46 protein-coding genes, 3 tRNA genes and 3 riboswitches (2 of these 52 running past the window's edge) are annotated in these 57,671 nt (G+C 45.5%); of the genes, 17 read left to right on the forward strand and 32 right to left on the reverse strand.

Annotated elements, in window-relative coordinates:
* Positions 1–2,423, reverse strand: the 5' portion of a protein-coding gene (locus J2Z66_RS24775) for a DUF4838 domain-containing protein (protein WP_209975414.1). Its footprint begins 2,233 nt before the window's first position; only the first 2,423 of its 4,656 coding nucleotides appear in the window; its start codon is at positions 2,421–2,423; its stop codon lies beyond the left edge, outside the window.
* 59 nt (positions 2,424–2,482) lie between these two features.
* The gene (locus tag J2Z66_RS24780) at positions 2,483–4,459 is read right to left on the reverse strand and encodes an alpha-amylase family protein (protein ID WP_209975415.1); all 1,977 of its coding nucleotides are present in this window, start codon (positions 4,457–4,459) and stop codon (positions 2,483–2,485) included.
* A gap of 228 nt (positions 4,460–4,687) precedes the next feature.
* Here J2Z66_RS24780 and J2Z66_RS24785 point away from each other — a divergent pair, with 228 nt between their 5' ends.
* Positions 4,688–5,521: an AraC family transcriptional regulator gene (locus J2Z66_RS24785; protein ID WP_209975416.1), complete on the forward strand. Its 834-nt coding sequence runs from the start codon at positions 4,688–4,690 to the stop codon at positions 5,519–5,521.
* Between the two features lie 107 nt (positions 5,522–5,628).
* On the opposite strand, the gene J2Z66_RS24790 is transcribed toward J2Z66_RS24785, so the two are convergent.
* Both J2Z66_RS24790 and J2Z66_RS24795 read right to left on the reverse strand, forming a co-directional pair.
* Positions 5,629–6,615: a Gfo/Idh/MocA family protein gene (locus tag J2Z66_RS24790; RefSeq protein ID WP_209975417.1), complete on the reverse strand. Its 987-nt coding sequence runs from the start codon at positions 6,613–6,615 to the stop codon at positions 5,629–5,631.
* Positions 6,612–7,616 carry a Gfo/Idh/MocA family protein gene (locus tag J2Z66_RS24795; protein WP_209975418.1) on the reverse strand — a complete coding sequence of 335 codons (1,005 nt, stop codon included), beginning with the start codon at positions 7,614–7,616 and terminating at the stop codon, positions 6,612–6,614. Before J2Z66_RS24795 ends, J2Z66_RS24790 begins: the two co-directional genes overlap by 4 nt.
* 132 nt (positions 7,617–7,748) lie before the next feature.
* Here J2Z66_RS24795 and J2Z66_RS24800 point away from each other — a divergent pair, with 132 nt between their 5' ends.
* Positions 7,749–8,645: a helix-turn-helix domain-containing protein gene (locus J2Z66_RS24800; RefSeq protein ID WP_209975419.1), complete on the forward strand. Its 897-nt coding sequence runs from the start codon at positions 7,749–7,751 to the stop codon at positions 8,643–8,645.
* 120 nt (positions 8,646–8,765) lie between these two features.
* Here the strand turns inward: J2Z66_RS24800 and J2Z66_RS24805 are convergent.
* The 4 genes from J2Z66_RS24805 to J2Z66_RS24820 all read right to left on the reverse strand — a co-directional run bounded on the left by J2Z66_RS24805 (position 8,766) and on the right by J2Z66_RS24820 (position 10,190).
* A tRNA-Lys gene (locus J2Z66_RS24805) sits at positions 8,766–8,838 on the reverse strand.
* Between the two features lie 143 nt (positions 8,839–8,981).
* Entirely contained in the window at positions 8,982–9,476 is a 495-nt protein-coding gene (locus J2Z66_RS24810) for a YhcN/YlaJ family sporulation lipoprotein (RefSeq protein WP_209975420.1), read from the reverse strand.
* A 540-nt stretch (positions 9,477–10,016) separates the two neighbouring features.
* Positions 10,017–10,087 (reverse strand) — tRNA-Gly (locus J2Z66_RS24815).
* Between the two features lie 26 nt (positions 10,088–10,113).
* A tRNA-Pro gene (locus tag J2Z66_RS24820) sits at positions 10,114–10,190 on the reverse strand.
* Positions 10,191–10,402: 212 nt separating this feature from the next.
* On the opposite strand from J2Z66_RS24820, the gene J2Z66_RS24825 reads away from it, so the two are divergent.
* Positions 10,403–11,347 carry an aldo/keto reductase gene (locus J2Z66_RS24825; protein ID WP_209975421.1) on the forward strand — a complete coding sequence of 315 codons (945 nt, stop codon included), beginning with the start codon at positions 10,403–10,405 and terminating at the stop codon, positions 11,345–11,347.
* A gap of 125 nt (positions 11,348–11,472) precedes the next feature.
* Entirely contained in the window at positions 11,473–12,339 is an 867-nt protein-coding gene (locus J2Z66_RS24830) for a cation diffusion facilitator family transporter (protein WP_209975422.1), read from the forward strand.
* 66 nt (positions 12,340–12,405) lie between these two features.
* Here the strand turns inward: J2Z66_RS24830 and J2Z66_RS24835 are convergent, their stop codons facing one another.
* The 9 genes from J2Z66_RS24835 to J2Z66_RS24875 form a co-directional block, all read right to left on the reverse strand.
* Complete coding sequence (locus J2Z66_RS24835) at positions 12,406–14,040, reverse strand: copper resistance CopC/CopD family protein (protein WP_209975423.1); 1,635 nt, start codon at positions 14,038–14,040, stop codon at positions 12,406–12,408.
* Positions 14,041–14,077: 37 nt separating this feature from the next.
* A complete protein-coding gene (locus J2Z66_RS24840) occupies positions 14,078–14,482 on the reverse strand; it encodes a DUF2203 domain-containing protein (protein WP_209975424.1) in 405 nt (134 codons plus the stop codon).
* A gap of 369 nt (positions 14,483–14,851) precedes the next feature.
* Entirely contained in the window at positions 14,852–16,720 is a 1,869-nt protein-coding gene (locus J2Z66_RS24845; RefSeq protein WP_209975425.1) for a FapA family protein, read from the reverse strand.
* A gap of 54 nt (positions 16,721–16,774) precedes the next feature.
* Positions 16,775–17,785, reverse strand: coding sequence for an HD-GYP domain-containing protein (locus J2Z66_RS42905; RefSeq protein ID WP_209975426.1), 1,011 nt, complete (start codon positions 17,783–17,785; stop codon positions 16,775–16,777).
* Between the two features lie 32 nt (positions 17,786–17,817).
* Positions 17,818–19,647, reverse strand: coding sequence for a FapA family protein (locus J2Z66_RS24855; RefSeq protein ID WP_209975427.1), 1,830 nt, complete (start codon positions 19,645–19,647; stop codon positions 17,818–17,820).
* 63 nt (positions 19,648–19,710) lie between these two features.
* Positions 19,711–19,797, reverse strand: a riboswitch (cyclic di-GMP riboswitch).
* Positions 19,798–19,978: 181 nt separating this feature from the next.
* Positions 19,979–21,754, reverse strand: a complete 1,776-nt coding sequence (locus J2Z66_RS24860) for a diguanylate cyclase (protein WP_209975428.1) — start codon at positions 21,752–21,754, stop codon at positions 19,979–19,981.
* 47 nt (positions 21,755–21,801) lie between these two features.
* Entirely contained in the window at positions 21,802–22,176 is a 375-nt protein-coding gene (locus tag J2Z66_RS24865) for a response regulator (protein ID WP_209975429.1), read from the reverse strand.
* 969 nt (positions 22,177–23,145) lie between these two features.
* Positions 23,146–23,433, reverse strand: coding sequence for a CD3324 family protein (locus J2Z66_RS24870; RefSeq protein WP_209975430.1), 288 nt, complete (start codon positions 23,431–23,433; stop codon positions 23,146–23,148).
* A 528-nt stretch (positions 23,434–23,961) separates the two neighbouring features.
* Positions 23,962–24,321 carry an Hpt domain-containing protein gene (locus J2Z66_RS24875; RefSeq protein ID WP_209975431.1) on the reverse strand — a complete coding sequence of 120 codons (360 nt, stop codon included), beginning with the start codon at positions 24,319–24,321 and terminating at the stop codon, positions 23,962–23,964.
* A gap of 46 nt (positions 24,322–24,367) precedes the next feature.
* Here J2Z66_RS24875 and J2Z66_RS24880 point away from each other — a divergent pair, with 46 nt between their 5' ends.
* The 4 genes from J2Z66_RS24880 to J2Z66_RS24895 all read left to right on the forward strand — a co-directional run bounded on the left by J2Z66_RS24880 (position 24,368) and on the right by J2Z66_RS24895 (position 27,110).
* Positions 24,368–24,751, forward strand: coding sequence for a response regulator (locus J2Z66_RS24880; protein ID WP_209975432.1), 384 nt, complete (start codon positions 24,368–24,370; stop codon positions 24,749–24,751).
* Between the two features lie 156 nt (positions 24,752–24,907).
* Entirely contained in the window at positions 24,908–25,711 is an 804-nt protein-coding gene (locus J2Z66_RS24885; RefSeq protein ID WP_209975489.1) for a sensor histidine kinase, read from the forward strand.
* Positions 25,711–26,379, forward strand: coding sequence for a response regulator (locus J2Z66_RS24890; RefSeq protein WP_209975433.1), 669 nt, complete (start codon positions 25,711–25,713; stop codon positions 26,377–26,379). The genes J2Z66_RS24885 and J2Z66_RS24890 overlap by 1 nt, the downstream gene beginning before the upstream one ends.
* A gap of 95 nt (positions 26,380–26,474) precedes the next feature.
* Positions 26,475–27,110, forward strand: a complete 636-nt coding sequence (locus tag J2Z66_RS24895; RefSeq protein WP_245375809.1) for a YcnI family copper-binding membrane protein — start codon at positions 26,475–26,477, stop codon at positions 27,108–27,110.
* An 80-nt stretch (positions 27,111–27,190) separates the two neighbouring features.
* On the opposite strand, the gene J2Z66_RS24900 is transcribed toward J2Z66_RS24895, so the two are convergent.
* The 3 genes from J2Z66_RS24900 to J2Z66_RS24910 form a co-directional block, all read right to left on the reverse strand.
* On the reverse strand, positions 27,191–27,676 hold the full coding sequence (locus tag J2Z66_RS24900) for a dihydrofolate reductase (protein ID WP_209975435.1): 486 nt from the start codon (positions 27,674–27,676) through the stop codon (positions 27,191–27,193).
* A 48-nt stretch (positions 27,677–27,724) separates the two neighbouring features.
* The gene (thyA, locus tag J2Z66_RS24905; RefSeq protein WP_209975436.1) at positions 27,725–28,519 is read right to left on the reverse strand and encodes a thymidylate synthase; all 795 of its coding nucleotides are present in this window, start codon (positions 28,517–28,519) and stop codon (positions 27,725–27,727) included.
* A gap of 169 nt (positions 28,520–28,688) precedes the next feature.
* Entirely contained in the window at positions 28,689–29,078 is a 390-nt protein-coding gene (locus J2Z66_RS24910) for an IDEAL domain-containing protein (RefSeq protein ID WP_209975437.1), read from the reverse strand.
* A gap of 302 nt (positions 29,079–29,380) precedes the next feature.
* Between J2Z66_RS24910 and J2Z66_RS24915 the strand changes: the two genes are divergently transcribed.
* The gene (locus J2Z66_RS24915; RefSeq protein ID WP_209975438.1) at positions 29,381–32,959 is read left to right on the forward strand and encodes a CheR family methyltransferase; all 3,579 of its coding nucleotides are present in this window, start codon (positions 29,381–29,383) and stop codon (positions 32,957–32,959) included.
* 42 nt (positions 32,960–33,001) lie between these two features.
* The gene (locus J2Z66_RS24920) at positions 33,002–33,331 is read left to right on the forward strand and encodes a hypothetical protein (RefSeq protein ID WP_209975439.1); all 330 of its coding nucleotides are present in this window, start codon (positions 33,002–33,004) and stop codon (positions 33,329–33,331) included.
* A gap of 283 nt (positions 33,332–33,614) precedes the next feature.
* Here J2Z66_RS24920 and J2Z66_RS24925 read toward each other — a convergent pair whose 3' ends face one another.
* Together J2Z66_RS24925 and gcvH are read right to left on the reverse strand one after the other, a co-directional pair.
* A complete protein-coding gene (locus tag J2Z66_RS24925) occupies positions 33,615–34,205 on the reverse strand; it encodes a sulfite oxidase-like oxidoreductase (RefSeq protein ID WP_209975440.1) in 591 nt (196 codons plus the stop codon).
* A 24-nt stretch (positions 34,206–34,229) separates the two neighbouring features.
* Positions 34,230–34,613, reverse strand: a complete 384-nt coding sequence (gene gcvH, locus J2Z66_RS24930) for a glycine cleavage system protein GcvH (protein WP_209975441.1) — start codon at positions 34,611–34,613, stop codon at positions 34,230–34,232.
* 242 nt (positions 34,614–34,855) lie between these two features.
* Positions 34,856–34,954, forward strand: a riboswitch (glycine riboswitch).
* Positions 34,955–34,957: 3 nt separating this feature from the next.
* Positions 34,958–35,053, forward strand: a riboswitch (glycine riboswitch).
* Positions 35,054–35,159: 106 nt separating this feature from the next.
* On the opposite strand from gcvH, the gene gcvT reads away from it, so the two are divergent.
* From gcvT to gcvPB, 3 genes are all read left to right on the forward strand, one after another.
* The gene (gene gcvT, locus J2Z66_RS24935; RefSeq protein WP_209975442.1) at positions 35,160–36,251 is read left to right on the forward strand and encodes a glycine cleavage system aminomethyltransferase GcvT; all 1,092 of its coding nucleotides are present in this window, start codon (positions 35,160–35,162) and stop codon (positions 36,249–36,251) included.
* Positions 36,252–36,406: 155 nt separating this feature from the next.
* Entirely contained in the window at positions 36,407–37,762 is a 1,356-nt protein-coding gene (gcvPA, locus tag J2Z66_RS24940) for an aminomethyl-transferring glycine dehydrogenase subunit GcvPA (RefSeq protein WP_209975443.1), read from the forward strand.
* A complete protein-coding gene (gcvPB, locus tag J2Z66_RS24945) occupies positions 37,759–39,294 on the forward strand; it encodes an aminomethyl-transferring glycine dehydrogenase subunit GcvPB (protein ID WP_376774473.1) in 1,536 nt (511 codons plus the stop codon). The genes gcvPA and gcvPB overlap by 4 nt, the downstream gene beginning before the upstream one ends.
* Before the next feature lie 176 nt (positions 39,295–39,470).
* Here gcvPB and J2Z66_RS24950 read toward each other — a convergent pair whose 3' ends face one another.
* Together J2Z66_RS24950 and J2Z66_RS24955 are read right to left on the reverse strand one after the other, a co-directional pair.
* Positions 39,471–40,211: a response regulator transcription factor gene (locus J2Z66_RS24950; protein WP_245375819.1), complete on the reverse strand. Its 741-nt coding sequence runs from the start codon at positions 40,209–40,211 to the stop codon at positions 39,471–39,473.
* A complete protein-coding gene (locus tag J2Z66_RS24955; protein ID WP_209975445.1) occupies positions 40,201–42,327 on the reverse strand; it encodes a sensor histidine kinase in 2,127 nt (708 codons plus the stop codon). The genes J2Z66_RS24950 and J2Z66_RS24955 overlap by 11 nt, the downstream gene beginning before the upstream one ends.
* A gap of 249 nt (positions 42,328–42,576) precedes the next feature.
* On the opposite strand from J2Z66_RS24955, the gene J2Z66_RS24960 reads away from it, so the two are divergent.
* A complete protein-coding gene (locus tag J2Z66_RS24960) occupies positions 42,577–44,403 on the forward strand; it encodes a glycosyltransferase (RefSeq protein WP_209975446.1) in 1,827 nt (608 codons plus the stop codon).
* 81 nt (positions 44,404–44,484) lie between these two features.
* The gene (locus J2Z66_RS43540; RefSeq protein WP_209975447.1) at positions 44,485–46,887 is read left to right on the forward strand and encodes an exosporium glycoprotein BclB-related protein; all 2,403 of its coding nucleotides are present in this window, start codon (positions 44,485–44,487) and stop codon (positions 46,885–46,887) included.
* A gap of 111 nt (positions 46,888–46,998) precedes the next feature.
* On the opposite strand, the gene J2Z66_RS24970 is transcribed toward J2Z66_RS43540, so the two are convergent.
* From J2Z66_RS24970 to J2Z66_RS25005, 8 genes are all read right to left on the reverse strand, one after another.
* On the reverse strand, positions 46,999–47,994 hold the full coding sequence (locus tag J2Z66_RS24970; protein WP_209975448.1) for a Gfo/Idh/MocA family protein: 996 nt from the start codon (positions 47,992–47,994) through the stop codon (positions 46,999–47,001).
* A 145-nt stretch (positions 47,995–48,139) separates the two neighbouring features.
* Complete coding sequence (locus tag J2Z66_RS24975) at positions 48,140–49,156, reverse strand: aldo/keto reductase (protein ID WP_209975449.1); 1,017 nt, start codon at positions 49,154–49,156, stop codon at positions 48,140–48,142.
* A 19-nt stretch (positions 49,157–49,175) separates the two neighbouring features.
* Positions 49,176–49,556, reverse strand: a complete 381-nt coding sequence (locus J2Z66_RS24980) for a VOC family protein (RefSeq protein WP_209975450.1) — start codon at positions 49,554–49,556, stop codon at positions 49,176–49,178.
* A 77-nt stretch (positions 49,557–49,633) separates the two neighbouring features.
* Positions 49,634–50,611 carry an Ldh family oxidoreductase gene (locus tag J2Z66_RS24985; RefSeq protein ID WP_209975451.1) on the reverse strand — a complete coding sequence of 326 codons (978 nt, stop codon included), beginning with the start codon at positions 50,609–50,611 and terminating at the stop codon, positions 49,634–49,636.
* A gap of 320 nt (positions 50,612–50,931) precedes the next feature.
* Entirely contained in the window at positions 50,932–51,099 is a 168-nt protein-coding gene (locus J2Z66_RS24990; protein WP_209975452.1) for a hypothetical protein, read from the reverse strand.
* A 372-nt stretch (positions 51,100–51,471) separates the two neighbouring features.
* On the reverse strand, positions 51,472–53,298 hold the full coding sequence (locus tag J2Z66_RS24995) for an anti-sigma-I factor RsgI family protein (protein ID WP_209975453.1): 1,827 nt from the start codon (positions 53,296–53,298) through the stop codon (positions 51,472–51,474).
* A gap of 34 nt (positions 53,299–53,332) precedes the next feature.
* A complete protein-coding gene (sigI, locus tag J2Z66_RS25000; RefSeq protein WP_209975454.1) occupies positions 53,333–54,118 on the reverse strand; it encodes an RNA polymerase sigma factor SigI in 786 nt (261 codons plus the stop codon).
* 218 nt (positions 54,119–54,336) lie between these two features.
* Positions 54,337–54,762, reverse strand: a complete 426-nt coding sequence (locus J2Z66_RS25005) for a hypothetical protein (protein ID WP_209975455.1) — start codon at positions 54,760–54,762, stop codon at positions 54,337–54,339.
* A 205-nt stretch (positions 54,763–54,967) separates the two neighbouring features.
* On the opposite strand from J2Z66_RS25005, the gene J2Z66_RS25010 reads away from it, so the two are divergent.
* Positions 54,968–55,474, forward strand: coding sequence for a DUF4912 domain-containing protein (locus J2Z66_RS25010; protein WP_209975456.1), 507 nt, complete (start codon positions 54,968–54,970; stop codon positions 55,472–55,474).
* A 9-nt stretch (positions 55,475–55,483) separates the two neighbouring features.
* Positions 55,484–57,671 carry the 5' portion of a 1,4-alpha-glucan branching protein domain-containing protein gene (locus J2Z66_RS25015; RefSeq protein WP_209975457.1) on the forward strand. 707 nt of this gene lie beyond the right edge of the window, so 2,188 of the gene's 2,895 nt are visible here — the first part of the coding sequence; the start codon lies at positions 55,484–55,486; its stop codon lies beyond the right edge, outside the window.

Raw genomic sequence — 57,671 nt, forward strand, 5'->3', positions numbered from 1 at the left:
ATGTAAGGAATGACCCGGGGATTTAATTGCACATTCGTCGGCGGATCATATACGTTCCAGTAAGCCAATAAACCAAAATATTTATCGGGATGTTGTGCCAAAACACCTTCAACGATTTTGTTAACCCATGGGTAATAAATTTCCGACATATTCAAATAGCCGATTGAATTAATTTCACCGGTGTAATTCGGGTGATCCGGCTTAGCCTCACAAAACCTTTTACTGTCATTTACTCCTAATGAGTAGGATTGCTTGTCAGGATTTTTATCAAAATAGTCTATGATTCGTCCGATCGCAACTTCTGCTGTCGTATCATTCATGCAAGGCTGCCAATCGTAAGGCGAAGTCGGTATCACCCCGTCCACATAGTACTCAGGATGTTGAGAGAAGAAAACAGGGTCAAACAAATTTTTCATATTGTGATGAAACTGAATATTTTCATATATTCGATTGTGGCGAGCCCACTCGGTATTTGTAGACGGTATCGTAAACTCATTCGTCGTTATCGTTTCCGTACCCCAGAACTGCCGGGATATCGCCGCTGGTTGTTCACGAATTGTACCAAGCGGAATGGAAATGGTGCTCCGTTCAGGCACATCTTCGCCATCCGGGCCGGGAAGCAGCCAACGAACACCTACATAACGTTCAAGAAACTCGTACACGCCAAACTCCGTTCCCCAATCTGTAGGTCCGATAATCGTAATTCGATTGTCATTCGCTACCATTACGAACCCGTCTCCCGTCAATCCTGCCAACAGATGATTTAGCTGCTGTTGATCTTCTGACGCACTCGTACCCACATATATACGAATCACACCTGCCTGTAGACCTTCCACTGCAGTGGTTTGAATCGGCAATTCGACTCCGGTAGATTTCCGTACATACTCCACCAGCGTATCTGCTGCGTTAAGTACCTGTTCGTCTGCCCCCGCATCAACGAGAACAATCGCAGGGCTTTGACCGTTTTCAATAAGTTTGATGGGCTGTTGTGTAGTCTCCCCACCCATTCCGTCCCCTGTAGAAATGGGTGATCCTGAGGTTGGTGCCCCCTCTCCTTCCAGTTGCAGCGGAGGCTTTTCGAACGTAGTTCCTTTCGCTTGTTCATGCATGTAAGCCTTCTCAATAGTTCCCTGTCCAACAATCTTTAGGATAGCTTCCAGTTCCAGAAGAATGATCTTTGCATCTTTCTCCGTTCTTAGCTGCATTCCTTTGGCCTGCGTACGGACAGTCAGCTTATCCAAGACACCTTGAATCAGTTCAATGATTATATTCGAAGCTTCCACATCTATGGTGGTAAAGTCCCCCTTAAAGATTACCTTGCTTCCTTCCGGCAGACCAGTAGCAACCTTAATGTTGGTAAAACCTCCTTCTATAAATTCTGCTCCCTCCAAAGCTTCCTCCAAAATTACAGAAGAACGGACCGTAACAGTCCCAACCGTCGTGCCTCCTTCTAACACAATGCGAACCGTGCCTTTGCTTTTCTCAATAACGGCTGATGCCAGGACGGAATCGCGGAAATGAACGCTGTTGGCTCCCCCGCCTTTTACAGTTGTTTCCCCGCGAACTGTCACACGATCGAGCAGCACGTCACCTTCTCCGATCCCAGCAGCCAGTAGCAAATCACCGAGGATAGTCATATTGCGCAGCGTAACTCCTGCTGTCGTAATGATTACATTTCCAGTAATTGTCTCTGCCGCGTCCTCTGATCCGTACACACCCGCTTGATCGAAGGTTTTATTTGCGGTTCCTGATGAAGACAATTCCAAAGCTCTGTCGAGAATCGTCACCGCTTCAGCGCGCGTCATCGATCCTGCTGGTTTAAAGCTTCCATCCTCATAACCGCCTAAGATCTTGTGTTCTGCAAGCTTCTGAACCGCTGCATGGCTCCACGCTGCAATCGCCGCTTCATCAGTAAAGGCTGGAACAACATACGACGTATGGTTCGCCAAGTAAGGGGTTAGAATACGCTCCATCATGACTGCCGTTTCCTGCCTGCTGATCTCGTTTTCTATTCGAACAGTCCCATCTTCATAACCGCTGAGATATCCTGCTTTCACTGCAATGGACACGTCTTCATACTGCCAATCTGCTGCTGATAAATCTGAAAAAGCCATTTCACCTTTCTCCTTAAATCCGAAGGAACGATTGATGAAAGCAATCCATTCACCTCTTGAAATCCTACGATCCGGCGCAATATCGCCATTGGAATAACCTTGCAGCAAGCCCTCCTGCAGCCATTTCTTTAACTGCGCCTCTGCCCAATGCCCCTCGATATCCGAGCTGTCCTGGCCTTTCGTCCCGCCAGCAGGCAGAATCGAAGTATCGAAAGCCGCACTGACTTTTGTGAAAGCAAATGAAGTAAAAATCATACTAAAGATCAAAACAGCCGTTACGACTTTCCATCCACATTCCCTGAATTTCATGCTTCATCCTCGTTTCTTTTCATATTAGCTGATTAGCCTCCAATTGAATGAGCCTTAACCTACGAATCCGCATCCCAATCTAGCACAACCATTTGATGACACTCCAGAACGGGTAACATATACCGAATACGATCTTCCTTTTTTTCAAAAACAAGCTCTTGCATTTGGGGAGCCAGGTATACTCTCTTAATTTCAGATTCAAGAATTAGAGAAACCTCAATATCGTGTACGGGCACAATGTCCTCGATCACCTCAATATTTTCACCTCTTAGTACTGGAGCTGCATATAATAAATGCTGCACATATCTGCTCTCCTGATCTTGCTTTTGTAATGTAACTACTCCTTGTGCAGGCAGATTTGTTTCCAGTGTCTTATCTGGCAGTAGGAGATTAAGAGCATATATGATTATTTCTTTCAAGGGCAAGCTCCCTTTTTTTGCATAATCATCAAACACATGCCAAGCTATGTAAATACCATTTGTACTTTCCACTACCCCTGGTCCACCATTCTCTTTGCTGCTAGGTGTATGTTGATGAGAGCAATACCTAAACAGCTCCCGGTTAAAATAGGGGTTTTCCCTCTTGCCAAGAACAGACCCTTTGACCACATCAATTTCTATTCCTTGAGAGTAACAAACTAGGGATGCATGAGAGAAATTAGGCATCTCAAATGCTGGCTTCAAATAATCCGGCTGATATTGATTCAAACCGACATAACGAACACCCAAATCAATAGCAAAAGCACTCTTCTCTTTATTCAAACCGGAAGAACCTGTAGCCAGCACCTTACCACCCTTTTCAAAAAAAACTTCCAGCTTATGTTTAAGAAATGCATCCACATAAATTTGATCTGGCAAAATAATGACTTTATAGCTATTAAAATCTGATTCCAGATCTATTACATCAAACAAAAATTTACCTTCCAAAAGCAAGCGAACAGCACCTATATCAGATTTGTCCATTACTTGCTGTGGATGAGACCCAGAGGCAGTGAACGCTTCCACGGAAAGCAGCCCCACATCGGCAACATTCTTGGCTTGGCTGCACCAGACCTCCTTCTCCTTCACTTCTCCATAAGCTTGCCCTATCAGCTGATAAGTGACCTGATCCATCAACCCGTCTGGATGTAGCTGGTCTCCGATCGAGCATCGCGCACCATTTGCGAGGTTTAAAGCAGTTTCATATTTTAAAGCGTTAGGATGTTTATACCCACCGAACTCTCCCCAAGTCGTATGAAACTTCCCAGTCATTCCCACAAATTCTATCCCCAACTGCTGTACATACCGCGCGGATAAAGGAAAATGATCGTACCCCCAACCACCCGTAGGTAGCGACTCCAGCTCCAGGTGTGAGCTCATATCAATCAAATCCCGACGGCCTTTGAGAAGGCCACTATTATGAACTATGCCCATATTAGGTTTAATGGAATGAATAGTTTGGCGTACCTGCTCCGTATAATGAGCGTATGTCCGCTCGCCCAATTCTCTTATAGCTTCAGCATCTTGCGGATCCTTTCCCACTTCCCTCAGCGCCTTGACACAAGAATGACAATAACATTGCCTAACCCCTACAATATCGAAAAAAATATAATTCGTTTCATAGTTGGACACTATCTCGGCAATCTGCTCAAGCAAAACTGGCAGGTATGGCGAATTCATGCAAAACTGATGAAAGCCAGGTTCCATGAATCCTGCCACCCAGTTAGTGCGATCATCCATGTCTCGTATCAGCCACTCAGGGTGCTGCCTTGCCAATCTTTCATCTAAGCCAGCCGAAATATAGATTGGTGTTTGGACACCAACTTCAGCCGCCGCCTCAATCATCGCTCCAAGCAGGTCAAAATCCAGGTTCGGATGCATTTCATTCACTTTTGTTGGATGATAAGACCAACCGTGATGGCACTTGGCAAATACAGTAATAGAGTCAATATGACCTAATTCCAGCATGTTTTGAAACTGTTTTTTGGAAAATCTCCTTCCTATTTCTGCAATCGCTTCTGAAGTATGAAAATCAAGATGAACCTGTCGAAAACCCAATAACTTCACTCCCTTAATAGATAAAAGATTCTAATAAAAGAGTAACCCATACCAAATCTTATAGGAAGAAACATTCCTAATGAATGTTTATACAAAATTAAGAAAAATCCGGTTCAAGGAAAAAGGAGCTTTTTGTCGAATAGCTAAAGAAATGTTCACAAATCTCACTTGTAAAACGGAACTGTTCAAAACTTTGAATTATGAAACCTACTTGGGAGGTACATGTCAATGGATGTTGTTCAAAGAAACCTTTTTATCCAATACTTCTCAAATATGAAGATACATATTTCAGTAGTCGCAAACACCAAGGCTCCACTTACATGGAGGGAAATCAATTTCACACCTGACTATGCACGTTTTTATTTTATTCGTCATGGAGAAGGCGTAATTAAAATACAGAACAAATTGTATTACCCTCAGCCAGGACAACTGTATCTGCTACCGTCGTCTGTTGAGCAATCTTATTGGGCGGTTAATGATAACACCTTCTACAAATATTGGAGTCATTTTACCTTGAAGGTAGGGGAGACGGACTTATTCCAGCTTCTGAAATTGCCATATATGGTGGAAGTAGACGATACAGATAGACTCGAGGTTTTATTTGAGCGATTAATCACTGAATATCAAAGCACTGAATTATCAGCTATCCTGAAAATGAATTCACTATTTCTTAACATCCTCTCCTATTACCTGGATGCCTGTGAACAGAAAAACCTACTTTTCTACTCGGACTCGATCAACAGATTAGAAATTGTTTTGCAATATATCGAAAACCATTTGTCGGAAAATTTAAGCCTTGACACGTTAGCCAAGCTCGTTCACTTGCACCCGAATTATTTTATTCATTTTTTCAAATCGATAATAGGTCTCACACCCATTCAGTATACTAACAAGATAAGAATCGAAAAAGCTAAGCAGCTTCTGCTCACCACGAATCGAACCGTTACCGAAATTGCTGATGAAGTCGGGTGCCAGCTCATTTATTTCTCAAGACTGTTTAAACAACAAACCGGGGCTGCTCCGTCTGAATACAGAAGCTTATCATTAATAAAAAAAACCTGATTTTATATACTGTGAGTGATATTGACAAAATACACACCAAAAAAGCAAGCGGGACCTCTCTATTGAAAAATGAGGTGCCCGCTTGCTGGCCTGGTAATTTTATTTAATTATATCCTGACCGGCTGCCCCGACTTCACAGACGCATAACCCGCCAAAGCTACTTCTGCTGAGTACAGACCATCTTCACCCGAAATGGGTACCTGGTCCCCATCAAGCAGCGCTTTAACGAACGCTTCAACCATATAATGATCCATTGAATCTCCCCAGTAATCCATAACGCCTTTACCTCTGTCATCGCTATAGAACTCATTAGCTTGAGCGAATCCATCGACAGTAAGATTTCCTTTGGTACCGACAATTTCCATCGCTACATCTCCGCCTGTGGAGGATGACTTCGGACGCGACCAACTTGTGTCCAATACGCCGAAGGCGCCATTATCGAATTTCACATGGATCATGCCAATATCGTCCACATCAATGTTCTCTTGAAATAATCTTGCTGCATAAGCATACACCTCAGATACCTTAGAGCCGATAAACCAGTTCATTAAATCCATTACATGAACTGTATGGTCAAGAAGCGCTCCTCCCCCGGATTTAGCCTGTTCAGCAAACCATCCTCCCGGAAATGTTCCTCTATTAAAGCCTTTGATAGCAACAATATCTCCAATTTCGCCGCTCTCCACGATCTGTTTGGCACTAACAACAGCAGCTAAATAACGGCAAGGGAAAGCTGTCATCAATTGAACGCCATTTTCCTTACAAGCAGCAATCATTTGCGACATTTCCTCTACGGATACGCCCAGTGGCTTTTCGCAAAGCACATGTTTCTTCGCTTTTGCAGCAGCAATAACCATCGGCGCATGATGGACGTTTTCCGAACAAATCACTACAGCATCTACGTCCGCTGCAAGCAGATCCCTGTAGTCGGCAAAGTAAGGAATTTCGTGACGGTTCACTGCCTCCTCTACCCGCTCCTTGTTGTCATCGGCTATTCCAACGATTTCAACATTGGGCAGCGCAAGAAAAGAATTCAGATAAGAGAAAGCGTGACCGTGAGCAAAGCTGATCATACCTACTTTCAATTTGTTCATTGCAATTCCTCCCCACTGATTTGTTCCAGGAAGACTGCTTGGCCTGTACGGTCAGACTCCAGCACTGCGAGAGCAATTTCCAACGCATTATAAGCATCCTGAGCTGTTACGATAGGTTCGTGCTGGTCGCGTATGCAATCGATGAAATGTCTGATTTCCAATTCATACGGATTCTCAAAGCCAGGGCTTTGCGGTATCTCGATCACACGGCCCTGATTCTCTGCAGTTGCCACCTTGCTGACCTGCAGCGATTTGCTCTTTCGGCTGTCACTGCGCAGCAGCCCTTTGCTCCCGCTGATTTCAGCTGTTGTCAGGAATGGCCCCGGGTACCCCCAATGGGCTTCTATGTTGGCCACAGCACCGCTTTCAAACAAGAGCGTTGCGGAAGCGTAATCAAGTAGTCCATCACGTTTACGAAACCCGTACACGGAACGCACTTTTCCTAATGCCCAAAGCATAAAATCAATGTCGTGAACCATTAAGTCGACCACAACTCCGCCGCTTTTGTTATCATCACCAAACCATGCCCTGACTTCGCTTGGATGCCCGCCAGCGCGCTTTGCATGGGCAACACCAATACGTCCCAGTGCCCCTGCGTCAATCTTTTGCTTCATGCTCTTATACTCTGGAAAGAAACGAACAACATGCCCAACAAATAGACGGACCTTGTTCTTCTCGCAAACTTCAATCATTTCAGCAGCATCCTGCAAGTTAAGCGCGATTGGCTTCTCACATATTACATGCTTCCCAGCCTCAGCCGCCTGAACGGTAAATGGTTTATGCAGAAAACTCGGCAGTGCAATACTGACCACATCGCAACCGGTTTCAATGAGCATTTCAGTAAATGAAGCATAAGCTGGTGCACCTGTTTTATCAGCCAGGGCTTTAGCCAAATCAGCATCAATGTCACATACGCCTACTACAGTGACATCAGGCACCTTTGCGTAGCAACTGGCATGGACTTGCCCAAGACCCCCGCAGCCTACGATAGCAATTTTCATCGGTTTCCCTCTTCCATTTTGTTGTATAATGTACCTACATTCAAGATACACTCATTACGTTAAGTCGTATATGCGGTTATTTGTCTGGTTTGTATCCAAATTTGTCAAAGTGATGGCCGGAGGTTTTTGAAAATGGAGATTTATAAGGAGCCCATATACTATCAGAACCCTACTCTATGTATTAAAGCATGCCAATTTAGGGATGAAGCAAATGCCCCTTCTCCACCGTCTCTCGAAAATAGAAAGTGGCATTATCATAAAGAAATTGAATTTATTCTCGTGGAGCAAGGGATACATGAAATTCAAACCCCAAATAACGTATACACACTTACAAAAGGCGATATTGTGCTCATCGGATCCTCCCAACTGCATCGCGGCCGCAAACTCAGCACAGAAGATCTGATCTTTATAGTGCTTCACGTGGATTTACAGCCGTATTTCGACCCAGCCATGATGATGTATTACCGTCATTTTTCTGAGGTTCATCAGCCACTCGAAGCATTGAATTATATATTTCATGAAAATGAGCAGGTCAAAGCAGAGGTAGCCGGAATCATTAGCCGGATTCACGCAGAAATGATGCACAAAGCATCAGGCTACGAGATCGCCGCTAGCATGCATATTAAGCATCTATTGCTTACTCTGCTAAGGGGAGACAGCCGCTCCTTTCTTCAAGCACATGAATATGTGGACCCTAAACAAATAGGACCCATTCTTGACTATGTAGATCAACATTTAACACAAAAGATCGAATTAGCAGCTGCCAGTAGAATTGCTGGAATGAGCTATTTCTATTTCTCCAAATTTTTCAAAAAAACAATGGGCATTTCCTTCACCGATTATGTCAACCGGAAACGCATTCTCAAGGCTGAGCAATTGCTCGTAACAGGTAATCAGAATGTAACTGAAATCGCCAGAGAAATCGGCATTGAGAACATGGCCCACTTTTACGAAATGTTCAAGCGATTCAATGGATGTACGCCCAAGCAATATATTCAAAGATTAAGCGAAAGAAGCCAAACTCCTTAGGGGGAACCTGGCTTCTTTGCTATAGCCAGCAGATAGTCAGCTGGTTAATTTCGGATGGATGCAAAATGATGAAATAGAAAAAAGACTCCTCCCCATATTAATTATGAGGAAAAGCCTTGATAGGCTCGGTGGGGGTCGAACCCACGACAAGATGATTAAGAGTCAACTGCTCTGCCAGCTGAGCTACGAACCTGAATAAAAATCAGTTTATCACTTCTTTAGTGAATATACAAGCTTTTTTGTTCAACCTTTTTTACCCTTTTGTATAAGGGTCTTTGTATAAGATAGAAAATCCCATAAGCTATTGCCCAGGGACTCTCTACAAAACGTAAACAACTATTTAACATTCGGGAATAGCCGGCGCACCACTTCTCCCAATTCATTTACTAATCCGGAAACAGGTCTTCCGTTTCTAACCTCATTTGCATAATTGTTAACCCGACTTATAAAATCAGGGTTCGTAGATACAAATACGTTGTTGATTGTCGGGTCAACTGCCTTTACTTGAGCAGCAATTTTCGTTTCCAATGCAGATGTATACGTTTGGTTTGGCTTAAGCCCTACTGCTGCATAGGCAGTGTTGCCCATAACCAATACATTGGCTTGGCTAATTTCCGGCATTTTTGCAAGTTCGTTGGCAGCTTGATCTGCTACCACATATTTTTCTTCCACATTGTTTATAGCTGTATTGGGTCTGACTGTGGACATTGGGCTATTCATGCTGTGCTGCCTCATGTCTTGGGTACGATTTGCACTGCAGCCTGCTAGTGATAATGTTAAACATGACCCTAAAAGCAGTATTTTAACACTCAAACCTTTAGACTTATTCATTAGATGAACCCCCTCGATTGTTTTATCACATGTAGTATGCTTATTGGTCCGTTATCCCATACATGGATTAAACATGAGAGAAGCAATCTGTACTTCAAACATTCAACTAAGGCTTATGTACCAAATACCGTTTAACAAATAAAAAGCCGCTCGTATAAGCGACGTTTCATCCGAGTTTACTTCCACAGTAAGGACAACATTTAATACCCGAAATTTCATTTATGCTGATAATCCGGTCACTATATAAATCATGTGTCCATACCACAATGCAGAATTCGTTTATATCTTCGTCCCGACGAATCGCGATGTCCAATCTAATTTGGAATTCTTTATGTTCTTCTATCGCCTTTTCGATAGGAATGCAGGTATGCCTCATTCGCCACCCCCCGATTACAAATTCGATATCCGAAGGCTTTCCCCTTCTTTTGGAAAATAACAATTACTTCTGCCATCTAGATGTATAAAGTTTAATCCAATATCGAAAAATAAACAAACAAAAAACCCTTGTGGTTCAAGGGTTTAAGGTGTTTCTTACAAGTAAGCGGGTGATGGGAATCGAACCCACGCTATCAGCTTGGAAGGCTGAAGTTCTACCATTGAACTACACCCGCAGATAAGAAAACTTACAGAAATTGTATGGTCGGGACGACACGATTTGAACATGCGACCCCCTGCTCCCAAAGCAGGTGCTCTACCAAGCTGAGCTACGTCCCGTTAGGCCAATCATTTCTATCTCCTAAGAGACAAAAACTAATATATCATGTTGTCATCTAAATTGCAACATTAATTTTCCAAAAAGTTTATGAGCAGGCTTTGACAAGCCCTATGGCTTTATCGTTTAATGAATTTGTAAGCATCTACAGCCTTATTTTGTTGTATCTATTAATGTATCCGTTTATGTATCCATTATTGAAGGAGGGATTGTATTGAAATACCGCAGATTAGGTAAAACAGAATTAAAGGTTTCGATTATTGGTATCGGGACCTGGCAATTTGGCGGAGAGTGGGGACAACAGTTCACACAGCATGAAGCGGATGCGATTCTCGACAAAGCCAAGGATCTCGGCATCAATCTTATTGATACGGCAGAATGCTATGGAGATCATCTCTCTGAATCTTTTATAGGCAGCTACATCCAAAGAAACCGGCGTGAGGACTGGGTAATTGCCACAAAATTTGGCCATCAATATCACGAGCGGTTCTCCCGCACGGACGTTTGGTCGCCAGAAGAAGTGCTGAAGCAGCTTGATGCCTCCCTGCATGCGCTGAAAACCAATTATATTGATTTGTATCAATTCCATTCAGGACCAGATGCCGCTTTTGATAATGACCAGTTATGGACCTTGCTGGATAAGCAAATTCAAGCAGGCAAAATCCGCCATCTCGGCACTTCTATCGGCAGCAATGACAATCTGCATCAAACCGATGCAGCTACCAAGGTTCATTCCCAAACGATTCAAGTGGTTTATAACCGGCTGGATCGAAAGCCTGAGGAAAGAGTTTTCCCGGCAGCCGAACGCCAGGATTTAGGTGTCCTGGCACGCGTTCCGCTAGCCAGTGGCTATCTGAGCGGCAAATATAAGCCTGGCGCCGTATTTGATGAAACTGACGTACGTCACCGGCATGATCGTGAGAGCACGCTGCTGAAGCTGCAAGAGGTCGAGCAGATCCGAGAGAACGAGCTTCCAGCGGGCAGAGATATGGCGCAATGGGCGCTAGCATGGTGCTTGAAACATCCGGCAGTGACAACGGTCATACCTGGCTGCAAGAATCCCGAGCAAGTTGCCGCTAATGCCAGTGCGGCTGAGCTTGTCAGCGAGAACCATCCACAAACCTGGAAAGCTCAAATTGGCGAAGGCTCACAAAGTTAAACGTGCCCAACATAGTTCCCTGACCGCCATTTTTGGGTGACGGCACAACACTGTTTCTCTAGACCCACACGATCTTCATCCGTTACAATGTTGAAATCAACAGCAGACGGATTGGAGGTCAAGCCTTGGAAGCATATGACAATTTGAAGCAAGCTGAAAAAGGCGCCTGGCTCAGTATATCCGTTTACATGGTTCTATCCCTGTTAAAGCTCATAATCGGTTATTTATTTCATTCCGACGCCTTGACCGCAGATGGATTCAACAATACAACGGATATTCTGGCTTCTATAGCTGTACTCATCGGCTTGCGGATTTCCCGCAAGCCTCCTGATCACGATCACCCTTATGGACATTTTCGTGCAGAGACTGTAGCCTCCTTAGTTGCCGCCTTTATAATGGCTGCAGTGGGGCTCCAGGTTCTAATCGGGGCATTCCTCAGCATCCGGCAGGCAGACAGCCAGCCCCCAGGACAGCTTGCAGCCTGGACAGCTCTATTTTCCGCTGTGATTATGGCTATGGTGTACATATACAACCGGAACCTGTCACGCAAAGTTAACAGCCCCTCCATCATGGCGGCCGCGCTCGACAACCGGTCTGATGCGCTCGTCAGCTTGGGGGCTTTCGTAGGCATTATGGGTGCTGGCATCGGATGGCCATGGCTCGATCCGGTAACTGCCTTTATTGTCGGACTGGTGATTTGCAAAACAGCTTGGGACATTTTTCGGGAGTCCTCTCATGCATTAACAGACGGCTTTGATGAAAACAAGCTGAACATTTTCAAGACAACCATAGAAAAGACCCCCGGCGTTGTCTACATCGGGGATCTGAAAGCAAGAATTCATGGCAATCAAGTGCTAGTGGATGTAACCATTCATGTAGATGAAGATCTCAGCATTGCCGAAGGTCATGAAATCAGCGACAAGGTTGAGGATGAGATGCTTAGGCAGCATCAAATCTCTCACGTGCATGTCCACATCGAACCCAAAGCGTAACAACACTCACTTTTTCAGGTTTCTGATCGTGCGTGCATGCATGCACGCTGCACATTGTCCACTGTTCTAGTACACCATAAATTCTTTCTTATAAGGCTTCTCGTTATCATTAGCATCCATAACCCTTACTTCCAAGGACCACTCTCCTCGTAAGGGCAGGTAAGCCCCAACCGCCTTATAGCTGTATTGGATGAACCCGCCGAAAGCTTCTCCTGCAGCTTGATCCTCGAATAACTCGAGCGGAACCTCCAAGGGAGCTATGTGCTTATCGTTCTCATAATGCAGCAGCATTAGCACCTGCTTCGGAGGACCTGCAGTCTCTGGAAGCCATACTTTCGTAATGAAGGTGTTGCTTCCTTGTGCTTTCGGTGTGATCTCCGCAGTCATATGAGCCGTTTCACCCATCACATGCCAGCGCAATGGCTCGTTAGGCGGCAGCGGCGCCATGTAAGTAATGAGGCCTACCAGAAGTACGATAGCGATCATCAGGCCAAAATCAACCTTAAACCAGCCGCGAAGATGGGATTCGCGTTGTTTTTTCATAGCCACTCTCAAGCATACGCCTGTCCCAATAACCAGAAGTACAAGTCCTATTTTCACCAGCATCATAATGCCCCACTGCGTGTAGAACAAGTAGTTCAGTGATGGCAGGAATATCAGAAGTGAAGCCGTCCCGGTCAGAGACAAGATAATGATCGAGATCAGAGCCATCCTGGAAAATGCCTGAAGCAAAGTGCCCATTTGATTTGCTTTGTTCCGCCATTGTACGGCCAGCAGGAGCAGCCCTCCTACCCACAACGCAGCAGCGGCAAGATGAATAAAGTCGAGAACAACAGAAGCTATTTGTGGAGAAAACGAGATGGCATGCCCATTAAAGCTTTCAACGGCAAGCAGAGCGAGCGCCCAAGCGATATCCAGCCACACGGATTTTTGCAGCACTACAAATCCTATAATAGTAAGCAGCAGCAGCAGCAGCCAGCTTATTCCAATGCTGGTTCCAGTGAAAAGCTGGCCAGCGTCTGAAAGCCCACCCTCGCCGAGCAGATCCTCCACATGTGTAAAGATCAGCAGCAGCAAAGCTACCAAATGAACCCGCTGCAAATTGGATGTCCATTTCGTTAAATAAGCTTCTCCTCTAATACCGCCCGAACCTGGAAGTCTTAGCCATAAGACCCATCCAGTCAGAGCAAGCATCGTGGCATACCACAAGCCTCTTGACAAGTACTGAAGCAGCGTTGCAGTATCCATTCCTTTCACACCGTCATGCTGATGCGTAAGATTGGAAGGCAGCGGTGTATTCCCTGATTGGGGCGGATTCCCGATAGTCATGGGATAGCTGCCGTCAACCGGATGACCGTCCGCTGAAATCACATGATAGCTTATGACATAAATGCCTTCCCCAAGTTTCGGTATTTTCAGTTCCAAACCTGTCTTATCGGCATTCATAGTTGCCGCTTGCTTCGTTACTGCGTCACCCTGTTGATCAAGTACCTTGAGGTAATACAGCCCTTGGTCCAACCGTTCATTGAACGTAATAGAGACAACGTCAGGAGCTTCCTGTAATTGACTGTTCGGTTCCGGTATCGTCTGCACCAGCGAAGAATGCGCTGAGACTGTGCCTGTAAGGAGAGCAGAAGCCAGGATGAGCAAAAGAAACATAATTGTAAAGGGTAGTGCTTTCATCCAACGATTTATAAGCATTTACGGTTCTCCTTATTTCAAATAAACAATTTCAATACTACTCTGATATCGGTTTTCTTCCTGAGTATCCGTCATTTCTGCTGTGATAATACGCAACTTTCTCTTCCCCCTGCCTCCAGCAGAGCAGCACCTCTTCGCCACTAATCAGCGCGGGAAAATCGACAAGTCCGATATCGATGTCCTTAAGTTCGATGCCCTTATGCTGGAAGCTCATAATATGGCTTCTAGCTTCAATTTGCAGAAATTCCAGCTCAGCCTCCAAAGTGAAAAACGGATCATGGTCCAATGAACCTACATTTCCGTATGTGACTTCCTTCAACTTCTTAAGCTGCGAATATTTCTCTTCGAATTTGCGCTTTAAAACCTGCAGAGCTCGAAGCTCCTGATCGACTACAGGAATTAACTCATTTGCTTCGCTTACCGTAAAATATTTTGCGGCCATAAAGAACCACCTCCTTTCAAAAATGTTATCCATTTACAAATAAGTATGTATGTCATATACATACTTCACCTAAAAAAGCATGAGCTAAACACATTCTGGTGCAACTGCCTGTTTAAATTCTACCAAAAATACGAGGGAACTGCTAATCTCAATTACTCCCTATCAATCTCCTCCCTATTCGCAAGAAACAACTTACAAGAGAAACATTTTTTTACACATCTTTTTTTGCCGTGAAGGCTTCCAAGCACATTTCCAAGAAAAAAAGCCCTTACCTCGCTTATGAAGGCAGTGGCTGTTAAAACTACGAATATTTTTTGGGCAAAAGATATCGAACTATAGCAAATCCTCCCATTTAAATAGGGATGGCGTTTAACCTGTTTTCGTAAAAACAAGCCTGCCACTTTGCTCTGTGACCACTACATCAGAAATCGGTTCAAGTATGTCTACGCTGGATTTGCCAACTTGTATCTTACCAGCAATCATGCGGCCCAGCATGACCGACTTCCCCGCTTTCATATGCGTCTCATTAGCGATTTCTCCTCCTGCCACCGAGACGGATATGGATTCCTCTGACTCCAACTGACATCCCCTGCAAACCGAATCCTTTTCAATAAATACAATACTTCCTTTAGCATACACATTGCTTTGCAGCATACCTTCACCACGAATAATCGTGCTGCCATTAGATTTCATTTCCGTTAAGTGACAAGTATTGATATCAATGCATGCGTCGATTTCCTGCATCCTTTCGATCATGGAGAAAGTCTCTTCCAGGTGATAGATTATCGTCTTGATCGGATTGGAGGTACCAATTTCCAATGTTTGCGCAGGCTGGGTAAGCAGCTGCAGCTTCTCCTTAAGCTCCGTTAATTCCGTGGAGGATAAATTCTGAATGCTATTGATACTATTTATGATTTCTTTGGCTATCGTGCGTACTTCTCTATATTTCGTTTCGAGCAGCGTCATAATGATCTGATGGTATTGGAATGTTTTGCGCTTGGCGGTAATTAAATGGATAAGAATATCTGCGGCTTTAAGGAGTTCGTAGAGCAGCTCGATCAGCTTTTTGGAATGGACGTACAATCTGTTGAAGAGAACACCGAAGTAACCCGAATATAAATAACTGCCACTCACATTTCCTTTTATCAAAATGCTGCCTGTCGCTGTAATTTGCGACTGATACACATGGCCCGTAACGTATACATTACCTAAGGATTCCACAATCATCCCCTCAGTGACGTTGCCGTATACAATGATATCTCCCGAGAAAACAATGTTTCCTGTTTTAATATCCACATCACCATGGACGACATGAGCTTTTGTAATGTCAAAATATTTAACAGCTGCCCCCGTCATTCGCGGCCTTCCACTCTGCTGGGCAATGACCTCGCCCTCTGCAGTAATCTCTATGTTTTCCTTGGCCACCATCGTAATATCCCTAGGCGGAGCCGGTTGAATAATTTGACCAAAGACGTTGTAGCCAATCGTTCCGGGAACAGCAGGATGTTTCTTGGCAATGACATCGCCTTTTTTTGCCATAGGAATTTTCAGATGATTGCGATAATCAATCGCCCCATTCACTTCTTCCAGGATGCTCTCAATATTTTCCTGAAAAAAAACCTCAATCCTTGCATCCATACTTTCTATAGAATTAATGCCATGTGCAATCTGAATAAAGGTATAGGAAGGATTTTGAATCTCCGTGAAAATGGCTGGTGTATTTACATTTTTGGTCACATTCAATTTCAATAAGTCCTTCATCACATCAGAAAGCCGGAGCTTTTCCACCAATGCAGTGCGATCTTCCTGAGCTTTAAGTATGATTTTCTGCGTTGGCTCATGATCCCTCAGCTTCCAGCCATACCGCTCTGTGGAAATCACCCGGAAGCTTACTTCCATTTGATCCTCGGAAATCCGAACCTCAAAAAGAGGTCCAGGCTTCACTTGCCAATCTATAATATCATTGGGGCCGACCTTCGTTTCACCATTCACAAGCTTCCCGTTGACTGTCAGCTGCAAAGGCGCTTCAGCAGCAATTACGCATCGCAGGCCGGATTGAAATGAACCTCCGAACAGGATTCGATTGTTATCAACTCTTATCCATCCTTCAATATGCTCCGCACCCTGCAAATCCTGTAGCTCGGGACCGTGCTCATCCTGAAGATTTGAGGGAGACGAAGACGAGTCAATGGATTTAATCATTTTTAATAGATCGGATTCGGATACATGGTTAGACACAGCTAACGTCCCCCCATTCAATATGTAACAGTGCACATCTAATGATTCTGCCTGCTAGAAGATTTGTTCAATGTACAAGGCCCGCTCCTTGCTCAAATCGATAAATCCCTGATCTGCGCGGATCAAAGGATTTGCGGGATCATTAGGGTTAATCATTACGATTTTCCCTTGAGCTCCATTCGACAATACAACTTTGCTTCCAATTAAATGATTCATAATTTTGTCCATAAATAAAGTCATGATGGAAGGCTCAAAAGGTCCAAAAATATTGTCCTGCATTTGTTTTAATATCAAATAAAACGGCATCGATTTCTTGTATACCCGTTCCGAAGTCATCGCATGAAATACATCTGCTATCGCCACAATTTTACTGAACAATTCGAGCTCATCACCCTTAACCCCATAAGGATATCCGCTTCCATCCTCCCGCTCATGATGCTGCAAGGCTACAATGGCCCAAATCTCAGCTGCATCTGGCGTAGCACGAATAATGTCATAGCCATGGATGGCGTGCATCTTCATCGTTTTGAATTCACTAGGTGACAGCTTGCCAGGCTTATTCAAAATATCTTTGGAAATACGGATTTTACCAATATCATGTAATACTGCCGTCATAGACAGCTCTGTCAACTGAGTGTGATCAAAGCCCATCCATCTGCCTATCATCGTAGAAATAATGCCGACCCCAATGTTATGGCGGTATGTATAGTCATCCGTAGCACGTAAAATCGTAAGCAGGTTAAAAATGTTGCTGCTCTGTGCTGCTCCCTGCAGCACTGGCAGAATATGATTCCTTACAGTATGAACCGGGATCTGCTTCTTCGTTGCCGTAATTTCAAATATATGCCGGATTTCCTTTATCGACTGATCAACAAGCTTATCCATTTGCGATTCCATACTTTCCACATCTTCATCGGTAAGGCGGATGCGCTGGCTAAATATTTTATCCAAATGCTCTTCATTCAAGAAGGTTGCTGCGGGAATAATGAGAAGACCTTGTTTATTATAAATATTTTTATTGAGCACAGTTCCGACAAACCTATGGTAAGAAGACCTGTTATCCACTGTTATCCACCATTCTCCACCTTTATATTCGGTTATTGTCGATACTTCATATTGCCAAGGTCAAATACAGTCGCCCCTGTTCGTTCGAGAATTTGCCGGCAATAGTTTTTAATGCATACTTTGCAGTGTACAATTTTCTTGACGCGAATACTTTTACCTGCTTTAAGAAAGGTTTCTCCGGCAGCCTCTCCGCCAACCTCAGCTGCCGATATGGACCCTTCTGCTTCAATCCGGGAGCTGCGGCATATGGCGTTTTCTTTGGAGAATACAATATTCTTGTTGCTGTACAAATGACTTTGCAGCACACCATCACCATGGATAATAATAGAGCCTGCAGCTTGAATCCGGGTTATATGGCATTGATCAATCGTTACTTTCGCATCCATTTCCTGATTTTGCTCTATCATGTTTATAATCCGCTGCAGCATATTTAATAGGAGCGACCAGAATTCCGCAGGCAGGCTATTGTAAGAGACCGTTAAATAAAATGTCTTCAGCATGCCCATCAACTCTTCTGCTGCTTCCCCGTGAACATGTTTGACAGAGCTAATGATAACGGTGAGATCCTTGATTAAAGAGGGAATCGAAGAAAATTTGCGCTCAATCAGCAGCGATATCAGCTGGCCGAAATTCGCTTTTTGCTTGCGCACTTCCAGCTCCATATTTAATGAATTAGCGGCTTGCAAAAGCTTTGCTAGAGAGTCTGACAGCACAGCGACTGCTTGATATAAACGATTGTTTCTGACTCCATAGTGGCCGGAAAACAGCTTGCCATCGATCGTATTCCCCTTCACGTGAATGCTCCCTGCTGCAGAAATAGAAGCGCCATAGGCATTCCCGTAAATATATACGCTGCCTAAGGCTTCAATGACTGCACCTTCCTCGGCATTGCCGTACACAACAACATCACCAGCAAATACAATATGCCCGGTTTTCAGGTTAACATCCCCGGTAACGACGTACACTTCCGTGATTTCCACAAATTTATTTTGATCCCCGATTACTCTTGGCCTTCCATCCTTCAAAGCTTTGATTTCGCCATGCTCGTTGATCTCAACAAAATTTTTGGGGAGAATTTGAATATCCCGTGGTGAGGGCGGATTCAGTCGGCTCCCATACACATCATAGCCAGGCACTCCCTCAATCATAGGAATTTTCCTGGCGATCATCTCGCCCTTCTTGACGGTAGGTATTTTCAAGTGACTTCTTAAATCGATTACCCCTTCAACTTCATCAAAATAATTTTCCACCTTTTCTTTAACGTATAGTTCAATGACTGCATCCAGACCGGGTACCGGCTCCACTCCCTTTGCTACTTCAATCCGCTGATAGGTAGGACTCAGAAACTCCTGGCAAATAGCAAAATGATCTATATTTCGAACGACAGACTTCTCCTGCAGCGAATTAATAATCTCCGCAAACTCAAGAGAGTCCAGAATTTCACTTTTATCTTCTTCCGCTTCGAATTTCACGTAATTGCTTGGCTGGGCATTTTTTAATTTCCAGGCATATCGGTGCTTGGAGTGAATCAGCAGGTAAGCATGCATGCAATCCTCAGACACTTCTATCGTAAACAAGGGCTTAGAAACAATCTCCCATTCCAGAGTGTCCTGAGGACCCAGCTTCGTTCTGCCCGCTACAGGCGCCCCATTCTTCTTTAGTTTAACTGAAGCGCTGGCTTCAATCTCCGGCAGCACGCTGGGCTCTGAGACGTTATGAAGAATATACTCCTGATTTAATAGTTCTATCAATCCTTGTGGAGGAGCATATTCAATTAACTGTATTTCATCGTAGGCGGTAGAATCCTTATTCAGTGTTTTAACCAAACTGAGCAATTCCGCATCCATGATTTGATTGTTCATTCGAATAACTCCTTTTTTGGAAAATAAAAAACTATCCTCAGAAGGGATAGTTTTCATCCGTTCTTCGGTAACCCGGCTGCCATTGAGATTTACATCGTTAGGCCCGTAGCTTTGCGTCCTCACTTTTCAGTAAGTTTGCCATTTTCGGAAACAAGCAATATGAGATTCTGACTATTTATATAGGATTAAAGTACCATTTACTATTGGTTGTCTTTATATTAATCCAAATTACCATATTTATCAATCCAAATTCCTTCTTTTTTCGACATAATATTTTATTTAGATCCATAAAAAAAGGAATGAGCGTGGAAAGCCCATCCCGTACAAGAAATCATAACCGCAGCATTCTTCTCACTCTCATCTCAAGCTCCACAAGAGAGAATGGCTTGGTCATATAATCATCGGCGCCTAACTGGTAACCCCTAACTAGATCATCTTCCTTCTTTTTACCCGATAGGATGAGAATTCTCATGTCACGTTTCGACAATTCCTCTTCCAATCTTACTTTCTCAAGTAAGGTGAAGCCGTCCATCCTGGGCATCATCCCATCGAGGATGCATACATCAAAATGTTCCTTTTGCAAAATTTCATAGGCTTCTTCCCCATCAGAAGCCTCTACGATCTGAATCGGTAAATGCTGCAGGTGGGATATGAGGATTGACCTTAAAATCAAATCATCATCCACTACAAGCAGCCGTTTCTTGATACTAGCAGCAGGGGGCACATACTCTTCTACTGTCCCCGCTGCGGCCTGGGTCTGCTGGACACCGTAAACCCGGTTCCTGCCCTGCTGCTTTGCTTTATACATCGCGGCATCAGCCATACTGAGCCATTCCTGAACAGGCATCCCCGGCTGCCACTCGGCTACCCCTGCGGAGAACGTGATTGAGAAGGTCAGACCGTCACTCTGCGCGACAGGCTGCTTGCGGGCATGCTCCAGAATCGCCTGGAGTGTTCGGATTGTCTGTCCTTCCGTACTGTTGGGGAGGACTATAACGAATTCCTCTCCGCCAAAACGGGCCAGCAAATCCGTATTGCGGATATTCGTCTGCAGCAGATGGGCAAGCCCCTGCAGAACCAGGTCCCCCACATGATGCCCATATGTATCATTAATCGTTTTGAATTTATCAATATCGATAAAAGCGAGCGATAGCGGGGCTTCGTACCGTTCGAACCGCTGCATCTCCAAGCGGATTTGATGATCGAAATAGCGACGGTTGAAGATCCCCGTTAGCGGGTCACGAAAAGCCAGCTGCTCGAAATTTTTGGTCCGTTTCAGAAGTCCATAGATGCGTGCCGCCAGCTCTTCATATTGAAACGGCTTCGTCACATAATCATCCGCTCCCAGATGAAAGCAGCGGACTTTATCATTTAGATCGTTTCTGCCTGAAAGCACGATAAGCGGAATCCATTGCAAGGTGGGGTCTTCCTTCAAATATTCAAATAGCTCATAGCCTGATAAAGGATGCATCAATAAATCCAGCATAATCAGATCATAGGTTTGCTGATGAAGCATGACTTTGGCCGTTTCGACATCGGATGCGTCATCTACGATACACCCATCCAGCTGCAGACGCCGTTGTAAATATGAGCGGAGTACATCATCGTCATCGACAATTAGTAGCCTGCAGTGCATACTCCCCAGCATAAGCGATGTGCTCTGCTCCTTCTGCTCGTCCATTTCCAGCTCAATAAGACTGATATCATATTCCATGCTCATATTATGTACGGCTTGCTTACTCCGTGCCAGACTCTCGTCTACAGGCGACAGAGGGAGAATCGTATCGAGCTCGTCCTCCTTCATGGACTGCGTCCATTCCCACGCCATCACCAGCTCTTCAGCGAGCTTCCCGATGCGAATATAGCCGAAAATAGGGGCGCTCCCCTTCATCGTATGGACATTCCGGTAAAATTCCATCAAATCCTTATAAGCAGGCTTAGCCTCAATACGGCCTATCAGCAACTGCAGCTGATCCAGCTGGCGCTGAAATTCTTTGATGAACATTTTCTTTCCCTGCAGCAAAATTCTATTCTCTTTCTCTTTGTCTTTCTCTTTATCTTTATCTTTATCTATAGACGATAAATCGCCATTCTTTGCACGGTTCATTAGATCACATCTCCTTCGTTCTATCGAAGTGTTACGCAGGTTAGCAATCAGGCCTCCAACAGCTGCTTGACGACTTCAACCAGTTGCAGCGGGCTAAAAGGCTTTACAATATAAGTAGTTACGCCCGCCGCTTTTGCTTTTTCCTTATCCTTTTCCAAAGCCTTAGCTGTAAGTAAAATGACTGGTAGAGACTTGTTCGGATTATCACTGCCGCGAAGCCATTCACAGACCTCTACCCCGGTACGTTCCGGCATCATATAATCAAGAATAATTAAATCGTATGTATCCTTACCCAAGCTTTCAATGGCCTGCTGCCCGTCCTCAGCCTCCGTAATTGCAAAGCCCTCATCGGACAATGTTTCTGTCAGCAGGAACCTTAAAGCCATTTCATCGTCAGCAAGCAAAATTTTATAGACAGACATTATGACGCTCCTCTTGTAAAATAGTTCAATTTATAAAGCAAAAAACAGGCAAACTAACCTGTCTACAACATATACGCCACTACCTCCTCATACTCCTTCAAAAAAAATGATTTAAGATGGCCGTCTTTTGGGACTGTTGACAAATTATCTTTTTGACGAAATTGACGTTTGAGAACCCGCATAAACACTGGGTATCTAAAAGTCATTTTTCGTAAAATTGGCTTTTGTCAACAGTCCCTTTTGGCGTCCTTTGAGGAGCGCATTCGTGACGTCGGTGCATTGCAGAGGGAATGGATGTGGGCTCCAGCCGCTGTTGGAACAAATCTTTAAATGCGAACGCTATCGTTCTTCCCCCTACATCCATTCCCTCTCTCAGCTGCAGAGCGCAAGAACGCCAAGCTCAAACGGACAGCCAACAAGTTTTTTCTTTTGAGTTGGAAGAGATTTCCTAGTGGGGCAGAGGCGCTGAAAATGAAAAGCTCAGAATGAATAACTGAGAATGAAAAGCTGAGAGGATTAGCTACTTTAACGATGTTTTTCATCGCTAAAGTACCAAGTCGGCTCCACAACCTTACTTCAACGATGAAAAACATCGTAAAAATTCCTTTTTTCCCCCTGAGAGGCCATCCGTTCTCTTTTAGTGATGAAAATCATCGTTAAAGTGACTTTTGAGCTGGAAACTCTTCCTTTAGCGATGAAAAAACATCGTTAAGTGAAGCACACACAATTACCACACTCAATTACGGGGAGACGAACTGCTACTCTCTCTCTCCCACATCTTTTCCCTTCTCTCAACTTGTGATAAGGAACATCTGCGCTGCTGCTCTGATTCCCTTGGAGAATGAAGAGTATATCACGTACTTCATCACTGCAAAGCTGCATTATATAATTGAAAATTATGTTAAAACCAAAAACAAAACAAACAATAATAATAAACAAAAAAAAAACAGTAACAAAAAGTTACTGTTTCTAGACCTGGCTCACGGTCAATTCTCTGGTTTTGACTATAATCTTGCGGATGCTGTCCTCGGAGAGATGGTAAGCTTGGATGAGCTCCAGCACAGTTTTGCCATTCTCATACTTGTGAAAAATCTCCCGGTTCCTTTGTTCAATGATCACCCGCGTTCCGTTATTTTCGCCCCAACCAGCGCGTTTCTGCCCTTTTTTGGGAATATATATAATTTCACCTTGGATGTATTCTTGTAATTGTTTTAACAGATTAGGGGGAAGAACGTCCTTTCCGTTCTTGTAGCTCATGGATGAAAACCTCCTCAAAATTTACACTTCCTCTAGATATGCCTCTATACATGTTGAGTGTTTTCATCCCTTGAACCTCCTATCATTCTTAAAAAATGGAATTAAAAAAAACACGATAACAGCATCGTGCCTGCGTCTTGTATATGTATTTCATACAAATCAGGTGAATGGTTATTCCACGAATGATATTCAGTTAAGAGACGAGCACCTCAGCGGTTGCAATCATCGTAAATCCCATCATTGTGTTCATATTCCTAACACTCCTTTCACCTAAGATATTTGTCATGCTTATACCCCTAGTATAGGGAAATTTCCTGCTTTTGTCTACCTCATCTTCCAAAAATTATGCGGAGGCCTTACGGCCCCCGCACATGACCATCTCTGCTTACGCAGAGATCACCTCATAAGTTGTAATCACTGGATCACTCCTTTCCCAAGAAATCAGCCGGCCGGCTACCCTTCTATTTACTCATATTCGGCAGCTCTTTCTCAAGCGAAAGATTGATTATAGTTATTTTCTACCAGCAGTCAGGCAGATCCCCATGCGGCGCTTTGCTCCAAGGACTCAGACAATCTTCTCCACAGCTCCAGCCATCCAGGTAGCTGCACGTCCAAATCATCTTCCTTATTCCCTTCCCTATGTTGTATAATGATCGAAAGTAAAGCCTCTGTATGTCCATGAATCTGCGGCAATTCCACGGTCAATGCGACTCCCTTGAGGGCATGACACAACTGGTAAAGCCGTTCAACCAAAGCAGAGGAAGACATTTGTTTGTTTTCCCATGCCTCGAGGCTTAATTGAAATGCCGCTTTTCGTTTTAACGCATCATCCAGAAAGAGCTTTCTGGTTTGCTCAATGATTTTGCGAAATCTGTCTTCACTATGCATGTTAAAGCCTCCAACTATAAATGATGATAACAAAGGAAGTGTATATATGTCCGTCGCCCAAATTGCCCTTATTGACGATAGCCCGCCATTCTGCCTGCTCGTCAAGCAAATATTTGACATGCATGATATCGAAATCACAACGTTTCCTACTTCAGATGAGTTCTTCATGTATCCTTCTAAAATAAGCAAATTCCATTTAATTATGATGGATATTAATTTGCCTGGCATGGACGGTCTAACCGCCATTCGCAAGCTTAAGCAAGACATCACCACTAAAGATGTGCCCGTTATGCTGATCAGCGGGGATTCCCGTAAAGAAACTGTTGTGGCAGGCATTAAGCTTGGAGCTTGCGACTTTATTATGAAACCGATTGACCCGCTCCATCTGGAGGAAAGAATTCTTGCCATGCTTCAAACTAACAATACTTAGCTTAACTTAACTTAACTTATCTTGTCTTGTCTTGTCTTGTCTTGTCTTGTCTTGTCTTAACTTAAACTAACCTTACCAAAGTTAGAGCAAATTTTCTATGCTGCGGATAGTACTTTCTACAAAAACTCAGAATGATATAAAGGGAGGTTGTGAATGATGTCGCTGCGCATGCTCAAGCTGCTTACCATTCTGCTCCCGCCGTTCATTATCGGGGGCTTCGAATTTATCCGCCATGAATATATGCTGAACTATTTGTCTATGGAGGCCGGCAACTTCTATATGACCATCATCACGCTCCTCCTTTCTTATATTTTCGCTTCCTGGATGTTCCGCAGCATTCAGGGGATTAATGAGAAGCTTGCTGCAGGAGAAGCGCGGCGGGCGGTTTATGAAGACCGGGAGAGATTGGCTAGAGAGCTGCATGATGATCTGGCGCAAACGTTATTTTTTCTCAATGTAAAATTAAAGCAGGGACATTTGGACGAAGCTAAATCAGCTGTTTCGGAAATCGATAGTTCGCTTAGACAAGCCATCTTTAATCTGCGGACACCCCCTGAGGAAGGAAGCTCTTTTTCATTGCGAATCAGCATGTGGCTTCAGAATTGGCAGAAAATGACAGGTATTGAGCTCGATGAACAATTAACAGTTGCCGATGATGCCTTCAGCTCAGCGGAGGAGGTGCAGTTATTCGGTATGATCCAAGAAGCCTTTACTAATATCCGCAAGCATTCCAAAGCAACCAAGGCTTCTATAGAGCTTATTGCAGCAGCACACGAATGGGAGTTGCGTATCGAGGATAACGGCATGGGCATTCATCCTGGCGATATCCAGCAAAAGCATTATGGTATGAATATTATGCAAAAACGAGCGGCAGAGCTCTCCGCCTCATTCGAGCTTTCCCCCCGACCGGAAGGCAGTGGAACGGTTCTGCTTGCACAAGTCCAGAGGAGGAATCATTGATGGAGTCATCCCCATTTCGCGTGCTGATTGCCGATGATCATCCGTTAGCACGTAAAGCTGTACAAAGCATGCTGGAGCCAGATCCCGCTTTTTATGTAGTGGGGGAAGCTTATAATGGAGAAGAGGCTATTTTGTTATGCGGAGAAGTAGAGCCAGATCTTGTGCTGATGGATATTCACATGGCGCCAGTAGGGGGACTTGAAGCGACCAGACGAATTAAGCAGCTTTACCCGCATATCCGAATTGTCGTGCTGACCGTATCTGATGATGTGGCGGATTTATTTACAGCCCTGCAGTTTGGAGCCCAAGGGTATTTATTAAAAAATATGGACCCCGACGAATGGCTTACTTACCTCCATGCCCTGCTAGATGACAATTCTGAAGTAGCCAGGCAAATGGCGGATCGCCTCTTTCTGCGCTTTCGCGCCCCGCTTGGCAGTATGCCTGACGATCCAGACCCCAGCATGCTTACCTCTAGAGAACAGCAAATTGCAGCCTGCGTAGCACTCGGAGATAATAACCGCCAAATTGCCGAAAAGCTGCTGATCTCAGAGAACACCGTCAAAAACCATATGAAGAACATACTGGAAAAGCTCGACATGGAAAACCGGGTTCAACTGACTTCCTATGCCATTAAATACGGATTGACACGAAGAGTACAAAATTAAGAGGCCGAAATAGCCCACTTGAGCCATATGGATTTACAGGCATTTCATTTATTATGAAACCATACGCAAAGATGCTTGAAAGGGGCTTGAAACTTATGGTTAAAAAAATGATGATGAATTGTGTAATTCTAATGATTGGCTCTATTTTATTTGCTGGTATAGCAAGCGCTCACGTCGTTGTTTATCCCACACAAACCACGCAAGGCTCGTATGAAAAATTCACAGTCCGCGTTCCTTCTGAAGAAGAGGGCACTTCAACAGTAAAGGTTGAGGTTAGATTCCAGGTCGATGCTGTAAGTATCCTCCGCTTCGAGCCGAAGCCGGGCTGGACTTACGAAGTAGCCAAAGATGCAGAAAACAAAATCACAGGCGTCACTTGGACTTCAGAGGGTGATGGACTAGCGCGTATTGAATTCGGTGAATTCAGTATGCAAGGCAAGGTCGCTGATGCTGCAACCCAGATTGAATGGAAAGCTTATCAAACCTATAAAAATGGGACCGTAGTCGAATGGACTGGTGCCGAAGGATCCCAGAAGCCGTCTTCAATTACTTTAGTCCAAGCTAAAGCTGCAGGCACATCAGTTGACAGCCATGGGCAAAGCACTACCGTTGATGAGAAAAACAGCGAGGGTGACGGCTCTTCCTCACAAACTGCACTCTACCTTTCCATTGCTGCCGTTGTGCTAGGAGCCTTGGCACTGATCGTTTCAATTGCTAGAAAAAAAGCTTAAATTAGCTTTCACATACGTTTATACAGCACAAAGACCTGGCCCTAAGAGCCAGGTCTTTGTGCTGTTTTTTTACAAATCTGCTAATGCTTTCTATCATATATCCGGAAATGGAACACATAAGGATTTTTCTCATCCTGTTGACCCTGCTCACTGGAAACCAGCTCCCACTGCTCCATCGACATATCTGGGAAGTAGGTGTCAGCCGCAAATTCATGATCAATTTCCGTAATGTACATGCGATCCACTTTTCCCAAGAAAAGACGGAAGATCTCCGCTCCTCCTATGACAAACAGCTCCTCGTCGTGAAACAGCTCCAATGCTTGTTCTACAGAGTGGATAACTTCGCAGCCTTCGGCAGAAAAGCGGGGATTCTGCGTGATGATCACATTGCGTCTGCCCGGGAGCGGCTTACCGATCGATTCATACGTTTTGCGGCCCATCAGGATAGGATGCCCTGTTGTCACGCTTTTAAAAAACTTCAAATCAGCTGGCAAATGCCAAGGAAGACTATTATCCTTCCCGATAGCCCGATTGCGGTCCATGGCATAAATAAAGGAAATGCTCACTAGCTTCAACTCCAAACTTGTAAATGGCAATTTATTAAATAGCAATTTTTAAATAGCAATTAAACCCTTGATCCCCGGATGGCTCACATAATCAGCAATTTCAAAGTCCTCGAATGCATAATCAAAAATAGAATCTGGCTTGCGCTTAATAAGCAGCTTCGGCAAAGGATAAGGTTCACGGGTGAGCTGCAGCTTCACCTGCTCGATATGATTCAGATAAATGTGCACATCGCCTCCGCACCAGATCAGCTCTCCTACCTCAAGATCGCACTGCTGTGCCACCATATAGGTGAGAAAGGCATAGCTTGCAATATTAAATGGCAGACCAAGGAATGTGTCAACCGACCGCATATTGAACATGCAGGAAAGCTTGCCGTCCGCTACATAAAACTGAAAAGCATAATGACAAGGAGGCAGCGCCATGGCACTTACCTCAGCGGGATTCCATGCGCTGACCAAATGTCTTCTTGAATCCGGATTGTTACGAATTTGGTCGATCAGCTGGCTGATCTGATCCGTTGTTCTGCCGTCAGGGCCCAGCCATGTCCGCCACTGCGCACCGTACACGCGGCCCAGGTTCCCTTCTTCGTCAGCCCATTCATTCCAGATCCTGACCCCCTTCTCCTTCAAATAAGCAATATTCGTTTCCCCGCTCAGAAACCACAACAGCTCGTGTAAAATCGATTTGATATGCAGTTTTTTCGTGGTCAGTAAAGGAAAGCCCTTCGCCAGATCAAAGCGCAGCTGACGGGAAAATACAGATATCGTTCCCGTTCCAGTCCTGTCCTCTTTCTTCGTGCCGTTGTCCAAAATATCTTGTAAAAGCTCTAAATATGCTTGCAAAGTCACACACCTCAATCAGTCCGAAATAGTTGATCCAAGTTTAACAGCAATACGCTTACGCTTCTCTTTTGCCTATTATACTCTTTTGGCGGTTATACCGAAAGTATCTGGCAATGACAAAAAAAATGAACGCATGAATAGCGCTCATTTGACGTTCATAAACCTATAGTTAATCCATCCAGATACGACGATGGGGCATTGATATCGGTTGTTTATGTGTAGGTGATTTGGACTTCTTTGTTTGATTACGCAGTTCTCCGAGTGAGGAGGTCAATTCCATGAACCACTGCTCGTCTCTAGTCACTAAAGCAATATCAATCAGATCAGCCAAGGCTCTTTCATCCAACCATGCTTCAACTTGCAGCAGTTCCAGCTTGCTTAGCAAGCCTTCAGCAATTCTCCCAATTGCGTCTTTCCGGTCACTTTCAGTTACTCTTACTAGAGCCGATCCACGCTCCCAGCTTACTGCCTCTACAAAGCCTCTGATTTTCTCGTCTTCTACTGTTGTTCCGCTGACCCAATCCCCAGGCTGCACCTGCATTTGTTTCACGTTTGTCATCCTACTCACCCTTTCTTTACTGATTTCATATGGCGGGTTTTCATCAACCACCTACTGTTATTATATAAATTACAGTTAACAAAGTCAAGTCCTGACTTATTCTGACCTTTCCATAAACTTCTCAGATTTCACCCCCTAATCTGGTTTAAAAGTTGAAAAATGTCGAAAAAAGGTGAACAGAAAAGGGAAATCGTCCTATCATCGCGAACTATGTTTCAGATAGCTAGATTTTTGCGCTAAATATGACCAATTACTTCCTAAATAAATAATAAAAAGGTAATATATAGGAAAGGAGAGCTGGCATGAACTATTCTGATGATTCGAATGAAAAAGTGGATATACCAGTAAGCCATGTTGATTATATAGTCGGAATTGCCGCATCTGCGATGCCGTGCGAAGGGTTGCAAACCTTCCTCAGTCACACGTCATCGTCCAATGGCATTGCTTATCTGATTGCACAGGAACAAGCAGAACCAGAGCAGACCAGGCTTCTCATCCAGCAGCTTGCTGGCTTCACGGCTATGCCTGTAATTGAAGCTGAACATAAGATGGAGCTTCTGGCCAATTGCATTTATATCATCCCCCCTAGGCAAAAACTAGTGATTCATGATGGAAGGTTTTCTCTCACCGAATACGAGGATAAAGCAAGCAGCAGCATGCCCGCAGACCGCTTGTTTGCCGCCCTCGCCAGCAGCTTTGGCAGTCAAAGTATCGCTATTATTTTCGCTGGCCGTGAGACCATGGATGGCTTACAGGGTATAGACGCGGTAAAGAAAGAGAACGGATTAGTATTGGTTGAGCATGCTGCCTATAGTCAATCCTTCCCTGATGAAAGCTTGCCGATAAAAGAACAATTTGATTACAGCCTGTCATCAGCAGAAATGCCGGGAGTAATCCTTAAATACATCACCTTTTTTACAAATCATAACAAAGAGCTGCTTGAAGAGGAGCAGGTGGCTTTATTTGCTATTTTGAAACAAGCCTCCGGAGTCGATTTTACTTACTATAAGAAAAAAAGTATCCTGCGCCGGCTTCAAAGAAGAATGAGCATGAAAGGCTTTTATCATATTGGGGATTATAATCGCTTTCTGATGGAAAACCCGGACGAGGTTGCTGCCTTGCAGAAAGATTTCTTAATTGGGGTTACTCATTTTTTCCGCGATCCCGAAGCGTTTGCTATCATTGCTGAGAAAATCCTCCCCCAAATCTTTGAGCAGCGTGCGGAAAATAAGCAGATCCGTGTTTGGGTTGCCGGCTGCTCCACGGGCGAAGAGGTTTACTCGATTGCCATCCTCATTAAACAGCACATGGAATCGATCGGGACCGAATACGAAGTCAAAATATTTGCTACAGATCTGGATAAGGAATCGATTCAATTTGCCAGCCGCGGCGTTTATCCCGATCTTATAACCCGAAGTGTTTCTCCGGAGCATCTAAAAAAATATTTCACACTTCAGGGAAGCGAGTATCAAGTCAATAAAGAAATTAGACAAATGATCGTTTTTGCCCAGCACAATATGTTAAAGGACCCTCCCTTCATTCAATTGGATCTGGTAACCTGCCGGAATATGTTCATTTATTTAGAGCCTGAAATGCAGCGGAAGGTTATTTCCCTGTTCCATTTCGCTTTAAAGCTGGATGCCTTTCTTTTCCTGGGACCGAGCGAAACGCTTGGCAAGCTGACCAATCTGTTCACACCCATGGACAGTAAATGGAACATTTATCAATACAAAGAAATTACCCATTGGATGTCGGTGAATTCATTTGCATTGAATAATCCTGTAAGCGAGAACACCTCCAAACAGAAAAACCAAGTAATAGCCCGCTTAAAGGAAACGGAACGGATCATCAAGCTGGACAACATTTATACGAAGCTGCTAGAGGAATATGTCCCTGCCTGCGTCATTGTTGACGAGAATAATGAGATTATCCATATTAACGGAAATGCCAGCCAATACTTGATAATCCCCAAGGGGAAGCCAAGCCACAGCTTGTTTAAAATGATTCCTGAAGCCTTATCTGTAGCCATTGGTACCGCCCTGCACAAGGTTAGAAAAGAAGGAACTGAAGTGATTTACAACGACCTTCTGATCCATGATGGCAGCCGGATGAAATCGATCAATTTGCATACCAAGCCTTTTAATGTCCGTTCGGCTAACGATAAGCTGACTATTATATTTTTTCAAGAAAATCATGAAGTGCCAGAGGAGAAAGCTGCTGAAGTGGAGCGGCCGTTTAGTGGCTCTACTTTCCATATGGAGCATACGATCAATCAGCATATTAAAGATCTGGAGTCGGAATTGTTCCATGCGAAAGAAACCATCCAGGTAACGATCGAAGAACTGGAAACCTCCAACGAGGAGTACCAGGCCGCGAACGAAGAATTGATTGTCGCCAACGAAGAGCTGCAGAGCACCAATGAGGAGCTGCAGTCTATGAATGAAGAATTACTGGTCATCAACAACGAGTACCAGAACAAAATTCAGGAATTGACCGAAATTAATACGGATATGTCCAATTTTGTTATCAGCACAGAAATCGCTACCCTTTTCCTGGACAATAGAATGCGAATTCGCAAATTCACTCCCGCTCTAACCAAAGAAATCAATTTAATGAATGTCGATATCGGGCGACCTTTCCGCGACATCTCACACAACCTGCAATACGATCATTTCCTGAGCGATACGCAGCATGTGCTGAACACGGGCAAATCGGTCGAAAAAGACATCAGAAGCCGTAACGGCAAATGGTATCATATTAAGCTGCTGCCTTACCGTACCCTAACGAATGAAAACACAGGTGTCGTGATTACATTTATCGATATTAGCGAATTGAAAAAAGCAAATGAAGAGCTGCTCATTCTTTCTTACGCGATTCAGCAAAGCCCCGGGTGTATTGTCATTACTGATTTATCACGGCGGATTAAATATGTGAACAACAAAGCCAGTGAAACATTAGGCTACAGTCAGGAAGAAATGGCCAAGAACAAGCTTCAGCTTCATTCTGACAGCCTTTCTCAGGAGCAGTTGGAGGAAATATGGAGCCAATTGGCATCAGGTACGAAATGGAGCGGTGAATTGCTGGCCAAGCGTAAAAATGGGGAAAAGTTCTGTGAGTGGGTTTCTCTACTGCCTATTACGAATTATGAGGGCGAAATCATTTTTTTCCTGAAAATTTCCGAAGATATAACGGAGCAAAAAAACACACTGGAGATTCTGCATAAAACCGATATGCTTTCTGCTGTTGGTCAATTAGCCGCTGGCATCGCGCATGAAATCCGTAACCCGCTAACCGCTTTAAAAGGCTTCACCAAGCTGCTTGAGCCAAGCACCGACAAAAAAAATTACTTGCAAATCATGTCTTCAGAGCTGGATCGCATTGAAACGGTCATCAGCGAGCTGTTATTACTGGCGCGTCCTCCTGAGCAGCAATTCGCTTTACAGGATATCACCCAAATCCTTCAAGATGTCGTGATGCTGCTGGAAACGCAAGCTATTCTTAAAAATGTGGAAATCGTCACCAAATTTGTCGCCATGATTCCTTTGGTCAACTGCGTTGAAAATCAATTAAAGCAGGTTTTTATCAATATTTTGAAAAATGGCATTGAATCTATGCCGCAGGGAGGCATTTTACTCGTTAAAGTCCGTCTCAATGAGGATAAAGCAATTTCAATCAGCTTCAGCGACCAAGGAATAGGGATTCCGAAGAAAACCTTAACAAAGCTTGGCCAGCCCTTCTATACAACTAAAGAAAACGGGACTGGACTTGGATTGATGGTCAGCTATAAAATCATTGCCAATCATCAAGGCACCATTTCGATCAAAAGCACCCTGGGGAAAGGTACGACAGTTACGATCGTATTAAAGCCCGGGGAAGGCTAATAAAAAAACACCCTTCATGAGCGTCCTTTGAGGGGCGTGTTCATGGCTTTGGTGCGCTGCGGAGGGAATGGCTGTGGGCTCCAGCCGCTGTTAAAGATTTGTTCCTTTCAATGGAAATGGATGGGAGGTTGGAACAAATCTTTAAAGGCGGACGGGGAAGAGCTTCCGGCGGTCGCGGACGCTCTTCCACCCACAGCCGTAACTCTCTCAGCTACAATTACACGAATCACACGAACACCAAGCTCAAACGGACTGCCAGCATGGGTTTTTCTCTGGATTGAAGGAGATTTCCCCCCGGGCCAAGCCGCTGGGCTGAAGATCGGCCCGCCAGCAGGCTCGACTGAAAGGATCCACTACGATCCACTGCTTTAACGATGTTTTTCATCGTTAAAAGCACCAGGCCCTCCCCATATCTTTAATTTAACGATGAAAAACATCGTTAAGTCGAGCACACGCTCAAAAGACGCGAAACACAACACGGGACTGCCAGTTGCAGAGATTGCTTTCCTCCCTAAGGGAAAGGGATAGTGAAAGTAGGACTAGCTCTAAATAAAAAAACATCTCTCACACTAAAAAGAATAGCCCCTTGTGCCTGGTATGCGCACGGGGGCTATTCTTCAGTTAATTGGCAAGCTATTAATTTTGAATCTATAACTTAAAAATCGTATCTTTGCGATTTCCACGGATCACCGTACATATGGTAGCCGTTGAGCTCCCAGAAACCTGGCTTATCCTTCTCCATCAGCTCGATACCCCGCAGCCATTTGGCGCTTTTCCAAAAATACAGATGCGGCACCACCATCCGGACCGGCGAGCCATGCTCAGGACTAAGCAATTTCCCCTGATGCCGGATGCCCAAAAAGGAAGTATCCCGCAGAAAATCCTCAAGAGGCAGATTCGTTGTCCAGCCATGCTCAGCATGCAGCATCACAAATTGGGCCTCGGGCTTCAGCTTCACCTTGCTCATCAGCTCCGATACCGCTATCCCTTCCCACACATTATCGAGCTTGGACCAGGTTGTGACGCAATGAATATCATTGCTGTACTGCCTGCGCGGAAGTGCCATGAAATGCTTGTAGGAAATCGTATATTCCTCTTCCACCAATCCGAAAATTCGCAAATTCCATTTGCTCATATCGTTATAATAAGGCACGGAACCATAATGAAGCACAGGCCATCCCTCTGTTAGCGTTTGTCCCGGCGGAACACGTTGATCGTTCTCTTCAGCCTTTTCTCCGGATAACACAGGAATAACCTCCGCTTCTTTTCACTAGTTGATATAAGCTTCGTATTCTGCTGCCGACAGCAGGCCTTCGAATGCTTCAGCACCCGCCACTTCGACTTCAACCATCCAGCCTTCGCTATAGGGACTGCTGTTTACAAGCTCAGGTGAGCTTTCCAAGGCTTCGTTTACAGCGCTTACCTTACCGGTAATTGGCGAGAAAATATCGGATACCGTTTTAACAGATTCCACGCTTCCAATGCTCTCCTCTACAGAGATGGCCGTACCTGCCTTCGGTAGTTCCACAAACACAATATCCCCAAGCTGATCTTGGGCAAAATCGGTAATGCCTATACGTACTAGCGTATCCGAAAGCTTCTCCACCCATTCGTGTTCTTTTGTATAAAATAAATTAGCTTGTACCTGACTCATTGCTAACGCCTCGCTTCACGCAAATTTTGCTTTTAGCTTAATCCAAGAATCACAAGAAAGTCAAGCTAACCTTATTCTAAAAAGTTTAGGTTGACAAATTACACCAACATTGAGTAATAATATAGAGTAGCTTAATTATGGGTAAACGACAGCATCCTCCTCTGAAGGAGCACGTTTGCTTAGAAATATCATATTTTAGAGTATGCTCTGGCATGCTTTCTGATATTTTTAAATATTCGCGGATGAAGATGCAGGGAGAGATTGCGTGTAAGCGGCGCAGCGCCGAAGGAGTAAACCTGGAAAAGGTGAATCTCTCAGGTACAAGGGACCTACATTGGACGCAACTCTGGAGAGTTCCGGGACATACATACGGACACCCAAGGGGAAACTTGCTGAAGGATGAATTTCTGCGAGGTAACTCTCAGGTACAAAGGACAGAGCAAAAGGTGTGTATTTATGATACGTACTTTTTGCTCTTTTTTGCGTGTTTTGGGCACTATAACCACAAGGATGCCACGTAGAAGAATGGAAGGTGAGGATGACGATATGTTAAAAAGAACACCGCTCTTTCCGGTGTATGCCGAGCATGGAGCGAGAGTGATCGACTTCGGGGGCTGGGAGCTTCCCGTGCAGTTCGCAGGCATTCAAAAGGAGCACGACGCAGTGCGGCAGCAGGCTGGATTGTTTGATGTTTCCCATATGGGGGAAGTGACCGTTTCAGGAGCTGATGCTGAGGCCTACCTGCAAAAGCTGACGACGAATGATGTAACCAAGCTGGAGAACGGCCAATGCCAGTATAGTCTAATGTGCTATCCGAACGGTGGAGTTGTCGATGACCTGCTCGTCTATAAGCTTGCGGAGGCATCGTACATGCTAGTTATCAATGCCTCCAACATCGATAAGGATATTGCCTGGATGAAGCAGAATTTGTCCGGTTCAGTAGAGCTAAGCGACATATCTGAGACTACAGCGATGCTCGCCCTCCAAGGACCACATGCCGAGAAAATTGCATTAAAGCTAACGGATGCTCCCCTTCAGGAGCTAAAAGCTTTCCATTTTCTCTCTGACGTATCTGTATCCGGGATCCAAGCACTTGTATCACGAACAGGCTATACCGGTGAGGATGGTTATGAATTCTATATTGACCAGGCAGATGCCATCAAGCTTTGGAGCTTGCTGCTAGAAGCCGGCCAGGATGAAGGCTTGGTTCCAGCCGGGCTGGGCTCTAGAGACACATTGCGCTTCGAGGCAAGGCTGCCCCTGTACGGACAGGAGCTGTCCCAGGACATTACTCCGCTGGAGGCTGGTCTATCCTTTTTTGTAAAGCTGGATAAAGGTGATTTTATAGGCCAGGAAGCATTGGCTGCGCAGAAGACTGCCGGAATTCCCCGCAAGCTCGTGGGCATTGAGATGATCGACCGCGGCATACCGCGTCCGCATTATCCCGTCTTTGCGGATGGCAAGCAAATCGGTGAAGTCACAACAGGCACCCAATCACCCACACTCAAAACGAATGTAGGGCTGGCTCTTCTTGATAAAGCATACACCCAGCTAAACAGCGAAGTATTTGTTGAAATTAGAGGCGTTCAGGTGAAGGCAAAGGTAGTCTCCACACCTTTTTATAAGCGAAAGAGCTAGGGCTGGCAAATAAAGATTAGCAGAACTGGCACTCAAATAAATAATTAGATAAATAAATAAATAAATAATTAAACTCACTAACTAACTCACTAACTCACTAACTAAATGTAAGAAAACAAACCCAGATTAGAATGATAAAAAGGAGCACTGCCATCATGAAGCATCGCTATTTACCGATTACCGAGCAGGATGAAGCACAAATGCTGGAAACCATCGGCATCTCATCTATCGATGAGCTGTTCGGGGATATCCCTGCTAAAGTCCGCTTCCAAGGGGAGCTTCAGGTATCCAAGGCTTTGGACGAACAAGGCCTGCTGCGGTATATGAGAAGACTTGCCGGCAAAAATGCCGATTTCGATCAATATGCCAGCTTTCTTGGCGCCGGGATCTACGATCATCATCTTCCGGTGGTCATCAATCATGTGATTTCAAGATCGGAATTCTACACCGCGTATACGCCGTATCAGCCGGAGATTAGCCAAGGGGAGCTGCAGGCGATCTTTGAATTTCAATCATATATCTGTGAGCTTACCGGCATGGCGGTAGCGAACGCATCCATGTACGATGGGGCTACTGCGCTGGCTGAGGCAGGCGCCCTCGCCAGCGGCGCGACGAAGCGCAGCCGTCTGCTCGTATCCAGAGCGGTGCACCCGGAGGCGCGCCACATTCTGCGCACAACCGCACGCGGGCTGAACTTGGAAGTGGTGGAGATCGGACTGACGCCTGAAGGCGGAACCGACCTCAGCGACCTCACTTCCAAGGTCAGCGGCGAGACGGCGGGCGTTATCCTCCAATCGCCGAACTTCTTCGGCGTGGTGGAGGATATCGCAGCCATGGAGTCCCTCGCCCATGGCGTGGGCGCACTGCTCGTCGTGAGCGCGAATCCGCTCACGCTTGGCCTGCTGGAGGCGCCGGGCCGCCTGGGCGCCGACATTGTCGTCGGCGACTGCCAGCCGCTCGGCATCCCCGCTTCGCTCGGGGGGCCCAGCTGCGGCTACTTCGCCGTCGCCGAGAAATGGATGCGCCGTATGCCAGGGCGCATCGTCGGGCAAACCGTCGACCGGGCCGGTAAGCGTGGTTTCGTGCTCACGCTCCAAGCCAGAGAGCAGCATATCCGCCGTGAGAAAGCGACGTCGAATATTTGCTCGAACCAGGCCTTGCTTGCGCTGTGCGCTTCCGTATATTTGTCGACGATGGGCAAGCAGGGCATTCAGGATGTTGGAAACCTTAATGTGCAAAAAGCCCATTACGCCGCGGAACGCCTTACAGCCGGGGGCAGGCTGTCCCTTCCCTTTAGCGGCAGCTACTTTAATGAATTTGCCGTCAGGCTGCCTGAAGGCACAAGTGTTAAGCAATTGAACAGCAAGCTGCTTGACCATAACATTATCGGCGGCTACGATCTTGGCCTTGATTATCCCGAGCTTGAAGGCCATATGCTGATCGCTGTCACAGAACAAAGAACACGTGAAGATATTGATCATTTCGCTGCCGTATTGGAGGAATTGCTATGAGTGACAACGTTCAGACCCTAGATCAGGATAAGAATCAGGACAAAAATCAGGTTATCAGTCAGACTCAGGAGCTGCAGCCTAACGGCAAATCACTTATTTTTGAAATCAGTCATCCCGGACGGGTCGCCTACGCATTGCCAGAAAGCGATGTGCCTGCTTCCCCTCTTACTACGTTGATACCCGGAAAATTTCTGCGCAAAGCCCCTGCTGAGCTGCCTGAAGTATTCGAAGTGGATGTCATTCGTCATTACACCGCCTTGTCCCGCAGAAACTTTGGGATCGATAACGGCTTTTATCCGCTGGGCTCCTGTACCATGAAATACAATCCAAAAATTAATGAGGATGTGGCACGTTTCCCCGGCTTCGCCAAAATTCATCCTTACCAGCCTGAAGAATCTCTGCAAGGCGCTATGGAGCTGCTGTACAACCTGCAGCAGGATCTGGCCGCCATTACCGGTATGGACCGTGTAACGCTCCAGCCGGCAGCCGGAGCTCACGGTGAATGGACGGGTCTTATGATGATCCGGGCCTACCATGAGAGCCGCGGCGAGAAGAGAACCAAGGTTATCGTGCCCGACTCGGCACACGGCACGAATCCGGCCAGCGCTACAGTCGCCGGATTCGAAACGATCACCATCAAGTCCAATGAGCGCGGGCTGGTTAATCTTGACGAGTTGAAGGCCGCTGTTGGTTCCGACACTGCGGCTCTGATGCTGACGAACCCGAATACACTGGGACTTTTCGAAGAACAAATTGTTGAAATTGCAGCTATAGTACATGAAGCCGGCGGTCTGCTCTACTATGACGGGGCGAATGCCAATGCCATTATGGGAATTACGAGACCAGGAGATATGGGCTTTGATGTCGTCCATCTCAATCTTCACAAGACAATGAGCACCCCTCACGGCGGTGGCGGACCAGGTGCAGGTCCTGTTGGCGTCAAGGAAAGGCTGATTCCTTTCCTTCCAGCCCCGCTTGTTGACAAGCGTGCGGACGGAACCTTTTATTTCGATTACAATATCCCCGAGTCCATCGGGCGGGTTAAAGCCTTCTACGGCAATTTTGGCATTTTGGTACGGGCTTATACGTATATCCGGACGCTAGGTCCGGAAGGCCTGCGCAAGGTTTCCGAATATGCCGTGCTGAATGCCAATTACATGCTAGCCAGACTAACACCTTATTTCGATGTGCCGCATCCGCGCTTTTGCAAGCATGAATTCGTGCTGTCAGGCAACCGGCAGAAAAAACTCGGCGTCCGGACTCTAGACATCGCCAAGCGGCTGTTAGATTTCGGGTATCATCCGCCTACTATTTACTTCCCGCTGAACGTGGAAGAATGCATCATGATCGAACCGACCGAAACGGAGAGCAAAGAAACACTTGATCAATTTATTGATACGATGATTCAGGTTGCTAAAGAAGCGGAAGATAATCCGGAGCTGGTCCAGAACGCTCCTTACACTACGGTAGTCAGCCGTATGGATGAAGCATTGGCGGCACGCAAGCCAGTCCTGAACTGCTCCTGCGGGTAAAATCATTTGCGCATAACAAAAACAAGCATTCTGTTTAACCTGCGGCAGGTTAATAGAATGCTTGTTTTTGTTCGAACACTTTTAAAAATTGACACCGTGTCATTTTCGGAATAGGAGAACCCGCTCCCGTCCTACTCCGTCGTACCTTAAAGGACGCCCAGAGTTGTTCTTACCTTTTATAAAGAAGCCCGGTACTGATAGCCGAGTCCTCTTATATTTAAAATGGTACCTGCCTTCTGGCCTGAATCCTCCAGCTTTTTTCTCAGATGGCTGATATGAACTTTGAGCGTCCTTGTTTCCCCAAGGCTGTCTGTTCCCCAAATCATGGAGTAAATCTCGTTCGCACTAAACGTTTGATCCGAATGAAAAGCCAGCAGGGATAATATTTGAAATTCTTTTTGGGACAAGGGCAGATTGACATGATCTATAGAAGCTTTCTGCAGGTTGTAGTCCAGCTCCAGGCGGCCGATACGGATTTTCCGCGGTAAGCCCGGTGAAGAGGCTGCCGCTGCCTCATATTCGGAAGAATGGGATCTGTCATCTCTAATATATAAGGGCGCGCGGCGCAGATTCGACTTGATCCTGGCGATTAATTGATTGAGATCGAAGGGCTTGGTGATGTAGTCGTCTCCTCCGAGATCAAGACCCTGTACAATATCCGTGCCATCATCCAGACAGCTGACAAACAGAATCGGCACATTGGAAAAGCTGCGGATGCGGCGGCATATCTCAAATCCATCCATATCCGGAAGCTGGACGTCCAGCAATACCAGATTAGGCTGATCCGATTCGAAGGCCTCCAGTATTGCGGGTCCCGAATCAAAGGCCGACGGAATAAAACCTTGACCGCTAAGTGAGGCCAGCAAAATATGCCGGATTTCGAGTTCGTCTTCCACAATCCAAATTTTAGATTTCATCGATTTCAATTTCCAACTCCTTGTGCTGTAATGTCGCAGGCAAAGCCATCGTTACCCGGGTGCCCAGACCTGGTGTGCTCTCGACCCAGATTTCCCCCTGATGCCTCAGCATAATATGCTTACAAATGACAAGTCCGAGCCCCGAGCCTTTAGCCCGGTTATCCGCAGGCTCGCCTTTCCTGAATCGCTCGAATACATGCGGCAGCAGCTGCTTGTCAATACCCAGTCCCGTATCGGTAACCACGATTTGCACCCAGCCGTCCGTTCCTTCCACAGCAGGACTGTAATCCCTTTCCATTCCCGCTTTTCCTGCAGCATCGCCTTGTGTCAGACGGTTCACAAATTGTCCCTGCAAATGAATAATGCCCCCGGATGAAGTAAAGCGGATCGAGTTATTCACCAGATTGGACACCACTTGCTCAATCCGTATAATGTCAATATTCACAAATGCGCTGTAGCCGTCAGGTACACCCGTGAGTGGAGAGAAGCGGGGCTGCATCTGCTCGCGTTCAATATCCCAGCGGCTCCGGTCATACAAGTGGGTTAATAGTGCATCGGCATCCACCTTCTCCAGCAAGAACTTCAGCTGGCCCTCTTCCATCTTGGCAAGGTCAAGTAAATCCTTAATCAGCCGGCTGAGCATGCTCGTCTTCTCATAGGCTAAAGCCAGATACTCCTGCTTGGCTCCCGGATTTGTATTCGCCTGCAAAAGCTGAATATACCCTTGAACCGACTGAATCGGCGTACCCAGCTCATGGGCGATGTTGGAAAAGAACGTTTTCCTCGTTTGCTCAATATGAAGCAGCTGCTCATTGCTCACTTGAAGCTCAAGCGTACGCTCGACTACTTTTTGTTCCAGGGACTGGTTTGCCTTGTGCAAATCCAGAGTGAGCTGTTCAGCGCGAGAAAAGGCGTTGGAGCTGCGCTTGCCCAGAATCAACGTCTGAATAAAGATAAACAGCAAAATCCCAAAAGGCGCCAATTCCGTAGTGTTAGCCGAAAAGCTGTAAAAAAGATAATCATTGAAGCTAAGGAGCAGCATAATCGACAAAGAGATACAGTTAAGGAGCGCTCCCTCCCGCTTATGATACAAGGCCGATAAGGAAATATACCCCATATAGGCGATCATCAAAACCAAAGCAACGAAAAAAGGCAGCATAAAATAAGTAGAAACAATCGCCGGGAACAAGGTGGTGGCACAAAAAAACAAGCTGATAAATAAGCATGCCCTTACTACATGCCGGTTCGACTCGTGCGGATATAGAAAAGAAATAAATTTAAACAGAGCCATAATACCAATATAAATAGATAAATATTCCATTTTAACACTTAATTCCCAATTAATAGAGGGAAAGATTCGAATCAGCAGCATTTCCCCGACCAAAAGTACCCGGATGCAAAGCAGCAGACACAGTGCCCCAAGGTATAAGGAAAAGTGATAGAAACCCAGCACAAGGATAATGCTGGCCAGAAAAATATCTCTGACTACCTTGATTTCCTGATGCCTCTGCACAAGCACATCTTTACCTAAAATAAGCGGGGCCCACATCCCTCCTTTGCGCTGAACGAAATTCGACACCTGAACTACCATTTCAATTTCATCCACACCAGGTTTAAAGGGTACTACCTTCGAATAAGATTTAGGGCTCATGCTGGCCCGGTCCGAACCGACAATTCCATTCGCGGCAAGCTCCTCCCCATTTACCCAGAGACGGTAGGCTGAGGCGATCGGAGGAATGTACATGGAAAGAACCTGATTCGCATACCGCTCATCAATTTTAACCTTCAGCCGGTAAGTCCCATAACCAAGATTGCTTAACTTGTCCTGTCCCGTATAAGCTGCTTTCGACCAAATCGAGGGAGCTTGTATGAATGTTTTTTGAACTGTTCCGGCTTCACCAGCCTCACCCCTCCAGGTTTCTGTAGTAAGAAGCTCATTATGATAAAATTCCCATTCTCCTTCCAGCCTGAATATATGCTCCTCGAATGGAGCTCCCCTAAGATCCATCTCCCCCATTACCGCTTCAAATTTCTTCACTTCTGCTTGGACTGGGCTGGGGACCATAGTGATAAGTATCGATAGCAGAAGGACCCAACCCGTTATTTTAACCTGCACGATCCCTCTCCTCACATGAAAAGGTTAAGAAAAATTAACCAAAGTATAGTTTAATTAAATAGGCTAAATTACCCAATTGAACTATACTATTTAATGCACTGTCACTCTTATTTGACAAAAAATGTAGAAAAAACGAATGAAATGACGTTTTTTTTAAACGTTATACTGCCATATTACGATGCCAGCGTTCAAATTTCAATATGGCATGAAAGTGTATGGCAAATGATTGTTAACTGGAGGGGGGAAAGCATGAAGACCAGCATTATTATACTTGCCCAGCATGAAAGCTTATTCAAGCAATGCCTGGCTAGCATTGAACTCTACACATCAACACCCTATGAATTAATTGTAGTCAATGACGGCAATCATTTGGAAATCAACAGATGGCTGGAGATAAACAAAACTGTTAAAAAAGTTACAACGACCGAACCTGTTGGAGTTGCAGCAGGCTATAACCTTGGCGCAAAGCGCTCTTCTGGTGATCTGCTTATTTTCATTCGCGATCATATGATCGTATCCGAGCATTGGCTTGTGAAGCTGACAGATTGCCTGGAGCGTAATAGTGATGCTGCTATGGTAGGCCCTTTAAGCAATGAAGTCAGCGGCGTACAGCTGCTGCCCGTTCCTTGTGACAATATGCAGCAGCTCGATAAGCTGGCAGCAGCGTTTGTTGTAACCAAAGCGGGACGATCCAAAAAAGTAACCAGATTGCTAAGCCATCTGCTGGCTGTAAGCAAATCCCATTTCAATAATTTGGGCGGATTTGACGAGCGCTTCGGTATGGAAACCTTCGAGGACGATGATCTCTGTTACAGGGCTCTGCAAGCCGGTTACGGTTTATACATCGCCCAAGACTGCTTCGTACGCTATATTCAACCTCCGAGTCTGTTCCCTGGAGATCCCAAGTGGTATTCCAGAATAATGAACATTAATAGGGAGAAGGCTCGGGAGAAGTGGGGTTTTGATCTTACGGAAACTCTACAGGGATGGATATATAAAACCAGCGTTTCGTTATGTATGATTGTTAAAAATGAGGAAGAAACGCTTGAGCGATGCCTGTCGAGCATCTCCCAATTTGTAGATGAAATCATTATTGTTGATACTGGCTCTGAAGACAAGACAAAAGAAATCGCCAGGCAGTACACGGACAAGATCCATGATTTCCAATGGGTAAATGATTTTGCCAAAGCCAGAAATTATGCTTTTAGCCTGGCATCAAAGGATTATATTTTATGGCTGGATGCAGATGATGTTGTACTTCCTGAGGATGCTGACAAATTCCAAATGCTTCTATCTAGACTTGCATGGAATACAGATGCCGTATCGATGAACTATAATCTTGCTTTCGACGATAATGGCAATGTAGTCACCAGTCTAAGAAGGAACAGACTTGTGAAACGTGAGAACAATTTCCAATGGATTGGAGTCGTGCACGAATATCTGGAGGTGTATGGAAACATTCAGTACGCAGATATTTGCATCACTCACGACAGAAAACATACGAATAGCTCACGCAATCTGCATATTTACGAAAACCGTCTAGCATCCGGTGAAATGTTTTCTCCACGAGATCTATATTACTACTCAAACGAGCTTGCTGATCATAAGGAGTGGCATCGTGCGATTCAGAATTATGAAATGTTCTTAATGAACCCTGAAGGCTGGATTGAAGATAAAATCAACGCCTGCGGGCGTGCCTCCGATTGCTTTAGAGAGCTTGGTGTGATAAGTGAAGCGAAATCGCTTGTGCTGCGTTCCTTTGTTTACACCGCTCCACGCGCAGAAGGCTGCTGCAGACTCGGCTACCTTCACATGATGGAAGAAGATTATCAAGGTGCCGTGTATTGGTACAAAATGGCTTCTGAGCTGCTGAAACCGTCGCAGCATGGCGCCCTCCTGCAGCATGCCGCCTGGACCTGGCTTCCACATTTACAGCTTTGTGTTTGTTATGATCGATTGGGACAGCTTGATCTAGCTCATTTTCATAATGAGAGGGCGGCAGATTACATTCCTAACGACAGCAAAGTGCAGGCCAATCGAACATATTTTCAAAATCTGTATATACCAGCGAAATGAAACTTTGCTGCAGTCTCAATAGGATTCAACTTTTGCTTATACAGACCCATTCATAATGACCTAAAAGGAGCGTATATGTTAATGAAAGATAGAAAACAAACATTTGTAAAAACTTCTATGGCGTTTCTAGTATTAAGTCAGTGCCTTGGGGCTCTTCCCGCCCCTCATCAAGCCTTTGCAGCAGAATCTCTAAAAAAAACATTTAAAGATGTTTCTTCCAAATCATGGTCTTACAAGTATATTGAAAAAATTGCTGCCCTTGGTCTGACTGAAGGGGACGGAGCAGGTAATTTTAATCCCGAAAGTCCTGTTAGTCATCAGGAAGCCGTAATTTTGGCTATGCGTTTTATGGGATACGAAAATGCTCCGGCAGACTCCGCCTCTCCCGTTCCTGCCTCACTCCAAGTAAGTGATTGGGCTAAAAATTGGGTGCAGCTAGCAATAGAAAAGGGAATTGTAATTCCTTCAGAAGAGTCTGGCAGTATTGCCTCCGATTGGGGAAAACAAGCGGCAAGCCGCGAATGGATAACCAGATTGATTATCCGAGCTATAGACAAAGAAGCCGAAGCTGATTCGATTGCCAGCCTTCCTTCATCATTTGTCGATGCAACTGATATTTCAAGCTGGGCAATTGGCTATGTAAATGCAGTTGTTGAACTTAAGGTAGTTAGCGGCTTCCCCAATAACACCTTTAAACCCAAGGAAACTATCACACGTGCTCAAATGGCGAGCATACTCAGCAATGCAGAAATTTATGCAATTGAGAAACCGGACAAAGTTACTCGTGGAAAAGTAGTACAAATGACAGATAATACTCTTGTTGTTCTTGCTAAAGATGGATCGAGTGAACAATTTGATATTGACGGAAATTCCATTATTTTCGGAGAAAATGGATTAGAAACGACGCTAGCTCCTGGATTGCCCGTTATCGTCGTCCACAATGATAATTTCGCTTATTTTGTTGAGGTATCTAATGCTCTTAAGATAGAAATTATGATACCTGGACCTGCTGGACCTGCTGGAGCCAAGGGTGAAAAAGGCGATAAGGGAGATTCGGGAGAAAAGGGAAGTGTAGGCTCTCCAGGACCATCTGGAAGCATTGGACCAGTTGGTCCTGCTGGTCCTGCTGGTCCTGCTGGTCCTGCTGGTCCAACTGGGGATACCGGTGTAACTGGCCCGACCGGAGCAACTGGGATTACCGGTCCTTCCGGCGAACAAGGCCCTACTGGAGCAACTGGGGTAACTGGTCCTACCGGCGAGATCGGACCCACTGGAACTACAGGAGTTACTGGCCCTACTGGAGCTGTAGGTGTAACTGGTCCGACTGGCGCTACGGGTTCTACTGGTGAGATCGGTCCAACTGGAGCCACGGGAGTCACAGGCGCTACTGGCGAGATCGGGCCTACTGGTGCAACAGGCGCTACTGGCGCTACTGGCGAGATCGGACCTACTGGTGCAACCGGTGCTACAGGCGCTACTGGTTCTACCGGCGCTACCGGCGAGATCGGACCTACTGGTGCTACTGGTGCTACTGGAGCAACAGGAGTTACTGGTGCCACTGGGGATACTGGTGCTACTGGGGCAACAGGAGTTACTGGTGCCACTGGAGATACTGGTGCTACTGGGGCAACAGGAGTTACTGGTGCCACTGGAGATACTGGTGCTACTGGTGCTACTGGGGCAACAGGAGTTACAGGAGTTACAGGGGCTACTGGTTCTACCGGGGCTACTGGCGAGATCGGAACTACTGGTTCTACCGGCGCTACTGGCGAGATCGGACCTACAGGACCTACAGGGCCAACTGGAGCTACTGGATCTACTGGTGCTACTGGTCCTACCGGGGATACTGGAGCTACTGGAGCTACTGGAGCTACCGGAGCTACCGGAGCTACCGGAGCTACCGGAGCTACCGGTAATACTGGTGCTACTGGTAATACTGGTGCTCAGGGAGAGGCTGGCAACGGTTCGATCATTCCTTTCGCATCAGGGCTTCCTATCACAATGACTACCCTTGTTGGCGGACTGTCTGGTACCGGAGGTTTGTTAGGCTTTGGAAACTCCGTCTCTGGAGTCACACCGTTTGGCGGAATGTTAGACCTTACTGGAGCCGGAGGAACACTGCTTAATTTTGGCTTTTCTGTCCCAAGAGATGGTACGATCACTTCCATGTCTGGATTTTTCAGCACAACTCTTGCGATGACTCTCATAGGATCTACAGTAACCGTCACGGCACAGTTATATTCAGCTCCAGAGGGGAGCAATATCTTTACTCCTGTAGCAGGGGCTTCAGTAAATCTAACTAGTCCTTATGCTTTATCAGGACTTGTAGCAATAGGTACTACTGTTTCTGGTAAATCTTCAGGTCTAAGTATACCTGTAACAGCGGGATCCCGATTATTGATGGTGTATTCCTCAACGGCTGATGGTATCGGATTAGCGAATGTAGTTGTTGGCTATGCCAGCGCTGGTGTCACGATTCAATAATTTATTTTTATATGAACTCATTAAAAAACTCCCGGGCAAAAAATGTGCCCGGGAGTTTTTTCTATTCATACTACACACCATATACGATGCTTAAGCAGACAGGCCAACACCTCACCTCTTCAGCAGCTCCTCTACAAGCTTGTGCGTATCCAAAACAAGATCCGCGCGAATTAGACAATGCTCCGGCGCTTCCAGGCTGTCCAGGAAATGCTGAACTACACCCGTAAATCCCCTTCGGGTCAAAACTGTCTCCCAGCTGCCGAAAGTGCGCGCTGCCGGCAGCTGGCCCTTTTCAAAAAAAGTGGCGGTCTCCAAATTGGTGACCTCAACAGAACGTCCGTTACCATGAAGCTCCAGTTTCTCGGTATCTGTACCGGAAAGTCTGACCATGCTGTATACTCCATTTACAGCACTTGTACCACCTTCAGGCAAAGCCCCTGAGGCCGTTGATAAGCCCAAAGATAAACTGCCGGAGGCATGGATAAGTCTTCCTTGCTCATCCGTTTGCTGTGTATGCGAGTTTACCCGGTAGCTCCCCTGCCCCTTTTCAAACCCATTGTCCTCCCCCAGCCACAGAAGCAGATCCAACATATGAATCAAATCATCGTATATGGTTTGTGCAGCACTGTATGTCTGCTGGCGGGTCCGGTGTTTAACAGCCGAGCAATACTGGAAGCCTCCAGCTTCCCTTAACCAATCTTTGGCTGCTGCATATAGCGGAGCAAAACGGCGGTTAAAGCCTACTCCAAGAAGAACGCCTTTCTGCTCAGCAAAAGCAGCCATTTCCAGCGACTCCTTCCAGACATAAGAGAGCGGCTTGTCCACATAAACAGGAAGACCCCGCCTGAGACATGCCATCACAAGGGGATAATGTGTCTCAGTTGGGCTGTGAATAAACACCGCATCCAGCGTTTGGCCAAGCAATTCATCCAGCTTAGTGGTACCGAAGGGAAGCCTATACTGTTCTTGAATGCGTTCTACGGTGGAGGCTTTCCTGCTCATAATACCAGCCAGTTCAATTCGTGTATCCCCTGCAAGCAGCGGCAAATAAACCTTCTGAGCAATATCTCCAAGACCGATTAGGCCAATTCTTTTTTTCACAGCCATGGCTTTCGTTCTCCTCACACTAACTTCTAACTTCTAATTTCTAACATCTAACTTATAAATTTCACTTATTTAGTTGGCTACCTTTACTCTGTTCAAAAATTTCAAAAATCATTTCTTCATTTTAGCTATACCACACCGTTATTGTCTAAGCCAAGTAAGCAGCTGAGGATTGGATCACTTGCCGCATCGGCAAATGATAAGGGCATTTCTGCTCGCATAGGGGCTTTTCTCTGCAGGGCTCATAATCTGCACACGATAGGATCGCTTCTTTTTGCTTATGGTAAAAATCTTTTCCCTTTTGCAAAAGTCCAAATTTATCACGAATTTTACTGGAAATCATCACATCTGGAATCGTAACGCCTATCGGACAAGAGCAATAGTTGCATCGTCTGCAGTTATGCCCGCCAAGCTCAACGGCAAGCTGCTGCAGCTCTTCACGTTCGCCCTGCCCGACTTCGCGCTCCATCGCAGCGATATTTTCCTGAACCTCGTTAACGCTAACCATACCGGATATAATTACATGGACATCTTGACTGTAAGGATAACGAATCGCTGTTTCTACCGGCTGAATAAAACCCCCTGACAGAGGTTTCATGGCCACTTTCATCATATTCTGCTCTGTGGCCGCAGGAATCAATTCCTGCAGGGCAAAGGGCTGGGCCAAATTAAGATGAAACAGCACCTGATCGAATTGCCCCTTACTTATCCACCTCGCCAGCAGCTCAGGACGATGTCCAGTGAGACCAATATGCCTGACCTTGCCTTCCCTCTGCGCTTCAAGAGCCGCCTGATAGGCGCCATTCTCCCCCATGACCTGCTTAAATTCCTGCACATAATTCAGATAATGAATTTGCAATAAGTCCACATGGTCCGTTTTCATTCGTTGCAGACTGTTGTTGATTTCTTCCTTGGCAGAGGCATAATCGCGTTTGTTCGTCTTCGTAGCCAGGAAAAACTCCTTCCGGCGGTGGGAAATGGCGGCCCCAATAATCTCTTCGCTGTTGCGGTAGGCCGCTGCAGTATCGATGTAATTGATTCCGTGATCAAGCGCATAATGAAGAGCTTCACGCGCCTGTTCAAACGCCACCCCAGGCAAATTCATAGCTCCAAACCCAAGAGATGACACCTGAAAATCTGATTTACCAAAAGTGCTGTACCTCATAGCTGTCTTCCTCTCTCTATCAAGAACCATATTCGGAATCAAATTCAACGATATTTCGGTCTACATCCAAAATAAATATTTGCGAAAACCCCGCTATACTGTCCGGCTTCGCTTCATAGGGCACACCCGCTTCTTCTAGCCAGGCGATCGTATCGCGATAGCTTTTGACCCAAATGGCAAAATGTCCGTCGTCCAGCGAGCTGCTTTCCCTTAAAGTTTCCCCATTCGGGTATTCCAGTAAATGAAGCTGCTGCGAGCCGACCGCAAACCATACACCTTTCGAATCAAAAGGCGGCCGTTCAATCTCCTGAAATTTAAGAACTTCTGTGTAGAATTTCTTCGATTTCTCCAAATCCCGGACAGACAAACTGACATGATGCAGATGTTGATACTCTATCATAACGCAATTCCCCCAATAGCCTGATTTCATAATTTCATAATTACTATAATAATAAACTTCCATCCACACTTTGTCAGCTAGAACGGCAATTTCACTCTAAATTCTGAAGCAGCAGCAGATAAAACAGCTTGGTGATCCGGACTAACAGGAATGCCTGAGAGGCTCCAATCCAGCTCACGCTGTAATTCAAGAACTCCTGGCAAAGTCGCTTTGTCGTACCCAGGCATAGGCTGCATTTCACTGGTTGTCCTCATGTAAGCATCCATTTCACCTTTAAAATATTCAAGCGGAATAAAGCGCTTAATATCCAGCGCAATAATTAAGGATCCCTGGCTGGCTCCTTTATATTGAAGTTCCCCATCCCCATGCAGCGGAACCCCTGCGAGGAAGCCCCCTAAAGCTTGGCACATAAAACCTAATCCCATGCTGCGAAAAACAAGACCAGGAGCTAATCCGAACAGCTCTGCAACATGTGGAGAGTCCGCGTAGAGATCATGCATAGCTCCAAAGTCCAGCACCATAGGAGGTTCATCACCGGAAGGAACCGCGAAGGACATAGGCGACCCGCCCGCCGCGGCCATGATGGAATAATCAGGTACCAGGTTTAGCTTGTGGCCAGATGTCACATAACCAACGAGATCATGCTCCGCCAGCAAGCGTGAATAGATGCCCGCTGCACCGATATGCCCGTGATTGCGGGTGACAGCTGCTGCTATTCCATTTAGCCGGCACATCTCTATGAGTTCCTCTGCCGCTCTATAGGCAGCAAAATAACCAAGCCCTCCATCACCATCTATAACAAGCGTCGAAGAGGCCTCGTTCTTACTAGTAATCTGCGGATCTGCATGAATAAGACCAGCGTGCATATCACGAACATAGGTAGCAATCTGTCTCGAACCATGACTAAATACACCGCGAAGATCGTTTTTGACTAAAAGGCCAGCCAGGAAATCCGCTTTTTCTTCTGGCATACCGACTTTTTGCGCGAGCTGGGAAACAAAAACTCTCATTTTTCCCGGTTCTACTTTTATAGCTTCTTTATGTTCAATATTCATGTGCCAGAACCTCCAATTGTTAACATCTATGTATGAAAAGAAATATAGCTTTATGAACCCATTGTATTGGAACAAGCAGCAGAGTTCAAGAGCAGTGGAACATCCATATTTTATAGTTAAAAAGGCCAAAAATGAAATAGCAAAAACGCCTTGTGGCGTCCTTTGAAGTACGTGCTCGTGACGTGGGTGCGTAGTAGAGGAAAGGGATGCGGGCTCCAGCCTCTGTTAAAAATTTGTTTCCTTGAGTGGAGTGTAGTGGATTTGGAATGGAATGGATTGGATTGGATTTTGGGGGCGGAACAAATCTTTAAATGCATATGCTATCGCCCTTTCGCCTTCACTCCAGCTACAATCGCACTAACACCAAGTTTAACGGCAGCCAGCAAGGTTTTTTTCTCGTAACTGAGGAAACCTACTGTTTTAACGATGTTTTTCATCGTTAAAGCATCAGTTCCACTCAGCATCCCTACTTTAACGATGAAAAACATCGTTAAGTGGCGCACACGCTCATTTCGGCGAAGGACGAACTGTTACTAGGCCGCTACTCTCATTCTTCCTCCCACATCCTTCCCTCTTAGCTACAAAGTGCTGATCCTGCGACGCTCAAACAGACTGCCAGCAGAAATTGCTTTCCTGATGGAAAGGGATAGTGGCGATGGGATGTTCTGAGCTTCCTTTCTGATTCCCTCGGAGGATGAAGGGTCACACCGTCTACTTTTTTCACTATAAAGCTGCACTTTGCAATCGAAAATTTTTCACACCAGGCTTCACCATAACAAAGAGCCGTAAGGACAATGTCCTGTCATTACAGCTCCTATGTACAACGCTATTCAATTTGATTTAATGAAACTGGATTAAATTTATATTTTATACCAATCGAACATCGGATTTTTGGAAGCATCTTTTAGCTTGGGCAGCCCTGTTTTTGATTGTTTTTCATGCTCATTATTTTTATGCTGCTTTTCTTTCTCTTGATCTTTCTTTTGCTGCTCTTTTTTCTTATCCTTCTCTGACTCTTTCTTTTCCTGTTCTTTCTTCTCTTGCTTTTTATTCTCTTGCGCTTTCTTTTCTTGTTCTTTCTTAGCCTGCTCTTTCTTCTCTTGTGCCTTCTTTTCTTGCTCTTTCTTCTCTTGTGCTTTCTTTTCCTGTTCTTTCTTTTCTTGGGCCTTCTTTTCCTGCTCCTTCTTTTCTTGTGCTTTCTTCTTGTCTTTATCCGTATTTTTCTCGTTCTGCTTCTGCTTGTTGTTGGAATTTCCCTTGCTGCCAGTATCAGGTGTGGAAGACGGCTTATTGGAAGCTGTTATTATTACAGGTGTATTTCCCTGTTTCTTATTGCTATTGTCATCCTTCTTGCCGTTATTATCTTTCGAGGTTGTCGTCTTGCTGCCGTTTTTATTATCCTTGTTATTATTTTTCTTATCCTCGTTATCATTGTTCTTGTTATTCTTGTTCTTGTCATCTTTGTTTTTGTTATCATTGTTCTTGTTGTTCTTGTTATCTTTATTCTTATCGGTTTGGTTCTTGTCATATAAATTAAGCTTTAAGTTCCCGTTGCCATTGAAAAAACTTCCTAAATCCACTTTGTTATCTTTGCTATTTTTATCTTTATTCTTATCGTTCTGGTTCTTGTCATCTTTATTCTTGTTATCTTTATTCTTGTCATCTTTGTTCTTGTTATCTTTGCTCTTATCATCTTTATTCTTGTCATCTTTGTTCTTGTTATCCTTATTCTTATCATCTTTATTCTTGTTATCTTTGCTCTTATCGTCTTTGCTCTTGCTATCTTTGTTTTTCGGTTCTTCCGCCTTCTTGATGGACTTTTCATTGTCAGGCTGCGCTGCTTTCTCAGCAGATAGTTTACTCGACTTTTCTTCTTTAAGCATTGACTGGAGCGTAGATTTGGTGATCGGCTTGGCTGGGTCGACCAGCTTGGAAATCCCGCCTTTGTCCTCTGCTATTTGATGGATCGATAAATTTTGAATGTCGCTGAGTGATACTTCAGTCCCATTATCGAGGGCATTCAAATATACGGCATACTTGCCTGTGGATACTCCACTGACTATTGCTTCTTCCCGAACTTCAGGTGGTGCAGCAAAGGAGGCAACTTCATAATTATCAACCTGCGCTGGATGTACATCTTGGATGTGCTTGGTAACTTGCAGCTTAAGTTTGTCGGCGAGCGATTCATCATTAATCTTGGACCTGCTCTTAATGAGTGTGCTGCTGATGACTATGTCTCCCCGACCTTTGGAGAGAGCCCCCTCTTCAGCTTTATCGAGAATAGCCGCTGTTATTTCCTCCAACGTCTTGCCGTCATAGCTCATAGCTGCTATTAAATCATTCCCATCCGCATTTAGACCCTGTAAATCTCGAACAAACTCTTGATTATCTATCCCAATTTCTACACTTGGATTAATATCAATGGATATATACGCTACTACTTTTCCATTTGCGAACATGTCCGTTAGTCCTGAGAAAATTACAAGGCAAAGCACCACGGCAGCGATGAGTCCAGAGACTATACCCCTACGTAAAACCAGCTTGGATCGTGCTTTACCTGCAGCATAGCTAATTTCTTCGCCTATTACACAGCTTCGATTAGCTCTAGGCAGGCTTTCGAACCTTCCCGTGGAGGTCATCACAATGATGTTGGCATCATTCATTTCCATTACGATCCCCTTGTTCATACCCATAGCTCCCTTTCCTTGTATTTGTTCTATCTCAATCTTCTTCCCGAACTTGCAAATAGTCACGTAAGTAGGGATAGGATCCATTATGAATAATAGCTATAGCAATAAGAAATTTACGATTGCGCTCCAGCGTTTTCCTGGACACTTTGACCCGTTCCAACAATTCTTTGATGGGCAGCTGCTTCTTGGTTAGCAGAACTTGCATCAAGTCCGAATCCCGGGCCAGTGATCTACCGATTGTAAACAGCATCTGCCTGGAATCATCATGCTTCGGGGAGGCGGCAGCCAGCTCAGAGAAGGCAATATCGAATTCTGCCAGGCTGCGGCTAAAATCTATGATTTCATTTTGCCGCTCTTCGATACCCTTCTGCTTCTCATAATGCTCAATGGCTTGATGAACTTCAATTGGATTGATGACGTTATTATCTTCATCCTCCTGTTCAAACGAGCTGTACGGTATTTGTCCTCGAAAACGCTGCTCCTTGCGCAAGTGATCGATCAGTCTGCGCCTCATAACGGTTTCTGCAAAACCGAGGAAGGACCGGCCCATAGGAGCAGAAAACTGATGTATAGCCTCGTTAAAAGCAGCAAGCGCTATACTGAATTCATCATCTCTGGTTGGATCAATATATCTTTTACAAAACCGGCTTGTGACTTTAGCCACATACGGTTGATAATCAGCTATGAATTGATTGCGAAGCCTTAAATCGCCTTGCTGTATGAGCAGCACCAGCTCTTCCGGTTGGGAGGGGGAGCTCGATGATCCAGGAGTCGCTTGACGTTTTCCCAGAAATTTTTTAAAAACTATGAGTAACACCACTCCACCTCACAATATACAAATTCGTTAGGACTTTTATCCTTAGGGGGGTAAGTTCTTGCCTTATTATAACACGGACCCTCGTATTTTTTAACTTTTATGCTTTTACACTGCGAGTCAAGCCTGAATGATCCCTATTTTGGAATACAAAAAAAACCGTACAAACACGCAGTAAGCCTGCATATTGTACGGTTTTATAAAATAATTAAAATGGATTTCTATTTGGAGCCATTTGCGGCTTTTTTGGTCATTAGCTTGTGCTGCCTGGAGCCTAGTATTTGCAGACGCTTCTTTAATTGCTGCTCCCATTCCTCATCTGCAATGGTTTTAGCTACGGAAAGAAGATCCAGAGCCATATCAATCTGGCTGCGTACTATTTCCAGAGGCTCCTCGCCTTCATGATTCACACAGTTTTCGAACAGCAAGTGATCCTTGCCCTCCACGTATTCTACAAAATCAACTTCACTGGCTCCATCTCCGTGTGCATATTCCGCTAGAATCTCGTATTCGCTCTCCACGAGAAAATGCACCTCTATACGGTGACATACCGGGCAAAACAAGATCGGCACGTTATGAATTTGTGTTCTAATATGTTTTAGGGTGCCTTTGGTTCCAATCATGCTCGCTCCACAGCAAAAACTCATGGGAACTCCCTCCTAACTGAAATATCTGCTTAGTCTTGGACTCCAGACCTACTCTCCTCACGAAGGAGTTCCGGTTACACCAATATATTCGGCATTGAATCCGAAAATTCCTTTTTTCAAAGACAAGAAGTTTTTACTAAATCATGCATAAATGCACATTCCTTTGCGCACCCTGAAACAGTCAAGCCTATGAAAGGAGTCCCGAATGAAGCCGCTTGTTAACACAGCTTTTGAGGCACCTGCCCGATACCACAAGGATATGCTCTATATGATGGTTAGAGATGCTTGTATGTTATATGCCTACTGGGAGCTTAGCGATCGAAAAAGATGGCTGCTTTCCCGGCATTTTGAATGTGATTACAGCAGCATGCCAAAAGCCCTGCGGATCTATGATGTCACTTGCATTTATTTTAATGGCAGCAATGCGAACTCCTACTTCGACATACCGACAACACCCGAAGCGGACAATTGGTATATTCATCACCTTCAGCCTGGTCGCACGTATCTCGCTGATTGGGGGACGTATACAATAGAAGGCGAGTTCCTTCCGCTCCTGAGATCCAACGCCGTAATTACTCCCAGACAAACAGTTGCACCTTGGGGAGCACCTCTGGTTGAGGTTGTTTCAGAGGTAAAGAATGGCAAAGCCGATGGCCGAATAGAACCCCATTTCTTCGAAAATGTGCAGCCCTACTCTCCGAATGCGAGGTAATCCAATACGATGATCAATCGAATTAAATCGAAGCCTGAGCTCAAAGGTTATCTGGCCTTGGTGCTGCATGCCCATTTGCCTTATATACGTCATCAGCATCGTCATGATCAGTTGGAGGAGCATTGGTTCTATGCGGCAATGACAGAAACTTACCTCCCTCTTCTCGAAGTATTCGAGCGGCTGACACTGGATAAGATCGACTTTCGCCTTACCTTGTCTCTTAGCCCCACCTTACTGTCGTTATTTAGCGATACGCTGATGCGGGAACGTTATCACAAGCACCTAAGCCGACTAATAGAACTGGCCGGAAAAGAACAACAGAGACTTAGGAAAGATCCGCAGCTGCTGCCGCTTGCTGTCAGGTATCAGAATCGCTTTATAGAGCTGCAGACTTTATTTGAGAAATGTGAAGGTAATTTAGTTGGCCAATTCAAGCACTATCAAGAGAAAGGTGTTATTGAAATCATTACATCCGCAGCCTCTTACGGCTACTTGCCATATATGAAAACCGAGGAAGCTATCCAGGCTCAAATTGCAACAGCTGTCCGTGATTATGAACGTCATTTCCAATGTTCACCTAAGGGGATATGGCTGCCTGAATGTGGCTACACCCCTGGAATCGACCGCATTATGAAGCCTTATGGGATCGAATATTGCTTCTCTGATTCCACTGCTGTTGCTTATGCATCGCCCCGGCCTAATCGCGAGCAGTATGCCCCGCTGATGACCCCCTACGGCGTAAGTGTGTTTCCAGCTGATCCCGAATCCTCCAGCCAGGTCTGGAGCACTGTGCACGGCTATCCGGGAGACTATCATTACCGGGAATATTATAAAGACATCGGCTGGGACCTGGGAAGCGATAATGCAGAGGAATGGTCCTATATCCGCCCTTATGTACTGCCCGACCAAAATAGAGTCAATACAGGCATCAAATATTACCGGATTACTGGCAAAGGCAGCCATAACGAACCCTATGAGCCTGAATCGGCTCTGCAGAAAGCGGCCGGGCACGCCGGACACTTTCTCCATAATCGGCAAAGTCAGATCGAGTACTGGCGGCGGAACCTGGACCGCAAGCCGATCATCAATATTCCTTTTGATGCAGAGCTACTCGGGCATTGGTGGTATGAAGGTCCTATTTGGCTCGAGACGCTGTGCCGCCAAATCTTCACAGAACAGCATACGCTAAAGATGATTACGCCAAGCGAATATTTGCGCGAATATCCTGTCGCTGATGTCGGTATCGTCACCGAGTCCAGCTGGTGCCGGAATGAAGCTTCCAAAGCACCGCTGCAGGGTAATCATGATGAGCTATACCGTCATTTGCATCAGGCTGAGGAACGGATGATTCAGCTCTCGACCCGGTATGAGCATTTGTCTATCAAGCAAGTCATGAATACCTCACAGCTAATACGGGCTCTCAATCAAGCTGGCCGTGAGCTGCTGCTGGCACAAAGCGGAGACTGGGCTTTTATTGTTGATAATCCAGCGGCAGCCGAGCATGCCGTTAACCGCTGCAAGGAGCATCTCGGATGCTTCCATCTGCTATGCGACCAGATAGACCGCACACTTATCGACGAACAGCAGCTTGCCGACCTGGAGCAACAGGACGATTGCTTTCCGGCAATCGATTATCGCGACTACGCAGCTATCGTGCGCCATTCCCCCAACCACATAGTGCCTGAGCTTGAGCATTGGCAGAAGCTGCTTGAGGAGACGAAGGACAGCCCTAACGTCTTTATGCTGACTTGGGAATACCCTCCTAAGCACGTCGGCGGGTTATCCCGCTCTGTTCACGAATTATCAGAAGCACTCGCCGCGGAAGGCCAGATTGTTCATGTGATCACTACCTCCCATTTCGGCGCTCCATATTTCGAGCAAAAAAACGGTGTCTTTGTGCACAGACTGCCCATACAAACGTCTGGAGATACCTCTTTTTACCACTGGTCCTTTGAAATGAATCTGGCCATGGTCGACTATTTGGTCCGTTGGAAGGAAAGCGGGGGCAGAATCGATCTCCTTCATGCTCATGATTGGATGGTTATGCAGGCTTCCAGAGAGATCAAGCAAAGCTATCACATTCCTTTAATTGCAACCCTCCATGCTACGGAATGGGGCCGGAATCAAGGCCAAATCCACACTCAGCTGCAGCATAAAATCCATCAAATGGAATGGCAGCTGACCTATGAAGCGGATC

It is taken from the genome of Paenibacillus eucommiae (genome assembly GCF_017874215.1).
GTDB lineage: Bacteria > Bacillota > Bacilli > Paenibacillales > NBRC-103111 > Paenibacillus_AI > Paenibacillus_AI eucommiae.

What these genes read in the sequence shown, in the direction of transcription:
- J2Z66_RS24875 (WP_209975431.1), bottom strand. Translation starts at nt 24,321, where the DNA reads ATGCATAGTGAAGACAGATTTCGCAAAATCATTGAGCAAACCAGAAAG.
- gcvPB (WP_376774473.1), top strand. Translation starts at nt 37,759, where the DNA reads ATGAGTGACAACGTTCAGACCCTAGATCAGGATAAGAATCAGGACAAA.
- J2Z66_RS24885 (WP_209975489.1), top strand. Translation starts at nt 24,908, where the DNA reads ATGTCGCTGCGCATGCTCAAGCTGCTTACCATTCTGCTCCCGCCGTTC.
- J2Z66_RS43540 (WP_209975447.1), top strand. Translation starts at nt 44,485, where the DNA reads ATGAAAGATAGAAAACAAACATTTGTAAAAACTTCTATGGCGTTTCTA.
- gcvH (WP_209975441.1), bottom strand. Translation starts at nt 34,613, where the DNA reads ATGAGTCAGGTACAAGCTAATTTATTTTATACAAAAGAACACGAATGG.
- J2Z66_RS24915 (WP_209975438.1), top strand. Translation starts at nt 29,381, where the DNA reads ATGAACTATTCTGATGATTCGAATGAAAAAGTGGATATACCAGTAAGC.
- J2Z66_RS24880 (WP_209975432.1), top strand. Translation starts at nt 24,368, where the DNA reads ATGTCCGTCGCCCAAATTGCCCTTATTGACGATAGCCCGCCATTCTGC.
- J2Z66_RS24980 (WP_209975450.1), bottom strand. Translation starts at nt 49,556, where the DNA reads ATGATAGAGTATCAACATCTGCATCATGTCAGTTTGTCTGTCCGGGAT.
- J2Z66_RS24870 (WP_209975430.1), bottom strand. Translation starts at nt 23,433, where the DNA reads ATGAGCTACAAGAACGGAAAGGACGTTCTTCCCCCTAATCTGTTAAAA.
- J2Z66_RS24995 (WP_209975453.1), bottom strand. Translation starts at nt 53,298, where the DNA reads ATGAACAAGGGGATCGTAATGGAAATGAATGATGCCAACATCATTGTG.
- J2Z66_RS24950 (WP_245375819.1), bottom strand. Translation starts at nt 40,211, where the DNA reads ATGAAATCTAAAATTTGGATTGTGGAAGACGAACTCGAAATCCGGCAT.
- J2Z66_RS25005 (WP_209975455.1), bottom strand. Translation starts at nt 54,762, where the DNA reads ATGAGTTTTTGCTGTGGAGCGAGCATGATTGGAACCAAAGGCACCCTA.
- J2Z66_RS24960 (WP_209975446.1), top strand. Translation starts at nt 42,577, where the DNA reads ATGAAGACCAGCATTATTATACTTGCCCAGCATGAAAGCTTATTCAAG.
- J2Z66_RS24800 (WP_209975419.1), top strand. Translation starts at nt 7,749, where the DNA reads ATGGAGATTTATAAGGAGCCCATATACTATCAGAACCCTACTCTATGT.
- J2Z66_RS24835 (WP_209975423.1), bottom strand. Translation starts at nt 14,040, where the DNA reads ATGCTTATAAATCGTTGGATGAAAGCACTACCCTTTACAATTATGTTT.
- J2Z66_RS24865 (WP_209975429.1), bottom strand. Translation starts at nt 22,176, where the DNA reads ATGTCTGTCTATAAAATTTTGCTTGCTGACGATGAAATGGCTTTAAGG.
- J2Z66_RS24990 (WP_209975452.1), bottom strand. Translation starts at nt 51,099, where the DNA reads ATGTTTTTCATCGTTAAAGTAGGGATGCTGAGTGGAACTGATGCTTTA.
- gcvT (WP_209975442.1), top strand. Translation starts at nt 35,160, where the DNA reads ATGTTAAAAAGAACACCGCTCTTTCCGGTGTATGCCGAGCATGGAGCG.
- J2Z66_RS24840 (WP_209975424.1), bottom strand. Translation starts at nt 14,482, where the DNA reads ATGGCCGCAAAATATTTTACGGTAAGCGAAGCAAATGAGTTAATTCCT.
- J2Z66_RS24810 (WP_209975420.1), bottom strand. Translation starts at nt 9,476, where the DNA reads ATGAATAAGTCTAAAGGTTTGAGTGTTAAAATACTGCTTTTAGGGTCA.
- J2Z66_RS24970 (WP_209975448.1), bottom strand. Translation starts at nt 47,994, where the DNA reads ATGGCTGTGAAAAAAAGAATTGGCCTAATCGGTCTTGGAGATATTGCT.
- J2Z66_RS25010 (WP_209975456.1), top strand. Translation starts at nt 54,968, where the DNA reads ATGAAGCCGCTTGTTAACACAGCTTTTGAGGCACCTGCCCGATACCAC.
- J2Z66_RS24855 (WP_209975427.1), bottom strand. Translation starts at nt 19,647, where the DNA reads ATGAACAATCAAATCATGGATGCGGAATTGCTCAGTTTGGTTAAAACA.
- J2Z66_RS24920 (WP_209975439.1), top strand. Translation starts at nt 33,002, where the DNA reads ATGGCTTTGGTGCGCTGCGGAGGGAATGGCTGTGGGCTCCAGCCGCTG.
- J2Z66_RS24895 (WP_245375809.1), top strand. Translation starts at nt 26,475, where the DNA reads ATGGTTAAAAAAATGATGATGAATTGTGTAATTCTAATGATTGGCTCT.
- J2Z66_RS24985 (WP_209975451.1), bottom strand. Translation starts at nt 50,611, where the DNA reads ATGAATATTGAACATAAAGAAGCTATAAAAGTAGAACCGGGAAAAATG.
- J2Z66_RS24790 (WP_209975417.1), bottom strand. Translation starts at nt 6,615, where the DNA reads ATGAACAAATTGAAAGTAGGTATGATCAGCTTTGCTCACGGTCACGCT.
- J2Z66_RS24860 (WP_209975428.1), bottom strand. Translation starts at nt 21,754, where the DNA reads ATGAACCGTGCAAAGAATGGCGATTTATCGTCTATAGATAAAGATAAA.
- J2Z66_RS24910 (WP_209975437.1), bottom strand. Translation starts at nt 29,078, where the DNA reads ATGACAAACGTGAAACAAATGCAGGTGCAGCCTGGGGATTGGGTCAGC.
- J2Z66_RS24975 (WP_209975449.1), bottom strand. Translation starts at nt 49,156, where the DNA reads ATGAGGTACAGCACTTTTGGTAAATCAGATTTTCAGGTGTCATCTCTT.
- gcvPA (WP_209975443.1), top strand. Translation starts at nt 36,407, where the DNA reads ATGAAGCATCGCTATTTACCGATTACCGAGCAGGATGAAGCACAAATG.
- J2Z66_RS24890 (WP_209975433.1), top strand. Translation starts at nt 25,711, where the DNA reads ATGGAGTCATCCCCATTTCGCGTGCTGATTGCCGATGATCATCCGTTA.
- J2Z66_RS24785 (WP_209975416.1), top strand. Translation starts at nt 4,688, where the DNA reads ATGGATGTTGTTCAAAGAAACCTTTTTATCCAATACTTCTCAAATATG.
- J2Z66_RS24795 (WP_209975418.1), bottom strand. Translation starts at nt 7,616, where the DNA reads ATGAAAATTGCTATCGTAGGCTGCGGGGGTCTTGGGCAAGTCCATGCC.